The 57671-nt window shown below is 49.5% G+C and carries 41 protein-coding genes and 1 tRNA gene (2 of these 42 running past the window's edge); 24 read left to right on the top strand and 18 right to left on the bottom strand.

The window, feature by feature from the left end:
- The 10 genes from JKP77_RS00965 to tldD all read left to right on the top strand — a co-directional run.
- On the top strand, positions 1-153 hold the final stretch of the coding sequence (locus JKP77_RS00965) for a pilus assembly PilX family protein (protein WP_218309327.1). It extends 285 nt beyond the left edge of the window; only the last 153 of its 438 coding nucleotides appear in the window; the start codon falls outside the window, past its left edge; the stop codon is at positions 151-153.
- Complete coding sequence (locus tag JKP77_RS00960) at positions 153-5237, top strand: LamG domain-containing protein (RefSeq protein ID WP_218309326.1); 5085 nt, start codon at positions 153-155, stop codon at positions 5235-5237. Before JKP77_RS00965 ends, JKP77_RS00960 begins: the two co-directional genes overlap by 1 nt.
- 342 nt (positions 5238-5579) lie before the next feature.
- Positions 5580-6623, top strand: coding sequence for a rod shape-determining protein (locus tag JKP77_RS00955; RefSeq protein ID WP_218309325.1), 1044 nt, complete (start codon positions 5580-5582; stop codon positions 6621-6623).
- 37 nt (positions 6624-6660) lie between these two features.
- Positions 6661-7578: a rod shape-determining protein MreC gene (mreC, locus tag JKP77_RS00950; RefSeq protein ID WP_218309324.1), complete on the top strand. Its 918-nt coding sequence runs from the start codon at positions 6661-6663 to the stop codon at positions 7576-7578.
- On the top strand, positions 7575-8057 hold the full coding sequence (gene mreD, locus JKP77_RS00945; protein WP_218309323.1) for a rod shape-determining protein MreD: 483 nt from the start codon (positions 7575-7577) through the stop codon (positions 8055-8057). The genes mreC and mreD overlap by 4 nt, the downstream gene beginning before the upstream one ends.
- A gap of 14 nt (positions 8058-8071) precedes the next feature.
- The gene (locus tag JKP77_RS00940; protein WP_218309393.1) at positions 8072-8656 is read left to right on the top strand and encodes a Maf family protein; all 585 of its coding nucleotides are present in this window, start codon (positions 8072-8074) and stop codon (positions 8654-8656) included.
- A complete protein-coding gene (gene rng, locus JKP77_RS00935; protein WP_218309322.1) occupies positions 8653-10119 on the top strand; it encodes a ribonuclease G in 1467 nt (488 codons plus the stop codon). Before JKP77_RS00940 ends, rng begins: the two co-directional genes overlap by 4 nt.
- Positions 10120-10134: 15 nt before the next feature.
- Entirely contained in the window at positions 10135-13998 is a 3864-nt protein-coding gene (locus tag JKP77_RS00930; RefSeq protein ID WP_218309321.1) for a YhdP family protein, read from the top strand.
- Positions 13991-14809, top strand: coding sequence for a carbon-nitrogen hydrolase family protein (locus JKP77_RS00925; RefSeq protein ID WP_218309320.1), 819 nt, complete (start codon positions 13991-13993; stop codon positions 14807-14809). The genes JKP77_RS00930 and JKP77_RS00925 overlap by 8 nt, the downstream gene beginning before the upstream one ends.
- The gene (gene tldD, locus JKP77_RS00920) at positions 14802-16244 is read left to right on the top strand and encodes a metalloprotease TldD (RefSeq protein WP_218309319.1); all 1443 of its coding nucleotides are present in this window, start codon (positions 14802-14804) and stop codon (positions 16242-16244) included. The genes JKP77_RS00925 and tldD overlap by 8 nt, the downstream gene beginning before the upstream one ends.
- A 140-nt stretch (positions 16245-16384) precedes the next feature.
- On the opposite strand, the gene JKP77_RS00915 is transcribed toward tldD, so the two are convergent.
- Together JKP77_RS00915 and yjgA are read right to left on the bottom strand one after the other, a co-directional pair.
- Positions 16385-16732: a hypothetical protein gene (locus JKP77_RS00915; RefSeq protein WP_218309318.1), complete on the bottom strand. Its 348-nt coding sequence runs from the start codon at positions 16730-16732 to the stop codon at positions 16385-16387.
- Complete coding sequence (gene yjgA, locus JKP77_RS00910; protein ID WP_218309317.1) at positions 16733-17284, bottom strand: ribosome biogenesis factor YjgA; 552 nt, start codon at positions 17282-17284, stop codon at positions 16733-16735.
- A gap of 71 nt (positions 17285-17355) precedes the next feature.
- Between yjgA and pmbA the strand changes: the two genes are divergently transcribed.
- A complete protein-coding gene (gene pmbA, locus JKP77_RS00905; RefSeq protein WP_218309316.1) occupies positions 17356-18687 on the top strand; it encodes a metalloprotease PmbA in 1332 nt (443 codons plus the stop codon).
- Between the two features lie 427 nt (positions 18688-19114).
- On the opposite strand, the gene arcA is transcribed toward pmbA, so the two are convergent.
- The 6 genes from arcA to JKP77_RS00875 form a co-directional block, all read right to left on the bottom strand.
- A complete protein-coding gene (gene arcA / locus JKP77_RS00900) occupies positions 19115-19822 on the bottom strand; it encodes a two-component system response regulator ArcA (protein ID WP_218309315.1) in 708 nt (235 codons plus the stop codon).
- A gap of 156 nt (positions 19823-19978) precedes the next feature.
- On the bottom strand, positions 19979-21565 hold the full coding sequence (locus tag JKP77_RS00895; protein WP_420840019.1) for a sensor histidine kinase: 1587 nt from the start codon (positions 21563-21565) through the stop codon (positions 19979-19981).
- 240 nt (positions 21566-21805) lie between these two features.
- The gene (glgA, locus tag JKP77_RS00890) at positions 21806-23230 is read right to left on the bottom strand and encodes a glycogen synthase GlgA (RefSeq protein ID WP_218309313.1); all 1425 of its coding nucleotides are present in this window, start codon (positions 23228-23230) and stop codon (positions 21806-21808) included.
- A gap of 110 nt (positions 23231-23340) precedes the next feature.
- Positions 23341-24429, bottom strand: coding sequence for a class I SAM-dependent methyltransferase (locus JKP77_RS00885; RefSeq protein ID WP_218309312.1), 1089 nt, complete (start codon positions 24427-24429; stop codon positions 23341-23343).
- Complete coding sequence (trmB, locus tag JKP77_RS00880) at positions 24426-25145, bottom strand: tRNA (guanosine(46)-N7)-methyltransferase TrmB (protein WP_218309311.1); 720 nt, start codon at positions 25143-25145, stop codon at positions 24426-24428. The genes JKP77_RS00885 and trmB overlap by 4 nt, the downstream gene beginning before the upstream one ends.
- An 82-nt stretch (positions 25146-25227) precedes the next feature.
- The gene (locus JKP77_RS00875; RefSeq protein WP_246601013.1) at positions 25228-26031 is read right to left on the bottom strand and encodes an alpha/beta fold hydrolase; all 804 of its coding nucleotides are present in this window, start codon (positions 26029-26031) and stop codon (positions 25228-25230) included.
- Here JKP77_RS00875 and mutY point away from each other — a divergent pair.
- From mutY to JKP77_RS00860, 3 genes are all read left to right on the top strand, one after another.
- Positions 26030-27076, top strand: coding sequence for an A/G-specific adenine glycosylase (gene mutY, locus JKP77_RS00870; RefSeq protein ID WP_218309310.1), 1047 nt, complete (start codon positions 26030-26032; stop codon positions 27074-27076). The genes JKP77_RS00875 and mutY overlap by 2 nt on opposite strands.
- A 32-nt stretch (positions 27077-27108) precedes the next feature.
- Entirely contained in the window at positions 27109-27381 is a 273-nt protein-coding gene (locus tag JKP77_RS00865; protein WP_218309309.1) for an oxidative damage protection protein, read from the top strand.
- A 138-nt stretch (positions 27382-27519) separates the two neighbouring features.
- A tRNA-Phe gene (locus JKP77_RS00860) sits at positions 27520-27595 on the top strand.
- Positions 27596-27884: 289 nt separating this feature from the next.
- Here the strand turns inward: JKP77_RS00860 and JKP77_RS00855 are convergent.
- Complete coding sequence (locus JKP77_RS00855; protein WP_274608605.1) at positions 27885-29210, bottom strand: winged helix-turn-helix domain-containing protein; 1326 nt, start codon at positions 29208-29210, stop codon at positions 27885-27887.
- A gap of 66 nt (positions 29211-29276) precedes the next feature.
- Entirely contained in the window at positions 29277-30944 is a 1668-nt protein-coding gene (locus tag JKP77_RS00850) for an alpha-amylase family glycosyl hydrolase (RefSeq protein WP_218309307.1), read from the bottom strand.
- Between the two features lie 1123 nt (positions 30945-32067).
- Here JKP77_RS00850 and JKP77_RS00845 point away from each other — a divergent pair.
- Complete coding sequence (locus tag JKP77_RS00845) at positions 32068-33180, top strand: DUF2855 family protein (RefSeq protein ID WP_218309306.1); 1113 nt, start codon at positions 32068-32070, stop codon at positions 33178-33180.
- Positions 33181-33424: 244 nt separating this feature from the next.
- On the opposite strand, the gene JKP77_RS00840 is transcribed toward JKP77_RS00845, so the two are convergent.
- Positions 33425-34393: a LysR substrate-binding domain-containing protein gene (locus JKP77_RS00840; protein WP_218309305.1), complete on the bottom strand. Its 969-nt coding sequence runs from the start codon at positions 34391-34393 to the stop codon at positions 33425-33427.
- Positions 34394-34910: 517 nt separating this feature from the next.
- Between JKP77_RS00840 and JKP77_RS22480 the strand changes: the two genes are divergently transcribed.
- Both JKP77_RS22480 and JKP77_RS22475 read left to right on the top strand, forming a co-directional pair.
- The gene (locus JKP77_RS22480) at positions 34911-35216 is read left to right on the top strand and encodes a DinB family protein (RefSeq protein ID WP_274608602.1); all 306 of its coding nucleotides are present in this window, start codon (positions 34911-34913) and stop codon (positions 35214-35216) included.
- The gene (locus JKP77_RS22475) at positions 35167-35451 is read left to right on the top strand and encodes a DinB family protein (RefSeq protein WP_274608601.1); all 285 of its coding nucleotides are present in this window, start codon (positions 35167-35169) and stop codon (positions 35449-35451) included. The genes JKP77_RS22480 and JKP77_RS22475 overlap by 50 nt, the downstream gene beginning before the upstream one ends.
- 166 nt (positions 35452-35617) lie before the next feature.
- Here the strand turns inward: JKP77_RS22475 and JKP77_RS00830 are convergent, their stop codons facing one another.
- The 5 genes from JKP77_RS00830 to JKP77_RS22645 form a co-directional block, all read right to left on the bottom strand.
- On the bottom strand, positions 35618-36523 hold the full coding sequence (locus tag JKP77_RS00830) for a sugar kinase (RefSeq protein WP_218309304.1): 906 nt from the start codon (positions 36521-36523) through the stop codon (positions 35618-35620).
- Positions 36524-36561: 38 nt separating this feature from the next.
- Complete coding sequence (locus JKP77_RS00825; RefSeq protein ID WP_218309303.1) at positions 36562-38025, bottom strand: mannitol dehydrogenase family protein; 1464 nt, start codon at positions 38023-38025, stop codon at positions 36562-36564.
- Entirely contained in the window at positions 38025-39443 is a 1419-nt protein-coding gene (gene uxaC / locus JKP77_RS00820) for a glucuronate isomerase (protein WP_218309302.1), read from the bottom strand. The genes JKP77_RS00825 and uxaC overlap by 1 nt, the downstream gene beginning before the upstream one ends.
- 103 nt (positions 39444-39546) lie before the next feature.
- Positions 39547-40563 carry a LacI family DNA-binding transcriptional regulator gene (locus JKP77_RS00815; RefSeq protein WP_218309301.1) on the bottom strand — a complete coding sequence of 339 codons (1017 nt, stop codon included), beginning with the start codon at positions 40561-40563 and terminating at the stop codon, positions 39547-39549.
- Between the two features lie 209 nt (positions 40564-40772).
- On the bottom strand, positions 40773-41495 hold the full coding sequence (locus tag JKP77_RS22645; protein WP_338024824.1) for a GntR family transcriptional regulator: 723 nt from the start codon (positions 41493-41495) through the stop codon (positions 40773-40775).
- Between the two features lie 424 nt (positions 41496-41919).
- Between JKP77_RS22645 and JKP77_RS00805 the strand changes: the two genes are divergently transcribed.
- The 6 genes from JKP77_RS00805 to manD all read left to right on the top strand — a co-directional run bounded on the left by JKP77_RS00805 (position 41920) and on the right by manD (position 51060).
- Entirely contained in the window at positions 41920-44832 is a 2913-nt protein-coding gene (locus JKP77_RS00805) for a TonB-dependent receptor (RefSeq protein ID WP_246601012.1), read from the top strand.
- Between the two features lie 63 nt (positions 44833-44895).
- Positions 44896-47055, top strand: coding sequence for an alpha-glucuronidase family glycosyl hydrolase (locus JKP77_RS00800; RefSeq protein ID WP_218309300.1), 2160 nt, complete (start codon positions 44896-44898; stop codon positions 47053-47055).
- A gap of 12 nt (positions 47056-47067) precedes the next feature.
- A complete protein-coding gene (locus tag JKP77_RS00795; protein ID WP_218309299.1) occupies positions 47068-48105 on the top strand; it encodes a C4-dicarboxylate TRAP transporter substrate-binding protein in 1038 nt (345 codons plus the stop codon).
- A complete protein-coding gene (locus JKP77_RS00790) occupies positions 48098-48559 on the top strand; it encodes a TRAP transporter small permease (RefSeq protein WP_246601011.1) in 462 nt (153 codons plus the stop codon). Before JKP77_RS00795 ends, JKP77_RS00790 begins: the two co-directional genes overlap by 8 nt.
- Positions 48556-49833, top strand: a complete 1278-nt coding sequence (locus tag JKP77_RS00785; RefSeq protein ID WP_218309297.1) for a TRAP transporter large permease — start codon at positions 48556-48558, stop codon at positions 49831-49833. Before JKP77_RS00790 ends, JKP77_RS00785 begins: the two co-directional genes overlap by 4 nt.
- A gap of 18 nt (positions 49834-49851) precedes the next feature.
- Positions 49852-51060 carry a D-mannonate dehydratase ManD gene (manD, locus tag JKP77_RS00780; RefSeq protein WP_218309296.1) on the top strand — a complete coding sequence of 403 codons (1209 nt, stop codon included), beginning with the start codon at positions 49852-49854 and terminating at the stop codon, positions 51058-51060.
- Positions 51061-51099: 39 nt separating this feature from the next.
- On the opposite strand, the gene JKP77_RS00775 is transcribed toward manD, so the two are convergent.
- Positions 51100-53202 carry a TonB-dependent siderophore receptor gene (locus tag JKP77_RS00775; protein ID WP_218309295.1) on the bottom strand — a complete coding sequence of 701 codons (2103 nt, stop codon included), beginning with the start codon at positions 53200-53202 and terminating at the stop codon, positions 51100-51102.
- A gap of 616 nt (positions 53203-53818) precedes the next feature.
- On the opposite strand from JKP77_RS00775, the gene JKP77_RS00770 reads away from it, so the two are divergent.
- Positions 53819-56185 carry a TonB-dependent receptor domain-containing protein gene (locus JKP77_RS00770; RefSeq protein ID WP_218309389.1) on the top strand — a complete coding sequence of 789 codons (2367 nt, stop codon included), beginning with the start codon at positions 53819-53821 and terminating at the stop codon, positions 56183-56185.
- A 302-nt stretch (positions 56186-56487) separates the two neighbouring features.
- Here JKP77_RS00770 and JKP77_RS00765 read toward each other — a convergent pair whose 3' ends face one another.
- Positions 56488-57671 carry the final stretch of a glycoside hydrolase family 3 protein gene (locus JKP77_RS00765; RefSeq protein WP_218309294.1) on the bottom strand. The gene runs 1378 nt beyond the window's last position, so only the last 1184 of its 2562 coding nucleotides appear in the window; its start codon lies beyond the right edge, outside the window; its stop codon occupies positions 56488-56490.

Below are 57671 nucleotides of genomic sequence, written 5' to 3'. Positions count from 1 at the left end.
AACTGCAGTTACACGGCTCGCTGCAGTACGACGTCGATACAAAAAGACGGAGTTGCACATTATTTTTATCGTTTTGAAAGCACGGGTCTGTGTCAGGCCGGTGATGTTTGGGTAAGCCGCTCGGTGTCGATGGACGCCCTGCAGGAGCAATAATGAAGTACTGGCTGGCATTACTACTCTCTGTTTTCGCGTTTCCGGTTTTGGCTGCGCAGTGCACTGCCGTTTTTGCTGATGCCGCCGGGTCTTACTCTTCTTCATCAAGCATTCGGTTCCAGCCTGGTGCCAGCCTCTGGAATACCGATGGCATTATCGATTTCGCCAGCAAAACGGATAATGCCGGTGTAAACACCAGTTGCGCCACGTCATCTTGTCAGCTTTCCGGAATACCTTCCGCGGGCGTTACCCTGCCTGCGTTTCAAGCCGCTAATTCGACCCAGGATGTACTGGTGAAGCAAAGTCAGTTGAATACACTGACGCCGGGCGATTACGACGAAGTAAGACTGGAAGGTTTTGCGCAGCTGGAAACCCAGGGCACAGGCATTTACCGAATTCGCAGGCTGCAAATTGGCAGTCAGTCGCAGGTGAGATTAGCGGGGGGCGTGTACTGGATTGATGAGCTGACAACCGATAATTACGTCACCTTTGCGCCGGTTCTGGGCGAAAAAGTAACGATTTTTGTCAATCGTATCCAGACCTCCACGCAGACCCAGTTTAACACTCTGACGGCTGAACCATCGGATATGAGTATTTTTAGCTATGGCGATGTGAACATTAGCCAGAGCAACGTGGTTTATGCGTTCATCTACTCTGCCGGCACGTTATCAATGGGTAACAGCGCGATACTTTACGGTGCCGTCAACGCGGCCAGCGTGGTCATGAATGACAACGCACAGATCCACTATCGCCCAGCCAGTATTGTGAACATCGCGGCTGAAAATTTGTGTAGCGTCCCTGTTGTCCTGCCGGAGCCGATTGGGCGGTGGCCAATGAATGTCTGCGCGCTGTCAGGCAGTAATACGTCAGTGCCGGATGTGATTGCAGGGAATAATGGTGCAGCCATCGAAGGCCCCAGCAGCCTTGATAATGGCCGGTTATGTCAGGCGGCATACTTCCGGGGCGTCGGTGACATCATTTCCATCCCGCATTCGTCGTCATACTTACTGGCGTCCGGAACAGTGTCGTTTTGGGTAAATACAGATAATTTCTCCTATTACAATCGCGCCAGTGCCGGCGGGATGGGCGTGTTTTCCAAAGACTCATATGGTCTGGACAACGGCGGGCACCTGACTATTTGGGTAACGGAGTCCGGCGGAGTGCGGGTGTTGCATCAAAACACCCAGACCAGTGCTCAAATCAATACCGGACCGGTTCTGACCGAAGGCCAATGGCATCACATTGCCTACTCGTTCGGCACCGGAGGAATGAAACTCTTTGTCGACGGCGTGCTTCAGGGAGCCAACAGCAGTTTTACCGACGGACTCGTGAATAATGCGGAACCCATGGTGCTGGGAGGAAATGCGTGGCTGACGGGTGACGGTACTTCTGGAAGTGATGAGCTTGTTGATCTGTATCAGGGCAGCGTTGACGATTTAAGAATTTATGCCTCCGCACTTTCTGAAGAGCAAATTAATCTGATTACCGGTGAGACAGCGAGCACCTGCACAAGTTGTACGACCAATCCGACGCTGTTGTCACACTGGAAAATGGACGTTTGCAGCGTAAACGGCACGCCGGATGAAATCGTGGATGCTATCAGTGGTTATAACGGTACGTCGGTGAATGGGGTTTCTGCGCTGCGCAATGCCAGATTTTGCCAGGGAATGACACTGCAGGGAGAAGGCCAGCATCTGGTAGTGGATCACCGCAACGCAATGGCGTTGTCCGAGGGCACACTTTCGCTTTGGTTTAAAGCGTCTGATTTGCAGCATTCATTCCGCGCCTATCGCGGCGCCATGGGAGTCTTCTCTAAAGATGCGGAAAACAGCAACGGCAGATTTGACGGCGTGGGCGATTTCAGCTTCTTTATTCAGGACGATGGTAGCCTGTTGTTCACCCAGAAAAACAGCAATAACGCCCTCACACTAATCAGTGATCCGGGCCTTGTCAGAGAACGGGAATGGCATCATGTGACCTATAGCTGGGACGCCCGGCAAGTGCTGATTCACTTTGATGGTGCCTATCTTGGTGGTGTCAGCGGAAATTTTGGATGGAGTGAGAACAGTGAGCCCATTGTGGTTGGTGCGAACGCAGAATATACCGCTACCGGCAGCGCAGCCTACAGCGACCTTACCGATTTTTTCAAAGGTGAAATCGATGATGTTCGGCTGTATTCGGATGCGCTGACCTCAGCTGATGTACAGGCGTTATTCACAGCCTCCGGGTACAGTTGTGTGCAATGTGAGGGTGGGGATCCAAAACTGTTGTATCGCTTCGAGGAGCCGGTTTGGGAGAACGCCGGTGATGTCATTGATAGCAGTGGCAATGAACAGCGTGGCAGTGCCCTTGGGAGGGCTTCACCACAACTCCCCGCTAATGACATTTCCTGCCGGGTGGTTGATATTCCTTCTAATTCGTCGGCAAACGAGATCGATGCGGTAGAGACTCATCTCAATATCAATGATGTCGGTGAGCGCGGTACGGTGTCGTTCTGGTATAAGAGTAATGCAAGCTGGCAGGGCGGTGGTCAGCGTCAGTTATTTGATGCCTCAAAAATACAGAACCCGTCCTCCCCGGATGGTCAGTACGATAAGTTCTTCTTCATGTCACTGAACAATAGCGGTCAGCTTACCTTTGGGATGGAAGACAATTATGACTATGACCTGCTGGCGGCTACAGATCCTCTGGATTATGGTGCCGGTGAGTGGGTGCATATTGCGATCAGCTGGGATCTGGCAGGTGAAGATGTCGATTTATATATTAATGGCGCAAGGGTATATATGCAGGGGCAAGTGACCCTCATATCCAGTACGTTTGGTCAGCTTGGCTCTTTGCATCTTGGCGATAACGCCACTTCTTATCTGGTTAATGGCAGTGTGCCTGACTCCGCAAATGGCCAGTTTGATGATTTGCGAGTTTACGATTACGAACTCACGCGGGAAGAAATTCGTGAAGACATTGCCGACGTGCTGGACTGTAATGTCGTGCATCATTATGAAATTACCCATCCGTCCCAGGCATTGACCTGTGATTCAGCGGAAGTGTCTCTGCGCGCCTGCGCGGATGCGGCGTGCACGCAGCTGGTAGGCGACACCACGACGGTAGCCTTGTCTGCCGGGAACTGGTCGCCATCACAGGTCATAAGCTTCCGCGGCGAAACGCAGCTGTCACTGGTTCAGCGCAATACCGGGATTCATCAGTTAGCAGTGACAGGTCAGGATGCAGGCTCGTTGCCGGTCGCTGCTACCGAGTGTACTCAGGGCTGTGAAATTTCCTTTGTCGATGCCGGTTTTACTTTTTTTGACGCTGGCTCTTCCGACGACAGCACGACATTGCCGGATATTATCGCTCAGGATAACTTAGACCGGATAGGCCTGCGCGCGGTCAAAGATAACGCCGGCGTGTGCGAAGCGCTGGTGAGCGGCGAACAAGACATAACACTGTCGTTTGATTGTGTGCAGACCGGCGCTGATTATTCTCCCAACCAATGTCAGGTGCCATTTGCGGGAATTGCGATAAGTGGTGATGGCTTGGGTGTGAACAGTGGCACGCTGTCGCTTACCTTTGATGAGCAGGGGCGCACGACATTTGACGGACTGCAATACAGCGACGCAGGCCGGCTTTCCTTAAGAGCGCAAGCAACGATTGATGGTGCTTCGATAACGTCCGGGTCCACGACACTGGACAGTATTCCTGCTGAGCTGGTCCTTACCACCAGTGATACTGCCGTGTATCCCGCTGGAGAGGCGTTTTCGCTTACTATTCATGCCGTGGGAAGTCAGGGCGCACTGCTGCCAGGTTATTCTCCCGGCAACTTGCAGGCGAAATTTCAGAGACAGGTACCCAACGATAGTAATGCAGCAGACGGGCAGTGGATACTAGGCGATTCAGCACGTATCAGCAGCAGTACATCCGCCTCATTTGCAGACATGTCGGTGGGAGCCTTTACGGCAGGCGAGTATGAGTACGATAAAAGCTATGTCGAAGAAGTGGGTAGCTTTGAAGCCGATATACGCGACAGCCAGTATCTGGGAAACAACACCATTGATGCTGCTGCAACCACGCTGGGACGCTTTACGCCCGCCTATTTCGATGTAACCGCCTCTGCTGCGCCTGCGTTGGAAAATACCTGCGGGGTGTTTACCTACCTTGGTCAGGAGATGGCGTTTGAAGCGGGTCGCGAACCGGTTTACCAGATAGTGGCTTACAACGCCAAAGGCCAGGTCACGCGAAACTACGCAAATGCGCAATGGCGACTGAGCCGAAGTGCCAGTGACTACACCAGTGCCGTGAGTGTGGCTGATGAAAGCGCTTATTCGGGCGCGCTGACGATGTCCTCCGATGCGTCTTCCCTGCAGGTAACCGGGCAGGACGATTATGACGGTTCCGCCGAAATGACGGTAAGTGGTCTGGGGCTGACATACACTAAAATTCCGGCAGTAAACGGGACATCAGGAATGGGATCACCGTTTTCAGCCCAAGCTGCGCTTGATGTTGATGCCAGTTTCTTTACCGACAGCGATGGTATCTGTTTTCAAAGCGATTTCCCCGGAGCTTGTGAGAGCATGACTATCACCGGCATATCCGGCGCAACTCAGCGATATGGACGGCTGCGGCTGGAGAATACCTTCGGGCCTGAAACTGAACCATTACGGGTTATTGCTGTGACTGAGTATTTTGACAGTGGCAGCTGGCAGCGCAACCTCGATGACAATTGTACGGTGCTGGATATTCAGGAGTCGGCGAATGAAATCGTACTGGCTGACGCATCATCGGGGGCCCAGGAAGCGGATATTACCGGCCTTCTCAGCGACGTTGAGGCAAAAGGCACTTTTCAGCAGGGGATTTCGGATAGCAGCGATTTGCTCGTCGGCCCACCACTGGACGCTCAGGGGCAGGGAGTGCGCGGCGTGGTCATGCTGTCGCTGGCACCGGACTCGGGCGCAGCCTGGGCAGAGTATCTGAACATTGACTGGAACCTCGATGGGGTTATTGACGATAACGATACGCCGCAGGCCAGCGTCGCATTTGGCCTTTATCGTGGAAATGATCGCACTTTGAACTGGCGGGAACGGTTCTAGCACGAGGACTTGCAGAGCAGGCTGAGGTTGAGATAGCGCCAGGTTAGTTGTATTCACATCGAATGGCGCTGGTAAAGAAAGATAAAATAGTAACCACTCCGCGACGTTACTGATGTAAAATAACCACAGTGGCGCCTTGTTTTCAGAAGAAAACGGCGGGCTGGGGACGAATGCAAAAATAAAAATGAAAAATCACCAGTTTTTATTATCTTAGGCAGGCTCTTTACTTGCTGAAAATAGCCCTCATTGTTAAAGTGTGTGGATAACTATCGACTTCACGCTAACGCGCTATCCATTCATCTCCAGCTTGCGCGTCGGCACAGTTACAGGAATTAACTCTTCATGTTTAAAAAGCTTCGAGGCATGTTCTCCAATGACCTGTCCATCGACCTCGGAACCGCCAATACGCTGATCTATGTAAAAGATCAGGGCATTGTCCTTAACGAGCCTTCCGTTGTAGCCATCCGTCAGGAGCGTGCCGCGGGCCCGAAAAGTGTTGCCGCGGTCGGTGCTGAAGCCAAACGAATGCTGGGCCGTACGCCAGGTAATATTCGCGCGATTCGCCCGATGAAAGACGGTGTTATTGCCGACTTTTACGTTACCGAAAAGATGTTGCAGCACTTCATTAAGCAGGTTCACGACAATAATTTCTTACGCCCAAGCCCGCGTGTGCTGGTTTGTGTGCCGTGTGGCTCTACGCAGGTTGAGCGTCGTGCAATCAAAGAATCTGCACTGGGTGCCGGCGCACGTGAAGTCTATCTGATTGACGAACCAATGGCGGCGGCAATCGGTGCGGGTTTGCCGGTATCTGAAGCCACCGGTTCTATGGTTGTCGATATCGGTGGTGGTACCACAGAAGTCGCAATCATCTCACTGAACGGGGTAGTGTATTCATCTTCTGTGCGTATCGGTGGTGACAAGTTCGACGAAGCCATTATCAATTATATTCGCCGTAACTTTGGCTCACTGATTGGTGAAGCCACGGCAGAGCGTATCAAGCACGAGATTGGCGCGGCATATCCGGGCGAGGAAGTGCGTGAAATTGAAGTACGCGGCCGTAATCTGGCAGAAGGCGTGCCTCGTGGATTTATTCTCAATTCCAATGAAATTCTGGAAGCGCTGCAGGAACCACTTACCGGCATCGTGTCTGCGGTGATGGTTGCGCTTGAGCAATCTCCGCCAGAGCTGGCCTCTGATATCTCAGAGCGCGGCATGGTATTAACCGGCGGTGGTGCGCTACTGAAAGATTTAGACAGGCTGTTAATGGAAGAAACCGGTATACCGGTTGTCATCGCTGATGATCCGTTAACTTGTGTTGCGCGTGGTGGTGGTAAAGCGTTTGATATGATCGACCTTCACGGCGGCGACCTGTTTAGTTACGAATAAAACGGGCAAGGCAACCTGAGGTTGCCTTTTTCCTTCTATGGATACCATATTCACTCGGGGCCCCTCACTAAACAACCGACTTGCGCTAGCGATAGCCCTGTCGGTTTTGTTGATCTTTGTCGACCATAAACTCGACGGTTTCAAATCTACCCGCGTCTACCTCAATTCAATCATGAGCCCGCTACAATATCTGGCTAACTTGCCCAGCCTAATGTTAAGTGAATCAGCAGAGCGGCTGACGTCTCAGCAACAATTACTGGAAGAGAACAAGCGTCTTACCAATCGCGTCATTGAGATGAGTGAGCGATTACAGCGCTTTGAAGTGCTGCAAAGCGAGAATGCGCAGCTGAGAAAGCTACTTGATGGCCCGGTGAAAACCGGCATGCGTAAAATGGTGGCAGAATTAATGGCCGTCGATAACAACCCGTTCAGTCATCAGGTGCTGGTGAATAAGGGCGCGATTGATGGCGTTTACGAAGGGCAGTCGGTGCTTGATGATCGCGGTATTGTCGGTCAGGTAATGGAAGTTGGCTCAACGAACAGTCGTGTGCTGCTGATATCCGATCTGACCCACGCCATCCCTGTCCGCGCGTTACGCAATAATATCCGCTTTATCGCCAGTGGCAGTGGCTCGCTGGAAGAGCTCTATCTTGAGCACGTGCCGCACAGTGTCGATGTCAAAGTAGGCGATTTGCTGGTGTCCTCCGGTCTCGGCAACGTGTTTCCGGAAGGCTATCCTGTTGCCCGGGTGAAAACCGTGGTACGTGATGAAAGCCGGCCTTTTGCCAGAGTCATCGCGCAACCTCTCGCCAGACTCGACCGGCTTCGCTATATGCTTTTGCTCTGGCCGGAAGACGACATCGCTGAGGAACCAGCAAAAAGCGATGACAACGCCGACGCACAACCAAATGATGAAAAGGCGAATGGCGCTGATGAGAAGGAGCCTCAGTCGTGATCCTTAAGGCCAGACACTATGTTATTGCCATTACCATTATCATCTCGCTGGTGCTGCAGATTATGCCTATGCCCATACAGGTCGATATGTATCGGCCCGACTGGGTGTTAATTGTTCTGGCCTACTGGGCCATGGCGCTGCCAAACCGGGTGAATGTAGGCATTGCTTTTCTCACCGGCCTGGCACTGGATATTCTGGTGGGGACTACGCTTGGTATTCACAGCCTCGCGTTGAGTGTGTCGGTATATGTGCTGGCGGCGAACTATCAGCGTCTGCGAAACTATTCGGTGTGGCAGCAGGCGATCATTATCGGGCTGTTGAGTTCGCTGTATCATCTGGTGGTCTTCTGGTTACAGCATCTGCTCACCGACGTGTATTTTCAGTTCGCTTATCTGTGGCCGGTGCTCACCTCAATGTTACTCTGGCCCTGGGTCTTCTGGCTGCTACGTAAAGCACGTCGACAATTACGAATAACCTGACACAGGAGGCGATGGTGTCTAAATCTCTTTTGCTTGCCTCAGCATCTCCGCGCCGTACGGCGTTACTTTCACAGATAGGCATTCACCATACGGTTAATCCGGTGGATATTGATGAGTCCGTAAAAGGGCAGGAAACACCGCAACAGCAGGTCGCCAGACTGGCCGCAGAAAAAGCGTCAGCGGCTTTCTCGGCACTAACAACACAAGCTCGTAAGACGACTGTAGTGCTGGCCTCAGATACACTGATTTCACTGGATGGTGTCAGCCTTGGCAAGCCGAAAGACGCCGAAGACAGCGCCAGCATGTTACGTGCTATGTCAAATCGCGAGCATGATGTGCTTACCGCTATCAGCGTGAAGGATGACACCCGACAACAGACGCAGTGCATTCGTACCAAAGTATATTTTGGAGCGTTGACCGACGAGGACATTGCCGCATACTGGAAAACCGGTGAGCCCGCTGATAAAGCGGGTAGTTACGCCATTCAGGGGATTGGTGGACAGTTCGTTAAATCCATTGAGGGCAGCGCCAGCGCGGTCATCGGATTGCCCTTGTACGAGACCCGCATGCTGCTAAACGAATTTGGAGTAGAGTCATGAGTGCAGAACTGTTGATAAATGTAACGCCATCGGAATCCCGCGTGGCGCTGATAGAGAACGGTATTCTGCAGGAAATTCATGTCGAGCGTCATACCAAACGCGGGCTGGTGGGCAATATCTACCGTGGAAAAGTCTCTCGCGTGCTTCCCGGCATGCAGGCCGCTTTCGTTGATATTGGATTAGACAAGGCGGCATTTTTGCACGCTTCGGATATCGTGATCCACAATGAGGTGGTTGGCGAGGTGTCTACCAGTCATATCGAAAAGCAGGATATCCGCGAACTGGTGCGGGACGGACAGCACATCGTCGTGCAGGTGGTCAAAGATCCCATTGGTACCAAAGGGGCGAGACTCACCACTGACATCACCATTCCCTCGCGTTATCTGGTATTCATGCCAAGCGTGACCCATGTCGGTGTGTCTCAGCGCATTGAAGATGAATCTGAGCGAGAGCGTCTGAAGTCGCTGGTGCAGGAATTCTGTGACGAGGACGGTGGCTTTATTCTGCGTACCGCCGCAGAGGGCGTCAGTAAAACCGAACTAACCCAGGATGCCGAGTTTTTGCGCCGCCTGTGGAATAAAATTCAGATGCGCATGAAAAAGCGCAAGTCCAATGTGTTGTATGAAGATTTGCCGCTGGCCCGTCGTGTGCTGCGTGACTTTGTGGGCACGGAGTTAGACCGTATCCGAATCGACTCCAAGCTTTCCTATCAGGAACTCGATCAGTTCACGAAAGAGTACGTGCCGGAAATGAACGGGAAGCTGGAATACTACCCGGGTGACCGCCCTATTTTCGACCTCTATGACGTGGAAAATGAGGGGCAGCGCGCGCTGGAACGTCGGGTGGACCTGAAATCAGGCGGCTATCTGATTATCGATCAGACCGAAGCCATGACCACTATCGACATCAATACCGGCGCATTTGTTGGTCATCGCAACCTCGAAGAAACCATTTTTAACACCAATATTGAAGCCACCCAGGCCATCGCCAGACAGCTGAGGCTGCGCAATCTGGGCGGTATGATCCTGATCGATTTTATCGATATGGTTGAACCTGACCACAAAAGACGTGTCTTACATAGTCTGGAAGTCGCGACAAGTAAGGACAGAGCGAAGATAAATATCCATGGCTTTACCGCGCTGGGGCTAATCGAAATGACCCGCAAGCGCACCCGGGAAAGTCTGGAACACATTCTTTGTGGTGAGTGCCCGGTATGTAAAGGACGGGGCACGGTTAAAACGATCGAAACCATCTGTTTTGAAATCATGCGTGAAATTGTCCGCGTGAACCGCGCATACGACGCTGATAAGTTTGTCGTATACGCCTCTCCAAAGGTCGTGGAGGCCTTAATGGGAGAGGAATCTCATATGCTCGCAGAACTGGAAGTCTTCGTGTCTAAGCAAATTAAAGTGCAGACAGAGCCCTTGTATAACCAGGATAAATATGACGTTGTCATGATGTAAAAGATAAGGCGAAGCGTGACAAAATTAAGCACAGTCGCAGCGTTTATCGTGAAAAAGCTGTGGCTGACACTGGCCATTCTGCTGGTGCTTTTTGCTGTATTACTAAGCGTTTTGCGGTACGCATTACCGCACATTGAACACAAAAAGCACTTACTGGAAGATTATGTAAATCAGCAGTATGGCGTCAATTTAACCATAGAGAGTGTGCATGCCGTCTGGCAGCGCAGCGGTCCTACTGTGGTCTTAAATCAGGTGTCTTTGGCCAAAGATGCCTCTTCCCCTGTTGCCCTTAATATCGACGAAGTCTATGTCGAGCTGGACTTCTGGGCGTCATTATCGCAGCGCCTGGTGTCGTCGCGCCGTTTTGAGCTGGTGGGATTGCAGCTGGATATTGATGCCGATCGTCTGGAAGGAGCGTCAGATAATGACTTTCCGGTGGTCGATGCGCTGGAAAGCTTGTTTCTGGAGCAGCTACAGCAATTTTCCCTTAACGATGGTGAAGTCATACTCACCCGTGACGGAAAACAACAAACCTTTGACTTAGAAGCCCTCGCCTGGATTAACCAGGGCACCCGACATCAGGGGCGCGGCGCGGTGCAGGTGCGGGATCTGTCGAACAATTCAGCGTCTTTCATTATCGACCTGTATGGCGATAAAGATAATCTGAGTGGCGTTTTTTATGCAAAAGCCGAAGAGCTGGATATTTCGCCGTGGGTTAGTGAGTGGTTACAAATCAGCAGACCCCTTAGTCAGAGCCGGGCTAACTTTGAGATTTGGAGTGAGTTGCGGGATGGCGAGCTTGATGCGGTGAACGTGGTATTTGACCGCAGTCTACTGGAATGGGGCGGGGATGCCTCACGCGCAGTGTACACCGGGGTGCGGGGAGGAACAATCCAGGCGCTACCGGCAGCGGAAGGCTGGAACGTGCGGGTAGATCAGCTGATCCTCGATTCGAATACGCAGACGCTGGTCACCGACCTCGTTGGCCATGTGTCGGCCAGTGGCGACATGCTGCTTAATACCGTTAAACCTGTTTCGGTTAATCCCTTTATGATGCTGTTGCCGCTGTTTAGCAGCGATACCAGCCTTGAACAACTCAAAGCGATGAAGCCCCAGGGGCAACTGGCGACCTTACAGTTTCAGTGGAAACAACATGGCCCGGCGCTGGCGGCGAAGCTTCTGGATATTTCATGGAACCAGACGGATCTCATTCCCGGCCTGACTTCTATCGATGCCGATGTGTACTGGTATAAAAATCAGGGCAGTCTGAAACTGTCATCTTCAAACAGCCGGCTTGAAATTAATAACCTGCTGGATGATAACCTGGAGGTCTCTGCGCTGGACGGCGAGTTCTATGTGTACGCCGATAAGCCAGCCGATGGTGACAACGACCGTCAGTGGTGGGTGCAGAGCAACAATATCCGCTTTAACAGCGATAAGATCGCTTTTGAGCAGCAAGCTCGCTTCAACATCAATTCCGGAACCCTGCAAAGTGTAGTCAATATCAGTCCTTTGTCCGTCAGTGAGGTGGATAATCTGCTGCCTGATCCGGTTATGGGTGAAAAGACGTCTGCCTATCTTCGCCGTGCGTTCTCTGGCGGGGGCAATATAGAGCATGCGCGGGTACTCTGGGACGGCAAGTTCAGCGACTTTCCCTTTCATGACAACAGCGGCGTTTTTCAGGCATTCGTGGGGATAGCAGACAGTGAGTTTACCTTCGATCCTAACTGGCCCGCTTTAACGAACCTCAATCTGGATTTGTTTTTCGTTAACGATGCGTTGGTGATGGAGAGCCCGTCGGCAACCCTGATGGATGTTGAAATCAGCAACATGTCGGCCGCGATCCCGTCACTCAAGCCTTCATCGGAACTTAGCATCTACGCTACCGGTAAGGGAACGGGAGAACAGCTTGCAGCGCTGATGTCAGCATCGTCTATGGCGGATTCGCTGGGCAATTTACTGGAAAATCAGGTGAAGGTTTCAGGGGAGGTGTCATCCCGCCTGAAATTGCAGATACCGCTCACGGGAACCAACGTGATAGCGTCGGGTGAAGTTACGCTGGCAGATAACAGTATTTTTATCAATCCGATAAAAATGCGCTTTAACAAAGCCACTGGTTCTATCAATTTCCGCAACGATGACGTGCGCTTTGAAGGTCTTCAGGCTGACTTACTGGATCAGCCTGTTGCACTGAGCATGCATGGCCATCAGCAGGAAGACGCTTATCTTGTCGATTTGGGGTTGTCTGGCAAGTGGTCGGTTGCCCCGCTGACCAACCAGTTTAAGCCTGAACTTGGCGATTATCTGGGAGGAGAGTCGGATTGGACAGGTGAAGTAGACCTTGTCATCCCCAAAGAAGGGTTTTCTTACACAGCATCAATATCATCAACGCTGACCGGATTGGGCTCGGCGCTACCGCCGCCGTTTAATAAACGCGCTGGCAACGACAAAGTCTTTCTATTAAGTGCGGAAGGCAATGAGCAGAATTCTACGATATCCGGCACGTTGGGAGAGGACATCCGCTTTGATGGCATTCTTCCTCATGAAGAGTTTCAGTTTTCCAGAGCTCACCTGGCGTTAGGCGAGTCTGAGTTTGTTGGTCTGGGCGTTGGCTTTAGTATTTCTGCAGCGCTGGAACTGGTAGATATTGGCAGCTGGTATCAGACAATAGAAATGTTGCTGGATGGCGCAGGTGAGGGCGGCACAGGGTTATTTACCGTGCCTGAACGCATTTTTGCCAATGCCGGCACGCTGCGTTTTGCCGGACAAACACTAAACGATGTCGCCATCATTGCCAAGCAAGTGAACAACAACTGGTTGCTGGAAGTGAATGCAGAGGAAGCAAGGGCTACCGTAAATTTATACGATCAATGGCTAACGCGTGGTATTGAGATAGAAGCGGATTATCTGAAGCTGGCGAAATGGGAAGGCGCAGAAAATGATGCTGCCAGTAAATGGAATGCCGATACGCTGCCGCCGGTCTATTTTCACTGCCAGCAATGTACCTTGTTCGATATTGAGCTGGGGGAAGTGACGCTGGATGTGGCGCGCGCAGATGACGGTATGCTGATTCGTCAGGCCAACGCGAAAAGCCGTCACGGTACCCTTAACGCCAGCGGCAAGTGGCTATTTAACGATAGTGATAACACCACGCATCTGACCGGTACACTTAACAGTGATGATGTTGGTCTGATGCTGCAGCAATACGGGGTTAATTCCGGGATCAAAGATTCAGAAGCACGCATTGAATTTGATCTCAACTGGCCGGAATCACCGATGGATTTTGCACTTGCCACGGTAGATGGTGATATCAACTGGGGGCTTACCGATGGCTATCTGACCGAACTCAGCGACAAAGGCTCGCGTATCTTTACGGTCTTTAGTCTGAACTCTCTGGTGAGAAAGCTAAGCCTGGATTTCCGCGATGTGTTTGCCAAAGGCTTCTTCTACGACAAAATGAGCGGAAGCCTGTCTATTGCTGATGGCAAAGCCTATACCGACGATACAGAAATCGACGGCGGTGCCGGCGAAATCGAAATTCAGGGCTATACTGATCTGACAGCACGGCAGCTTAATTACAACGTGTCATTTACGCCGAATGTCACCGGTAATTTGCCGTTTTTAGTGTACTTTCTTGCGACACCGCAAACGGCCCTTGCCGCTCTGGCGCTCGATCAGGTGTTGACCTCAGCGAAGGTGATCTCCAATGTTAACTATCACGTTACCGGTACTATCAGTGATCCGGTGATCAACGAGGTGGGACGCGACAGTAAAGATATTCAGTTGCCGGCGCGTGCAACACCCAAAGACGATGAGGAAGACACGCCACTGAGCGAAGATGACTTACAGCGACTAAACCTGGAGGTAATCGATGGTTAATCTGGTAGCCATTCAAATGACATCCACTCCCGATGTTCAGGAAAATCTGGAATACGTCGCAAGCGAGCTGACCAAGCTTGAGAAAGGTCAGGATACGCTGGTTGTATTGCCTGAATGTTTTGCACGTTTCGGTACACGGGACAAAGAACAACTGGCGGTGGCCGAAGAAAAAGACAACGGCCCTATTCAGTCCCGGTTGTGTGAGCTGGCGAAAGCACATGCCTGCTATATCGTATCTGGCACCTTTCCCATGAAGAGCGACGATCCGGAGAAATTTACCGCCTCTTGCCTGCTGATAGGGCCTGATGGCCACGTTGTTACCGAGTATCAGAAAATTCATTTATTTGATGTGTCTGTCGATGACAACACGGGCTCATATCTGGAATCAAAGTACACCAAAGCCGGTGAACATGTTGTGGTGGCGGATACGCCAATTGGCAGAATTGGCTTGGCAGTATGTTATGATGTGCGCTTTCCCGGCTTATTTGAAGCTATGGGCGATATTGATATTCTTACGCTGCCCGCAGCATTTACGCGGTATACTGGCAACGCGCACTGGCATTCGCTGGTAAGAGCCCGCGCTATTGAAAAACAGTGTTTTGTTGTCGCGGCTGGTCAGGTGGGTGAGCATGCGAATGGCCGTCAGACATTTGGTCACAGCGTGATTTACTCTCCCTGGGGCGAGACGCTGGCTGAGCAGGCTGAAGGGGTGGGCATCGTCAAAGCCAGTGCTGATATTAACAAGCGGCAAGAAATACAAAAGAAAATGCCCGTCAAAGACCATAATCGATTCTGGAGTCACTTTGTCTAATCACGTCGAACGCCATTTATTAACCGATTCCGGACTGGATACCCAGGCACTTGAAAAAGCGCTTGGACAAATTCACCGGCACGATACCGACTTCGCCGATTTGTATTTTCAGTCCAGTCAGCATGAGACCTGGGTACTTGAAGACGGCATTATTAAAGAAGGTAGCTACAACATCGAACGCGGGGTTGGCGTAAGGGCGATTAGCGGCGAAAAAACGGGGTTTGCTTATTCTGACGAAATCAGCCCGGAAGCCTTGACCAAAGCGTGTCAGGCAGCACGTACGATTGCGCCTGAAGGCGGCAATGCCAAAGTGGCGGCGCTTACCAACGGAAAGTATACCGCCCGATATCAGTCAGACAATCCCATTCTGGCGATGCAGGACGCTGAGAAAATCAGCCTGCTGAAAACGGTAGATGCGTATATTCGCAAAAAAGAGCCAGGCATCAATCAGGTTGTCGTCAGCTTGAGCGGCGTATATGAAGAAGTATTGATTGCCGCCAGTGACGGCACGCTTGCCACTGACATTCGCCCGCTGGTCAGACTGAATTGCTCAGTGCTGATGGAGAAAGGTGAACGGCGAGAGCGCGGCAGTGCAGGTGCAGGCGGCCGCTACGCATATTCGTTCTTCACGCAGGACGAGAACGGTAAACCGTATTATGAACAACTGGCCGACGATGCGCTGCACATGGCAAGGGTTAACATGGAAGCGATTGCGTCTCCGGCCGGCACCATGCCGGTTGTGTTAGGTAATGGCTGGCCAGGTGTGCTGCTGCACGAAGCGGTAGGGCATGGCCTGGAAGGCGACTTTAATCGCAAAGGCGCTTCCACGTTTAGTGGCCGCATGGGACAGCAGGTTGCTGCAAAAGGGGTAACCGTGGTGGACGACGGTACGCTGGAAAATCGTCGGGGATCGTTATCAGTAGACGATGAAGGAACGCCCACACAGCACAATGTGCTGATTGAAGACGGTAAACTGACCGGCTACATGCAGGACAAAATGAATGCACGTTTAATGGGTGTGAAACCTACCGGTAACGGGCGTCGTGAGTCGTATGCGCATCTACCGATGCCTCGTATGACAAACACCTATATGCTGGCAGGGCAGCACGATCCGCAAGAGATTATAGCCAGTATCGATAAAGGGATTTATGCCCCGAACTTTGCAGGCGGTCAGGTGGATATTACGTCCGGGAAGTTTGTATTCTCAAGTGCCGAGGCATATCTCATTGAAAATGGGAAAATTACCGCGCCGATAAAAGGTGCCACCCTTATCGGTAACGGACCTGAAGTCATGCAGAAGATTTCCATGATTGGTAACGATGTCGCGCTGGATAAGGGCGTGGGTGTGTGTGGAAAGGACGGACAGAGTGTACCTGTCGGCGTGGGTCAGCCTACGCTGAAGGTGGACGAGCTAACGGTAGGTGGCACAGCGTAGCTTATGTGGTGTGTTCGCCACAGGTATAAAAAAAGGCGCGGGTTACCGCGCCTTTTTAGTATGTAGCAATCAGCGATACGCTTTGTTACGAACCGCTAGTGTTAAGTCAGAAAAGTAACCTATTGAGTGTAAGTACTTACTTAAGGCTTTGCAGCATGCGTCTTGTGTCGGCTATGCCCCTTTATTTCTTCTTTCAGGGCCGAGTGTAAGCAGCGGCTTTCAAACTCTTTTACCGCCACCCGGGCTACAAGCAAACCGACGACGACGGCAGCCAGGTAAAACCAGGGAGAGCCGGCGGTAAAAAAATAAACTGCGGCTATCAGCAATCCCGGAAAAAACGCCGGAGCGAAAAGTGCGTAGAGACCGGTACGAAACCAGACTGATTTTTTCGCCGCTCGCTTTTGCGCATTGTCCAGCAATGCAAACTGCCGCTCGCGGGGTAACTCTGAAATTTCACTGAATTCGTCGATATAGGCTTTAATGTCCATTTATTTCTGCTCGTGGATCTCTTCTTTTAAATACTGGAAGAGTTCGCGAAACGCTTTTGGCGGCGCGTTCTTTTCCTGCTCTTTCTTTATCTGACGATGAAACTGCCGAAGCTTTTGTCTGTCCAGTTGCGGATGTTCCTCGATAAGGTTCTGTATGGCACTGTCGCCCTCACGGATCACTGCTTCGCGGGCTTTTTCAAGCGCATGAAATTCAGCATTTGCCTGTTGGTGACGGTTGGCAATACGGTCCAGAGCCTCCTGGATGTCAGCGACATCGCGCTGACGCATCAGTTTGCCAATAAACTGAAGCTGTCTACGGTAACCATCTTTCTTCTTGTTGATTTTTCTGGCCGTCAACACGGCATCCTGCAGTTCGTCATCAAGAGGGATGGTTTCAAGGTGCGCTGCAGAGAGGCCCACCAGGGTTTCTCCCATTTTTTGCAATTCTTCGGACTGGCGCTTCAGTTCTGACTTGCTGACAATTTCCTCTTCGAAATAGTTAGCATCGTCAAAATCGTTTTCTTCTTCAGAATGGGGCTTGTTATCGCTCATTTGGAACTCATAAGTGTTACACTTCTCTAAATTGTAACGATGACAGACAGACTTGGATAGCGAAACTTACTATGCAAATTGACCAGCAGGTAGCAGAAATTCAAACGATTGTTGATGACGTACTCAAGCTTGCCAAACAAAAAGGCGCCACGCAGGCAGAAGCCAGCATGTCAAAAGTTCAGGGAATAGCCGTTTCATCACGGATGAAGGAAGTGGAGAACGTTGAATTTACCAATGATGGTGGCCTGGGGATCAGCGTATATGTAGGTAAGCACAAAGGCAGTGCATCGACTGCCGATCTTAGTAAAGAAGCGTTAACGCTGGCGGTGGAAAAGGCGATTGATATCGCTAAATACACCAGTGAAGACCCTTGCACAGGTCTTGCTGACGCCGAGTTAATGGCAACTGAATTTCCGGATTTAGATTTGTATCATCCACAGCCACTGGACCCGGAACAAGCTATTCAGGTTGCCATTGAAGCAGAAACGGCGGCGATGGACTACGATAAGCGCATCACTAATTCCGACGGCGCGTCTTATAATGCCAATCTTGGGATGCGCGTTTATGGCAACACCCATGGCATCAACGCGGGATATCCCAGCAGCCGCTATAGCTTGAGCTGTATGGTGATTGGCGCAGACAACGACGATATGCAACGCGATTATGCCTATACAGTAAGTCGCAAAGCAGGAGGTTTGCTTTCCCCTAAAGAAGTGGGCGAAGAAGCGGCGCATAATACGGTTTCGCGACTCGGTGCACGTAAAATCAGTACTGCCAAAGTGCCGGTAATCATGCATCGCGATTTGGCTTCCAGCCTGTTTGGTCATTATGTCAGTGCTATCAGTGGTGGAAACCTGTATCGCCGGTCCAGTTTCCTGCTGGATAAACTGGGCCATCAGGTATTCCCGGAGTGGCTTAACATTGAAGAAAAGCCGCATCTGAAAGGCGCACTCGCCAGCTCCAACTTCGATAACGAAGGGGTTGCCACCCATGATATGACCATTGTAGATGCAGGCAAACTGGCGACGTACCTTTACACCACGTATTCAGCCAGAAAGCTCAATACCAAAAGTAACGGTCATGCTGGCGGGATCCATAACTGGCAGGTGACAAATACCGGGCAGTCAGACGAACAATTGCTCAAAACCATGGGGACAGGCTTACTGGTAACCGAATTAATGGGACAGGGCGTAAACGTCGTGACCGGTGATTACTCTCGCGGTGCCGCAGGTTACTGGGTGGAAAATGGGATTATCCAGTATCCGGTGCACGAAGTAACGATTGCCGGTAACCTGAAAGATATGTTTGCGGGCATTCAGGCCATCGGTGCCGTGCAGGATAAGCGCGGTAGCGTGAGCACAGGGTCGATACTGCTTGATGAAATGAGCATCGCCGGCAGCTAGTGCTGCATTTGAGCTCGTAATACGACTTTTTCTTAAGGGCGGCGCTGGCTGCCCTTTTTTGTATCTGTAGCGCGGTATTCTGAAGGGCGGCTCTGTGCCCGTTTTGAGTATGCAACGCAGAGCTCTATGCTCATTTTAAAGTTTGTTTCGCGGGAGCTATGTGCTCTCTATAGTGTTTGTTACAGGGTTACAGGGTTACAGGGTTACAGGGGGGCTGATTGCTCTTTTGTGTGTATGTAACACGATTCCCTGAAAAGGCTGAGTCCATATCGACTTGATGAGTCTGCGCTTCAAGAAGCGGCAACAATGCGTAACAGAGGAGTCAGAAAGGCGAGTATGGAACCCTGTCGGGCAGCAAAAGACATTTAACAATAAAAAACGCAGCTCGGAGGCTGCGTTTCACAAAGATTGCTATTACTGATTTTCTTTAACCGTCGACCGATCCGCAAAAACGGTAGCCTTCGCCGTGAATCGTTACAATCAACTCTTCATCGTTTGGCTCAGACTCAAAGTGTTTACGAATGCGACGGATAGTCACATCTACTGTTCTGTCATTAGGACGCAATTCACGGCCTGTCATTTCCATAATCAGCTGCTCACGAGTAAGGATTTTACCCGGGTTGCTCAGAAACAGGTGCAGCGCACGGAATTCTGAACGCGGCAGACGGAATTCATGGCCGCTTGGAGAGATCAATGAACGGCTGTCGCCATCCAGTGTCCAGCCGTTAAAGCTGACGCGGCTGGGAAGATCGTCATCTTCAGCAGAGCTGGTAGTGCGCGACAGCAGGTTGCGTGCGCGGATTGTCAGCTCGCGTGGGTTGAACGGCTTGGTCAGATAATCATCTGCACCAATCTCCAGACCCAGAATACGGTCTACGTCGTTATCACGACCTGTCAGGAAAATCAGACCTACGTTTTTACGATCCCGCACTTCACGTGCCAGAATAAGACCGTTTTTGCCCGGCAGGTTGATATCCATAATGACGAGGTTAATAGTGTGATTTTCAAAAAAATCATGCATTTGCTCGCCATTTTCGGCTTCAAAAACATTATAGCCTTCAGCCTCAAATAAGCTTTTTAGCGTGGTACGCGTGACCACTTCATCTTCTACAATTAACACATTTGGCGTCTGCATGGTGTTTCACACTCTTTTTACAATCGGTTTAAGCAATCTATCGGTTAAATTTTAATATCCGTAACAATGTTTGCAAGCTGTTATCGAATATTAATAACTCCAAGGTATAGGGGTTTGCCAACAAATTTCAAGGACTTATTCACCCAACATCAGGTATTACGCGGTTTTCGCATTGGCAATGGGGAATACAATGACAAATTCAACACCGTGCCCCTCTTCGCTGGTAAGAGAGATCGACCCATTCAATGCTTGCGTTACCAGGTTGTAGACAAGATGCATACCCAGACCTGAGCCACCTTGACCACGTTTAGTTGTGACAAACGGATCAAAGATTCGTTTCCTTATATCAGGAGGAATTCCTTTGCCGTCGTCCCGGTAAATAAGCTTAAGCTTGTTGCCCGACATCAATTCAGCGCAAATATCAATTTGCCCTTCTTCAATATCTTCAAACCCGTGAATAATCGAATTCATGATCAAATTGATCAGAATCTGATTTATTGGGCCGGCCTTCGTTTCAACGGTGAGGGTAGGGTCGCACTCGATGTTGATCTTATGATGTACTTTTTTCAAACGAGGCCGCAATGACAGTAGTATCTCATTAACCAGCTGTGCAAAGCAAAAAGATCGGCTGTTTTCACTGCTTTGATCTACAGCAACCTGCTTAAAGCTGGAAATCAGCTCTGCGGCGCGGTTCAAATTACGGTAGATGATATTCAAATTTTCCTGACTTTCTGCCAGGAACTTGGCCATAGTGCTGGCTTTTAATGTTTTGTTCTCAAATTCTTTCTGTATTGTCACCAGCCGGTCCAGCATCATGGTCGAGGCAGTGACACCAAGTCCGATAGGTGTATTTACCTCATGGGCAACACCAGCAACCATATCGCCCAGCGAGGCCATTTTTTCATTCTGAACAATCTGTCGCTGAAACTGGTGAAGTTTCTCAAGGGTTTGTATCAGCTCCTGATTGGCATCTTTTAGTGCCAGTGTGCGCTGATTAACCATGTCTTCCAGGCTGGCATTAAGTTTACGATGTTGCTCTTCGGCCTGTTTCTGCTTGTGCATGTACTCCTGAATTCGGCTTAACATGACGTTGACGGCTTCAGACAGTATGCTTAGCTCGCGTATGTTTGAGCCTTCAGAGCGGCCAGAGTAATCCCGCTGACGGGAGGTACGCTGCAGAAAATCAGCCAAACTTTCGATTGGACCGGTAATCACGCGCTGAAGCCGTAGGGCCAGCAGGAAGCTAACCAGCATCATTACCAGCATCACCGACAGGTTTATCAGAATTGTCTTGCCAACCTGGTTGTTAAGGGAATCGGCGGATGCCCTCAGGAAAATATAGCCAATGCGACTTTCGGTATATAAATCGTCCTCACTCCGCTGCGTAATATCGCGAGTGACCTCGATAAAATTACCCCTGAAGTTGGTGCTGTTAGATTCATAGTCATCGCTGGCACGGATAGATACATTTTTCTTGTAGGCGGTAAACAGTTCAAAGTTCTTACCGGGTTCGTTGGTAGTCCGATAAATATTTACATTAAGAACCATGGGAACGGTAGATAAACTGCTGAGCCGGCGCTGAGTGGCTTTGACGTCGTTTTCCACTATGTAGTTGCTCGCATTACTGGCGATAAGCTCTGCCAGCGTTTCCACGTGGGTGACAATTTCTTTTTCGTAAGTGGAAATTTGCGTATAAATAGACAGGCCGGAGGATATCACCAGTGTGATAGTTGCGATGGCCATTACCACCCATAAAAACAAGCTCCTGATTGAGAGCCTTACCATCGGGGATGTCATTATAATCAGTCTGAAAGGTTTATATGCATTTTCTTATTTGTTAATAGTGGCGCAACACAGTGCAAAAGGAAAGCTTTCTGCTCAAAACTCCTTCAATTAAGGGCATTTTCAGAGCATATAGGAGGCAATAGAGCTCCACCTGACTGCTGAGTGTTGTTTTGTTTCACCGCTTGTGACTGATCCACCTCAGGCCAACATCGCCTCATACAAGGCAATGTACTCCTTTGCTGCCTGCGCCCAGGTGAACCGCGTTGCCATGCCACGCTGTTGCATTTCTCTGAATTTGAGCGGATGTTCGTAATAAAACAGCAATGCGCGACGAATGCATGCAAGCAAAGCGCTTGAGGTGGGATCGTCAAAAACGAAGCCTGTGGCTGACTCGCCTTGTCTTTGATCTATCACCGTATCTTTAAGTCCGCCAACCCCACGCACAACAGGGATAGTGCCGTACGCCAGAGAATACATCTGGTTTAGCCCGCAAGGTTCGAACTGGGAAGGCATCAGGAAGAAGTCAGCTCCCGCTTCTACCAAGTGAGCATGTTCTGAAGAAAAGCCGTTGATAAACGCAAACTGCTCCGGATGATTCTGGGCGAATTCGCCCAAATCCATGCACACTTCCGGGTCGCCCGTTCCTACTATCACCATTTGCAGGTTGTGGCACATCAATTCATCCAGAATAGGTAATAAATACCCGAATCCCTTTTGCTCTGTCAGACGACAAACCATTCCCAGCAAGGGGACGCCAGGATTTTGTGGCAACCCGGACTTTTTCTGTAGTTCCTGCTTGCAGGTCTGCTTGGCATGCAGGTTGGTGGCATCGTAATTTTCAGGTAAAAAGTGATCGGTTGCAGGATTCCATTGTGAATAGTCGCAGCCATTAAGAATGCCGCTTAAATCTTCCTTTCGGGTGACAAGACGATCGTGCAGGCCGTGACTGCCTAAATTCGTGAGCAATTCTTCAGCATAGTTTGGGCTGACGGTGGTGACTTTGTGCGCAAACTCAATACCTGATTGCAGCATGTTTACATAGCCACCGTGTACTTGCGCCAGAATGCCCGGATGATGGCGTAAAAAGGGAATGTCTTCTAAACGATGTACCCCCTGAAACGCGGCATTGTGAATGGTGAAAACTGACCGGGTTTGTGAAAATGCGCCTGAACGGTCATACGCCAGCAAATAAGGCAGCATAGCCGTGTGCCAGTCGTGGCAGTGTATGACGTCGGGGATACAGGCAACGGCCTGAAGCGTCTGTAGGACTGAGCCACTGAAAAAGCTGAATCGCTCGCCGTTATCCTGATAGGCATCGTACGCATTGGAGTACAACCCTTCACGGTCAAAGTATTCAGGGTAATCGACCAAATACACATCAATACCGTGCCATGACATATGGCGTATATCGAAGTGATACACCTGGCTTTCCGCAAACAGGGTTTGTGTTGGGCAAACGGTAGCGAGATTATGCGCTTTCGCGATGGTCTGGTAATAAGGCATGACAATCGCAACGTCGTGACCCGCTTCCTTTAGCGCAAGTGGCAGCGCTTTACCAACATCCGCCAGTCCACCGGTTTTAACCAGCTCTTCTACCTCAGAAATCGCAAATACAATTTTCACTATGATACCTCGTTACCAACTCCCTGGCAGAGGGAGGACGTGCAGAGCAGCAGTGCTGCCAGGGCGACAACAATGGCTAATAAGTTACCACAGCGCTGCGCGCGAATGCATTAACGAAGCGCTAAATAAACAGAAAATTGCGTATTTTGGGCAACAGTCTGAACCTGTGCGAATTTTTCTGAGAGTAAGCCCGGGTAAGGAAGGAACCGGTTGGCTACCATCAACAGACTGCCTTGAGGCTTCAACACCCGGGTGGCGTCGTTGATGAACCGTTTCGTCACTGAGTAGTCTGTTTTTACGCCGGTGTGGAACGGTGGGTTGGTCACCACATGTTCGACGTTTAACTCAACGTTATTCAGACCGTCTGCCGCGATAAGTGTCGCCGCCTGCTGATTCGCATGCAGGGTGCGCGAGGCACAGAACAACGCCAGTGCACTGACATCCAGCATGGTAAGCTTCAGGTGAGGGTAACGCGCCAGCAGGTAGCTGCCGATGACGCCGGCACCACAGGCAAAATCAAGGACTTGGCCGCGCAGGGTAGATGACAGCTTTTCTATCAACAGGCGTGTGCCGTTGTCCAGTTCGCCGTGGCTGAATACGCCGGGCATGGATACCACCTGCCAGCTATGGCCACTGACTTCATAGTCGAGCTCTTCCATCCAGTCATCGGGCTCAAAGGCAAGATGTGACTCTTCAACGCTTGTGGTAATGAGGCTGCAATGGCGGGCAGAATCTAATTTCTGCGTATTGCCATACTGCGTCATAAGTTTGGCTGCGCTTTTGATGCCCCCTTTATTTTCGCCAACCACATGTATTCGTCCACCGGCTTTCAGCGCGCCTGCGGCCATGCGAAGCAGCATTTGGAAATGTGCTTTGGACTTGGGCATAAACAGCAAAATATCAGTGTAGGTATCGGTTGTGGTGACGAAAGGCGCAAACCAGTGGGTATGATTCGACACTTTTTGCTCGCAAATGAAGCCGGATGGATTAGCGCTGACATCACGACTGTCCAGAGAGAAAGACGGGACGACTCTCACGCTTTCAGAAAAAATGTCGAAATACTGGTGCAGAACCGAGATGGAACGGTGTTTGAGATTGTCTGTAAAATAGGCGTCGGTAGGGTTAACAAACAGCCAGTCACCCTGTTCAAAAAGCTCTAAATTACGTTCAAGTAGTTGGCTCTGCTGACTCAGTATCATTTTGTGCGCTCAAATATCAGATCCCAGACGCCATGACCTAATTTCTGGCCACGGGTTTCAAACTTCGTGATCGGGCGATAGTCCGGACGAGGTACATAATCGCCTTGTGCTGCGGTATTGGTATACCCTTGCGCTGCATTCATGACGTCCGCCATATGCTCAGCGTATTGTTCCCAGTCTGTTGCCATATGAAAATGGCCACCAATGCACAGTTTCTGACGAACTAACTCGGCAAACTCGGGCTGCACAATACGACGCTTGTGATGACGCTTCTTATGCCACGGATCAGGGAAAAACAATTGCAGCCGAGACAGGCTACCATCCGGGATCATATGCTTTAATACTTCTACAGCATCGTGCTCCATGGCGCGTAAGTTGGTAAGACCACGCTCACCGGCTTCACCCAGACAGGCACCCACACCCGGCCGGTGCACTTCAATGCCGATAAAATCCTGCTCTGGTGCCGCTTCTGCCATTTCCACCAGAGATTTACCCATGCCAAAACCAATTTCCAGCACCACCGGGGCCGTGCGGCCAAACACAACGTTTAAGTCCAGCGGCTCGGGTTGGTATTCGATGCCCATGGTTGGCCAGAATGACTCGAGCGCGCGGGCCTGGCCCTTGGTCAGGCGACCTTCACGTTTGACGTAGCTTTTGACTTTACTAATGTAAACGCCGGCAGCTTCCGCTTCTGCCTGATTTTTATACTGGCCCATGGTTTTGCCTATCTGAATTGGGTGTTTTTTAACTGGTGCGGCATTATCCAGTCTATCCGGTTTAATGCAACGTTTTCACAGATTATTTAGCGCCGGAATTTACAATTTTTTGCAATGCGTCTGCCAGCTCAGAGGGTTTCTCCAGCGGCAGCATATGACCGCTATTCTCGACAAACGTCGCTGAGGCAGGCGATATTGTCTGTATCATCTGCTTAACCCCTTCCGGTTGTGCAATTTCATCATTCGTTGCCCCAATAATATGGATGGGAAAAGGGGATTTTGCCAGCGAAGCAGTAAGCGCCTTGCGCGGGGTTGTTGCCTGAGTATGGGCAATCAACGTCCCTTTACCTAAATCCTCACCCATCGCTATTACGACGCTTGCTACTGCTTCATCATCCAGGCGGGATGGATGAATAAAGCGCGCCAGATAGTTGGTATTGCCGGCATCAAATTTTCCCGCCTTTATCATTTTCACCATCTGTTGCCGTCTGGACATTTCCTGGTTGGTGAGTCCTGCGGCATCGTAGCCAATAAGCGTAAGTGAGGCGACCTGCGCGGCGTTCTCCAGCGCCCACAGTGCCGCAATATAGCCGCCCATTGAGTACCCAATAAGATGGACTTTTTCGTCTGGCAGAACGCGATCACCGGTTAAGCTTAGCATCTCCTCCAGTGAGTTTGCCCACTGCAATGGCACGTATCGTCGCTGGTTCAGCGTAAGTTGTTTCCAAACAGGCAGCCAGACACGCTCGTCGCAAAGCGTACCGGGAAGAAATAATGCAGGAAGTGATGACATGATGAACTCAGCTTTTGTAATCGCCCAGAATGATGCGCGCCATGGTAGCATATCCCCTTCTTTTGTTTTTACGTCAACGAAGTAGTATTTCATGTCAGAGTCATTTGCAGATAAGGTATTAAGCTGGTTTGACGCCCACGGGCGCAAGCACCTTCCCTGGCAGCAGGAGGTGACACCTTATAAGGTATGGGTATCTGAGATCATGCTGCAGCAGACCCAGGTCACAACTGTTATCCCTTATTTTGAACGCTTTATGAAATCCTTCCCGACGGTAACAGCACTGGCGGATGCGAAGCAGGATGATGTATTGCATCTGTGGACAGGCCTGGGGTATTACGCCAGGGCCAGAAATTTACATAAAGCTGCCCAGCAGATCCGGGATACGCATAACGGTGTGTTTCCCGATACGCTTGACGACGTCATGGCATTGCCCGGTGTCGGGCGATCCACAGCTGGCGCCGTGCTGTCGCTCTCTCTTAAGCAGTCTCACCCGATATTAGATGGCAATGTGAAACGCGTGCTGGCGCGCTATTACGCCATTGAAGGCTGGCCGGGCGTAAAATCGGTAGAGAACAAGTTGTGGCAAGTGGCTGAGGCACACACGCCTGGCTCTCGTTGTCATCATTATACCCAGGCAATGATGGATTTAGGTGCCATGGTTTGCACCCGGGGCAAGCCAGATTGTGATCACTGCCCGTTGCAAACAGACTGCCTTGCTTATGCGCAGGGCAGGCAAGCAGAGTTCCCGGGTAAGAAACCGAAAAAAGCATTGCCAGTGAAGAAGACGCTGATGGTGGTGCCTTGCTTCCAGCGAAATGTGTATCTGGCACAACGTCCATCAAGCGGACTATGGGGCGGACTGTACGGTTTTATTGAGTGTGAAAGCGAGCAGGCAGGGCGCGATGCATTACAGACAATTGGTGTTGATAGTCTACAGTGGCAGCCGCTAACGCCTTTTCGTCATACGTTCAGTCATTTTCATCTGGATATTGAGCCTGTTCTGGCTATTGCCTCTGAGCCGCCTTCCGGTCGCATTCAGGAAAGTAAGGCCAGGTGGTTTGATATCGACAATACCATTGAAGTCGGGCTTGCCGCCCCCACAAAAAAAATAATCAAACAGGTGACGCAAGTCCTGTAAACTAGCGCCAAACCAACAAGGTGGTAAATAAGATGAGCAGAACCGTATTTTGTCAGCGTCTGCAGAAAGAGGCTGAAGGACTGGATTTCCAGTTATACCCGGGTGAACTGGGAAAGAAGATCTTTGACAATATTTCCAAAGAAGCCTGGGGCGAATGGCAAAAGAAGCAAACGATGCTGATTAACGAACATAAGCTGAATATGATGGAGCCAAATGCCCGTCAGTTTCTGGAACAGCAGATGGAAGGATACCTGTTCAAAGGGGAAGAGCCGGACATTGAAGGCTATGTTCCGCCTAAAAGCTGACCAAAATACGCGAAATTGAACAAACAACGCGCACTTGGAAAAAATTCCTGTAAAAACGGTTGACTTGGGAGCGGGAAATCCGTTTAATACGCACCCACGACGCAAGAGGCAGCAAGCCTTAAGCGCCAAACAGTTTTAGCCCAGATAGCTCAGTCGGTAGAGCAGCGGATTGAAAATCCGCGTGTCGGTGGTTCGATCCCGCCTCTGGGCACCATTCTTAGAAGCCTCGCAATCGCGGGGCTTTTTTGTTTTTGTGATGTATTAACCAGAGGCGGGTTCCCGCCGCTGGGGTGAAGGCGAACCGTTGTGCCGGTGGCACAACGCAGTCGCCTTAACGACGCGACAGGACGTCGCGGCTGGTGCTGCTCACCAGGGACGGGTTGTTACGCCCAGAGTCAACTACACGCCTCGCATTAGCGGGGCTTTTTTGATCCTGCGGTATGAAAAACACCGTCCGTGACAACGGGGTAGAACCCATGATATAAATTTTGAGCATCGGTTAATTAGTTGCTTACCTCTGTTAAGTAGGCTCTGTTTGCTTCCCATATTTCAGTCTGCATAGGATACAGAAATTTTATTTGATATTGCGCTATTGACCTTTCGGCTTCCGAAAAAGCCCGTTTAGCGAGGGTTAATTGCTGGGTGGCGATATACAAAACTGACATCTTGAGTCTGACTGCAGCCAGGCCCGTTTGGTTACCGCGATTTAGGTACATTTTTTCTGCTCTCTGAAATGCCCTCAACGCTTCGACATTATTTGCAGCTTGATAATTAATGTCGCCTTGTAAATCACTTAATAACGCCAGCTGGTCCCAATTTTGTTCAGATATTGAAAGCTCTTCTGCTTGGCTTAAAACAGCCAATGCGTCTTCAAATTTTCCCCGTACAAAAAGTGACTTGGCCCGCAAGTAGCCAAACCTCATCTGCCAAGAGGTATTGGTTGTCTCAGGTGCAATGCTGTCTAGAATCTCTTGTGCTTTAAAATGGCTCTCATTCCAGATATAGAGTTTCACCAGAAAATACTTTAGCCGAAGGCTATCAGGGAAACGCGGGAGTAGATTTTCGAGGGTGCCCAAAGCAGCCTTCCAGTCACGTTCGTAAATCAGGAAGGCATCTATAAATTCTTGGTTCCATGTCATAGAAACGTTAGCTGGATTAGGGGCTCTCGACTGCTTTACTATCTCTTCGGCAATCTGACTGGGTATAGATTTAGGATAAGCTGTAAAAACAATTCCCTGGATTTCGCGTGAATTGAATTTTGCTGAGTAAATTGCTGCAAATTCTGCCGTATCGCCATATATATCAAGCTTCAAAGTTTCGATATTTTTAGGAAGCAGTTTCATCGATGTCATGTCGTTGCTCAATGCGGCTTCGTATGGCGCAAATGCCCGACTATGACTATTAATTGTAATTGCCGTATTAGTATTTATGTCCTTTGCCAAATACAATCCAACTAACATCACAATGAATAAAGTTAAGAACCCAAAAGGGCGCTGTCTAATGATGTCAGAATACTTTTTTCGAGTGCTCTCAACGCTGACCACATTGCCAGTAAATTGATAGCCTTTGCGAGGAAAGTTTACGATAACATTGGGATTATCCAACAACTGACGGATTTCACGAATAGACTGGACAACCACACCATCACTAACGCCTACGTCATCCCAAACATGTTCCAATAAGCGTTCTGAGGCAATTAGCTCATTTCTGTGCTCAATAAAGTAGAGCAGCAAGGCTAGCGTCCGAGGCCTTATATGCCGCTCTTTATCTCCGTTGGTTAACGATCGGAGATGACAGTCCAACGTCCAGTCGTTTATTCGATAAATCATCATGCCCAATTATCGTAACTTGTATCAGGGTACATCGATGACTATACAGCAGCCGAAGAAAGACCGTTAGTGAGTTGTGCTTTCGGCTAGCAACGCATAGCTGAACATATTATCCAGGGTCACTGATCCATCAATGACCTGAACAGACTGGCCTGAATAGTGATCTCTCAGTAAGCTTCCGTCTGCAAAATAATCGCCTACAGGAATATTCTTTTTACCGTTCGGTAGCGATGCTGCAATTATTACGGACGGATGGCCCTTTAACTCTCTTGCAAAGGTGTAAGGGGCATCACAAATCACGGTATGCTGGCCGGCACCGATCGCCCGGTATTGATTACGAAACTGCCCGAGTTTTTGCCAGTGCAGAAGTAGTTGCTGTGTGGCCGGTAAGGCAAGGTCTGCCCAGTTCATTGGCACACGTAAACTTGCGTCGCCCACGGCATCGGGAGCCAACAATGGGCGGGCAAGCTCGTCGCCGTAATAAATTTGCGCTGCGCCTGGTGCCATCATCAATTTGAATGCAGTTTGGTATGGAAATTTGCGCTCACGGTCAAATGATTCGGGATCATCATGTGAGCTGATGTAATTCAGCGTGGCAAAAGATTGCATCGGTGCGCTGTTCATGGCGTGGCTATAATCTGAGAATAGCTGTGCGGCAGACAGCTTAAGGTGTTCTGGGAATCCCATATTTATGAGGCCGTCAAAGCTAAAGTCGAAATAATTTACTTTCTTGTCGCCAAAATCATATTCGCCAGTTCCTTCAATTGCATTTTTGAAACCTTTGAGGCCCCAATGCATAACTTCACCCACCATATAGAATGGAATATCAGGTGTTATCCGGTTTGGATTTTTTGAGCGCCATTCTTTCAAAGCCAAATCAGCTTCTACTTTTAGCTCTGTCCACACTTCAGGTTCAACATGCTTGGCAGTATCAACACGAAAACCATCTAGTCCAAATTCCCTGACCCAATCAGATAACCATTTAATAAGGTAATATTTTGGTAACCTAGGGTGCTGGGTGCGAGCAAAATAGTTATCAAGTTCAGCTAACTCTTGGTCTAGTCGGCCTTCTTCACGCCATTTTTCTTTCAGCCAGTCGGGCAGTGTAACTTCCAGTGAACTGTCTGTCCGCATATCGGTGAGTGACGTGGCAAGAGCACATCCAGTATTTTGTATGTAGCTGCTCCAGTTACATAAGGGCCGCGTCCTAACCCACGAAGCAGGCCAAGCTTCATCTATAGCAGTTTGCGGTCCGGTATGGTTAATGATGACATCAAAGAGGATCCGGATACCTTCGCTGTGGGCAAGTGTCACCAACTCTTTGAAGTCGTCTTTAGTGCCGAAGTTCGCGTCTATTTGGGTAAAATCTTTTGGCCAATAACCGTGGTAGGCATAGGTGGCCCCCGAACTTGTATCCACGCCGTGGATTTGCTCAAAGACAGGCGTTAACCAAAGAGTGTCCACACCAAGATTAGAAAAGTAGCCGCTTTTTAGTTGCTGTATGACCCCTCTAATATCGCCGCCTACAAAGCCTCTTAGTTTTGCTGGCGTTTCAGGCCGACCATAGGCGTAATCATTGGAATTGTCGCCGTTCTTAAAGCGGTCTAAAAGAATAAAATAAACCGTTGCACTCTTCCAGTGGATATCAGCGGCGGCAAATGATTTGCCGCTCCCTACGAGCAGCGCTACTAAAAGCAAAGTGCTCAGTTTAAAATGTTGATAAATAATGTTCACAACCTATGTCCTTAAAGTCTGATAAAACGCGTCATGACTGTGACGAAAACGGGAAGTAAACTGTAATTAAAAACGTTTAAATTTTATTAAATTTATATTTTTCAGTTAGATACGCTCTCTCGGAATAAACTTGTTCACATCTTCCCCAGAGCTGGCATTTCTGTAGGTTCTGTTCGGGTTTCGTTCACCCCCCGTCTGCCTTTACTTAAAAGCTAGGGTCTGTTGATCTTTGCTGTACGAATTATGTTCGGGGTAAACGCGTTTTGATCGCGGCGCGCCAATTGTAGCTTAGTCATCTAGGAAAATGAGGCGGAACAAAGAGCAAAACGCGTTTAGCTGAACCCAGCGGGCAGCGTTTGTTAGTGATTTATGCTGTGTTATCGTCCACTTATGTAGAGTGGCTACACGGCGTGAACGCTGCCTTGCGTAAATCACTAACAATTCGCTGCAAAAATGTACAGCAAAGGTCAACAGACCCTAGGCAGAACCTTACTGATCGATTTCCACATTCAAGATTTTAGACCCAACCTATCGGGTATTTTTAGCAGTACCGATGAGTTTTCTTTGATTCCACATTCAGAAGGAAAGCGATTAAATAATGGCGTGCTCGCGGACAATCGTTGATGCTTCAAGATGTCCTTATCTGATTTAGTGATGTTTAACTTTCATCAGTTGGTGTTTAGCAGAGAATTTAAGAGTATTGCAGCTCCTTTCCATAGAATGGACTTTCCTTGAGTATTGAAACCCACGTTCCTGTCTTATTCAACAGGCATCCATCGCCCCTCCAGCGTTCCCACAAGGCTATTTTTTTATTAAATAGAATAGGTGACGACCCTGCATTCAAGTAACACGGTGATGAAGACCTGGTGATATCGATAATCCACCAAATACCCGGCATTAACCGATAAAGCAATGCCCCTTAATACACGCAAAAAGAATATTCGAACTCTGTACAGCCGTTCATTAACCTGCCCCTCCAAAAGCAGGCTATCTCAAAATTATCGCGCGTCATCATTAGTACCTATTGGTGAAGATTTACCCAGGCGTGTTAATTTCGAATCACTTCGCATACCAGCACTATTAACCTTACTGCATGTTTTTTCTGATATTTTGAGAGTAGATTATGTCGACAATTACCAATACACGTCTTCTTTCCAGTAAAAGTAACGTTGGAAATACTCGTGTTGACCACGCAGAGCAGAGTCTGGCGCTAGAGCCTGGAGAGGCTCTGTTAACCATAGATACCTTCGCGCTTACCACCAACAACATTACCTATGCCGCCTTTGGCGAATCAATGCGCTATTGGGACTTTTTTCCTACGCAACTAGAGGGCTGGGGGCAAATGCCGGTATGGGGTTATGCCACTGTTTATAGTACGAATGCTGAAGGCATTGCCGTGGGCGATCGGTTTTACGGCTATTACCCTATTGCGAAATTCTTAAAGGTCAAAGCCGGACGGGTGAATACCCAGGGCTTTAAAGAGGTTTCTGAACACAGGAGGGAATTACCGTTTACCTATAACACCTATGTACGTGTGCCTCAGACACCCACCCTGACTCCTGATTTAGAAGACGCTGAGATGTTAATGCGCCCGCTGTTCTATACGTCATATATGCTGGCCGACTTCTTACAGGATAATAATTACTTCGGCGCCAAAAAAATAGTGTTTTCCAGCGCGTCCAGCAAAACGGCCTACGGAACAGTTTACTGCGGACGCCAGCTTGACGATCACCCACACTTTGTGGGTATTACTTCAGCGCGCAATCAGGCTTTTGTCGAAAGCACAGGTCTGTACGACTCCACCGTGACATACGAGGAACTCAACACGCTTTCTACGGACGAGCCTTATGTTTACGTGGATTTCTCGGGCAGTAACAGTCTTCGTTTACATATTCATCAGCACCTTGGAGAGCAACTTAAATATGACTGTTACGCAGGCTCAGCGACCAATACAGAATACCTGTCGAACGAGCATAAATATAATCCTGAACCTGTGCCTTACTTCGCTCCGGATCAAATTCGTAAACGTATTCAGGACTGGGGTATGGATGAATTAAATCGACGTTACGAAGCAACTCAGGCCGAGTTTTTGGCTGCTCTTGTCGATCCCCAAACCGGTTGGATGAAACTTAGCCCTGGTTATGGATTTGGTGATGCGGCGAGGGTAACTCGCACGCTTTATATGACTGGCGATCAGCCCCATCTGGGCAGAGTCATTCGTTTCGATATGTTTTAATAGACGGCGAGTGCAAACAAAATAAGACGGTCACCCTAAAGTGCCTATGCGTGTGGAGTGGTTGTCCAATCCGGAAGTACACTTAGTGATTGTTTAATCGGTGTCGGTGCATGCCGCATTCAGACATTCTAAGTTCTCTGGCGTCCACGTACAGGTAGTGCTCTGAGATAATGAATTATTCAAGTCATGCGAGCTGTGGTCCCAAATCACGAAGCAGCCATCGCAGTCAGGGTTAGAATGAACCTTATTTCAAGAAGGCCTCAGTATCCCGCAGTCTTGCTTTCCATTCATCCAAAGAGGTAACCGGCGTTTTAAATGGCATTTCGGCTTTTATCCAGTCGCAAAATAGCTTTATGCGGTTCCCTTTCGGAGAAAACTTTGAGTAAACCAAGTGCGACTTCCAGCGAAGTGGATGGGGGAGATCAATAGGTACAGTCAGTTCACCAGATTGTACATAACGCCCAACCATTATATCTGAGGCCAGCATGACTCCCTGGCCCGCTAATGCCGCGCTTAAAGCAAGATCACTGGATGTATACGCTGTCTTCTTAAGAGTTATCGCTGTTAAATCAACGTCAGCATTTTCAAACCAGCTTTCCCAGTTCACTTTATCTTCGTAAGTGAGTCCAAATAGTCGCGCACCAATAAAATCTTCCGGTGTATTCAGAGAGTATTTCTCCATAAAAGAAGGTGAACAGACGGGAAATACAGAATTTTCCGCAATGCGCTCAATCACTAAAGAAGGATGTTGTAGCTGACTTGTTGACGTACTAAAACGAATCGCAAGGTCTACATGACCATCATTGAAATCAACAATTCGATTTGAGCTTAATACATTTATATTTATGTCAGGATGAATACTGGCAAAAGAATGTAAGTTAGGAACGAGCCACAATGCACAAAAGGCTTGTGTGGAACTCACTGTTAAGTCGCCCTCCAGGGGCGCTTCCTGAATTTGATTCAGCCCATTAATGACTTCAACAAACCCTCTCTGGCAAGCGGAAAACAACGTTTTTCCAGGCTCCGTGAGGACCATTCTGCGTGCTTCACGGGTAAACAACGTCACCCCAAGATTGCTCTCCAATTGCCGCATTTGCTGGCTGACAGCCGCCTGTGAAATAAACAGTTCTGCTGCGGCTCTGCTGTAGCTCTGATGCCGTCCAGCCACCTCGAAACAAAGTAAATTGTTAAGCCAACGCAGTCGCTTGTCCATACTCTTTCAATTATAAGATTAAGTTATATTACAAGTTAAGTTTTATCGTTGGAGAAGTAAAGCGGTTGACGAAACAATAGCGTTGTTTTCCACCAACGGTAAAAAAGAGAATGAAAGTTACAGAGAAATTAAATGTGCATAAACCTGTCTCTAAAGCTAATCAAGCTGATGTTGTTCACAAAGCGCGGCGTGCGAAACTTAAACGATATCTCTGTGAGATAGGGAATAAGTTAAACTTATCGCAATTGTCATTTTATAAATGATGAGTGCAGGTGTTAACTAAGTATATGTATGCGTTATTTTGCACAATATGCATTATGCTGGTGTTATAAACTTGATTCCCCATATGCCCTGAAATCAGGTTTGCTAAGCGCTTGCTCAGTAGTCAGCCTCCGGCGGCAGTTCATCCCTTAAAACGCGGTGGAGTCGGAGATTTACGCCAGGTGCTCACAAACTACTATTCAATAATAGATATGGTGAAAAGTTCAGGCGAAATCTCTGAGAAATTGGAATGACTATGAAAGCGAATTTCCTACTGATGGCCGATTACAATAAATGGATGAATAACTCTATTTATGAAGCTGCATGCCAATTGAGCCACAATGATCTTAAAAAAGATACGGGGGCGTTTTTCGGCTCTATTTTGGGAACGCTTAATCATATTTTAGTGGCGGATATTATCTGGCTTAAGCGCATCGCTGTGCACCCTAACCGGTTTCCTTCTCTAAAGGATATAGCAACAAAACCGTTTCCCGAAAAAGCTGAACACGATTTTGTACCAAGATATAGAAACGCTAAAAATAGAAAGGGTTCTTTTAGATAACGTTATTAAAGATTTTGTCGCAGAGCTTTCGGATGAGGCCTTGGAGAGCCCTTTGGCTTATATAAATACCACCGGAACGGCATACCATAAATGCCTGGGCTATATCATGCTGCATTTCTTCAATCATCAAACTCATCATCGTGGGCAGGTTACAACCTTATTATCTCAATTTGGCGTAGACGTTGGTGTAACAGATTTGTTGGCGATAATTCCTGATATAAAACCGGAACTTTAGCAAATCAAGCGGCACAGATGCCTATTCTTTGGCGCCCTGAAAAGGATATACGAGTCGTGTGCATTTAAGCCGTGCGACGCTGTTTTTGTGATGACATAATCGGCACAGCCAGCTGCTTACTATTCCTGTTTAGAAAGGGCCGCTGGCGGATAGCTGACAATAGCGTTTACAGGGCGGGTAATGCCTTTTCCGGTGGGGTTATCGCGCCAGGATATCCAATAACAAATGCCGCTAGTTTTGCGCCGTATCTGGCCGCTTCGACGGCATCCATTTTTTTAGCGCGGGCCGCAAGGTAACCCGCGTTAAACGCATCGCCTGCCGCGGTGGTATCTACTACGGTGCGTGCTGGCTCAACCGGCACCGACCAGTTGCCGTCAGGTGTATTGACAACGAGCTCTGAAGCGCCATTTTTTATGATTTTCTCATCAATTGAAAACTGAGACAGGTGTAAAACGATATCGCTCACGGAGTGATGCGCATAAAGCTGGGCGTGATCATCAACGCCGGATAGCGAGATATCGGCCATTCCGTAAAGGCGATCTGCCCATTCCCTGGCCTCAGTGCTATTTTTCCAAAGTGCCGGGCGATAGTTGAGGTCGAACGCAACTTTGGCTCCCCTGCGGCGCAAGTCGTTGAGCTTACCCACCAGCACATGGCGCTGCGAATCATCCAGTATAGCCACAGAAATTCCGCTTAAATAAAACAGCTCGGTATCTGGCAGTGGTGATGTAAACAGATTCATGGTCTGGGTAGCAGCCGATTCACTTCGCCAGTATGTGAAGGTGCGTTCACCAGCCTCGTCGGTATGCACCATGTACAGCCCCAGATGCCGGGTATCTGAGCGTTTTACCCAATCGATACCAAGGTTTTCCTGCTGCATGAAGTCGCAAAGTTCGATGCTCTGCGCATCATTGCCAATTGCGGTAAGGTAGTCGACCTGTAAAGCCGGCGCACACCGCTTCAGATAAATGGCCGTGTTGAAGGTGTCTCCGGCAAAGTTTTTAACAAGGTGTCTTGCAGACTGGGTTACCAGCTCTATCATGCATTCGCCGAATATTACGATATGGTTCATGGCACAGGTTCCGGGATTAATTTAAACGCGGGCAGGGCTTACTGACATAATGCCGCCAATTGCTGTGAAACATTCTGGCTGTCAATCGCCGCAACGATTCTCAACTGGCTGTGAACGGTATTGCGAAACGCGGTATTTTGGGAAAGTTCACCGAAAATACGCTTATCATCCAACAGTGCGTCTGCAACGTTCGTCAGATGGCCGTTGTGCGTCTTTACCAATTCATGCAGTGTCTCGCCCATCGGGTCTATAATTTTAGTGTCAGACTGACTGGCCCGAACGACAAACAGGATCCAGGCAGCCACGGTAGCTGATAACAAGGCAATGCTGCGGTTTGCGGCCAGGTTATCCTTCACAGTTTGTAAGATGCGGGGAGGCAGCTTTTGCGAGCCATCCCAGGCTATCTGAGACAATAAATGATGAATGTGCCGGTTCTTAAAGCGCTTCAGAATGTCGGCGGCATATTGGCCCGGGTTCAGTGCGTCACTGGCATCAACGGAGGGTAAAATCTCTTCGTGAAGCAGTGTATTTAAAAAAGTGTGCATTGCATCGTGGGTTACAGCTTCATAAACCGTGTTTAAATGGCATAGCGATCCGAGGTAGGCCAGTGCGGTGTGACTGCCATTTAAGATGCGAAGTTTGGCTTTCTCAAAAACCTGAACATCATGGGTGATGATTGCGCCCGACGCTTCCCAGCCGGGACGTGGACCACTGAACTTATCTTCAATCACCCACTGGGTAAATGCCTCTCGCTGAACAGGCCAGGCATCTTCCAGCCCTGTAACTTGTTCTGCTGCCTTTTGCAGGGCGTCATCGGAGGCCGGTGTGATACTGTCGACCATGGTATTAGGAAAGCAAATGCTATCCGCTATCCACTGGCTGAGTGCCGTATCTGACTGGTCAGCGAACAACGTTACGGCGCCGTGCAGTGTGTCGCCGTTATCCGGCAAATTATCACAACTGATGACAGTAACATCCCCGGTATTTGTGTGCTTACGCTGCTTTAATGCTGCAGCTAACAGGCCTATCGCTGAAATAGGATTATCGGGGTGAGCCAAATCGTGACGAATGTCCGGATGCTCGAGGTTCAAACTGCCGTCATTATTCAGGCAGTAGCCTTTCTCGGTAATGGTCAGCGAAATAATGTGGGTCTGAGGCGAGGTCATTCTGGCCATTACCTGAGCGCGATCTTGCTCAAGCACCAGCACTTCCTTCAACGCACTTACAATGGCCGTTTGTGGTTTGTCGTCCAGGATCATCAGGGTGTACAGATTATTTTGCTGCTGTAGCGCATCTTTGAGTTGACCACTTCGCAGCGAAACTGCACTGATCCCCCAGCACCCGTCTTTATCCACCTGTTGCGTATACATAGCCTGATGCGCGCGGTGAAACGCGCCGGGACCAAGGTGGACGATCCCGACTTGCACTGACGCAGGAGCGATGTCGGCAGTGATGACGTTATCAGGTAAGTTGCTTAGCGTACGATAAGACAGTCTGGTCATTATGCCTCCAGCTTATACGCTTGTTTTGCCAACCGGTATGTCAATTGGCTGGCTAAATCAAAAGCCTCATTTTCACTAAGCCGGTGTTCGGCAACCAGCTGAGCCAGAAAGCGGCAGTCGATGCGTCGTGCAACATCGTGCCGGGCCGGAATCGAAAGAAAGGCGCGGGTATCGTCGTTAAACCCAACAGTGTTAAAAAATCCAGCCGTTTCAGTTACCTGATGGCGAAAACGTAACATGCCTTCAGGACTGTCGTGAAACCACCATGCCGGACCCAGTCTCAGACAGGGATAATGACCTGCCAGCGGAGCCAGTTCTCTTGAATAAGTGGTTTCATCCAGTGTGAACAAAATGATAGTCAGACTCTGCTCATTTCCATACTTATTCAGCAAGGGCTTCAGGCCATCGACAAAGTTCACGGCTACCGGAATATCGTGTCCTTTGTCATTGCCAAACTGTTTGTGAAGCGGCTGATTGTGACTGCGGTGTGAGCCTGGATGAATTTGCATCACCATGCCATCTTCCACGCTCATTCCCGCCATTTCCGTCAGCATCTGAGCGCGAAACAGTTCTTCGTCTGCTTTGCTGGCTTGCCGGGCAAGTACTCTCTCAAACAGGGCTTCGCATTCGCCTGGCGATAAATCGGCAGTCGCTGCGGTTGGATGACCGTGGTCAGTGGCTGTCGCACCGTGTGCCCTGAATACTTCGCGCCGCTTTCTTAGCGCATTCAGATACCCCTTCCACGAGCTGGTATCTTCGCCAGTAAGCGCACCTAATTTTTCAATGTTTTCCACAAAGTCATCCCGGGATGCATCTACCACGTCATCAGGACGGAAAGTAGTAATTACCCGCTTTTCCCAGCCGGAGCCCTGTAATTTCTTATGGTGCGATAACGGATCAAGGGCACCTTCAGTGGTGGCAATCAGTTCGATATTAAACTTGTCCATCAGTGCTCGGGGTTTGAACTTCGAGGTGGCAAGCTCTGCGGTGATATGGTCGTAGTATGCCATCGCGTTTTTGCTGCAAAGCATTTCCTGCATGCCGAAAACATCATGAAACACGGTGTCCAGCCAGAGTCTGGAAGGAGTGGCAGCGAACAGATAGTAGTGGTCTGCGAACAATTGCCAGGCTTTGCGGGGATCCTGCTCTACCGGTTTTCCATCCACCCGTGCAATCCCCAGCGAATCCAGGCCGACGCCCTGACTGTACAGCATTCTGAAAACATAGTGATCAGGCGTAATGAAAAGCTCGGTGGCATTGGTAAAGTTTTCGTCATTCGCGAACCAGCGAGGATCGGTATGGCCGTGCGGACTGATAATGGGCATGTCTCTGACAGACTGATAAAGCGCTCTTGCCACGTCACGGGTGTACTTATCTACCGGGAAAAGTCTGTCTTCGTGCAATAAAATCGGTTCCATAACGTCCTCGCATTGCTGGTTGAGTTAGGCAAAAAGCGTAACATATTCATTTATGCCACCGGTGGCATAATAGGAGCTGAGTAACGTCCGATCAAGAAAAATCTTAGCGTTTGCCGGTGGATTCACGCACAATTAACGAGGCTTTTACAGGCTGAGTCGACGTATTATCAGCAATGTTTCCTTCTATCCGGGCCAGCAGTTTTCGTGCAGCCATCGCTGCCATTTCTGCCACCGGGCGGCGCACTGTCGTTAAAGACGGAATGATTCTGGCGGCCATCAGGTTATCATCAAAGCCGATAACCCGAAGCGAATCCGGGACTGCGATACCCATATCATAGGCTGCCCGGATTACCCCGATTGCCATTTCATCATTGTTGGCAAAAATAGTGCCCGGCCTTGGCGTAAGCTGTAGCAACTCTCTGGCACACGTTATGCCGCTTTCGTACGTATTGTTCCCTTCGATAATTCGGGTTGACGGGATCGTGATGCCATGGCCTTTCAGTGCCTGAGAAAAACCTTCCAGACGCTCAGCGGTAGATGAGAAACCTTGTGGGCCGGAGATGACAGCGAAGTCGCGGTGCCCTTCAGAGACCAGATAATCTGCGACTTCACGCATAGCGGCGCGATCATCAGAAATCACCATCTTCTCTGTATCATCCAGCGCTACCGAGGCCATTCGGACATAGTTAACGTGCTGCTGCCTGAAAGCACTCGCCAGCGCTTCAGACTCCGACACAGGGGGCAGCACAACAACCCCATCAACATTTGAGCGTTTGGTAAACTCAATGCAGTTCTCAACGAATCCGGCATCGTGATAATCACATGGGTGAACAATCAATTCATAACCGCGGTCAGTAATTACCTGTAAAACGCCATCCTGCACCTGATCAATATAAAACGTACCCGGGTTATCATAAATAATGCCCAGTAAATAAGAGCGCCTTGACGCCAGACCGCGGGCTTTCTTATCCGGTGAAAAACCTTCCTCACTAATGATCTGCTGAATCTTTTCACGCGTCTTCGCGTTGACGTTTGTAGCGCCGTTGATAACCCGTGAAACGGTGCGTTTGGACACGCCCGCTTTGTCTGCAATATCGTTAATAGTAGGTCGTTTTGTCATTTCAGGCAGTTGGTGATGTCGATTTATCTCAGAAGGGCAGAGTAGCGCGCTTATTCCTTGCAAACAAAATTTATAAGAGACTTAAGCGCGATCTTTTATTTGTTCACGAAAACGTTAATGGAGTGAAGTACACCGCCTTTGTTTTACGCTGACCGGATAACCGTGGGCCCTAATTCTGTATGGGGGCCAGCTCGTTAGAGCGGGTTGGGTTACTCACTCTCTTCGAAAAATTCTGAGTGTCGTGATTTAACGGCGTGCAATACCTGCAGGATCAGATGAAGGTGACTACTCATTGCTTCGCGGGCTGCTGCTGGGTCGCGTGCTCTGAGTGCTTCAACAATCGCCGTATGCTGCTCGAGCACACTGTCATATTGCCCCCCAAACTCCTTCAGACTGAGATTCCTGACCCGGTCCATATGTGCTTTTTCGTATTGAATCAGGCTGGCTGCCCGTTTGTATTGAGAAAAATCGGCAAGCGTCTGGTGGAAATCATCATCAAGGCGCTGAAATTCCAGTGCGTTGAGCTCGCTTGCAGCCTCACGTTGTTGTTCGATAAGCGCTTCACAATCAGCAATCAGCGTATCGCTGGCATGCTCTGCACAATAGGCAACAACCGCAACTTCCAGTGCCTCTCGAATAAAGCGGGCCTCTACAATTTTGGGAATACTCAGTTTAGAAACAAATGTACCGCGCTGGGGCCGGACTTCAAGAAAACCTAATGAGACCAGTTTCGCGATAGTTTCTCTTACCGGTGTGCGGCTGACGCCAAATTTCGCGGCAAGTTTGTTCTCAGACATGGTTGAGCCTGGTTCGATAGCCATATTTACGATTTCATCGCGTAAATATTCAAAAAGCTGGTCAGAGGTAGACTGGTGATAGGATAGCTGGATATCTGCAGCAGTCACTGTTGCGTTATTCTTTTTCACTTTCACTATTACACCGCTAAAACTGACATTATGTCACGGCCAGTAACAACCCGCATTTTCTTAATCATTTATTATCGCCTGATGTCTGGTTTCAGAAATAGTTTTGCACGTCAGCGCTTACCCGTTAACCCATTCCCTTACATTAATGACTGCAGCGCCCGCCTTGACTGCAACTAGAAATATAAAGAGGAGAAGCAAAATATCAACGCATTACGCGTTCATTTGTTATTCAAAAGTTACATCGCCTTTATGATTTTTATCAATTGTTAAAATTATGTGCATTTTCGCTGGTCGCGCAGAAATCATCCCGTTATAGTGCCCTCGAAATTTAAGTTGTATACAAGTATTCATGTGTCGATTCGACCTTCTTTGAGCCGGTCATTCGTCGACACTTTCTATACCGTTCGATGCGATAGGCAAGGGGTTAAGTATGAACACACGGAAGACTTTTTCGCTAAGTAAACGTGGTCTGCTGATGTTGGCAGTAGTAACAGCTATGAACTCAGCAAACGCTCAGGAGCAGGAAGACGAGACGCAGCAGGCAGAGGAGCCAGCACAGGAAACGGAAGTCATTGAAGTTCGTGGCTACCGTGGAAGCTTGTTTAACTCAACCGTGGCCAAACGGGATTCTCAGGGATTTGTCGATGAAGTATTCGCTGATGATATCGGCAAGATGCCGAGTCAGAATCTCGCCGAGTCACTAAGCCGCATTCCCGGCGTTAAAATAAACCGGGAAGTGACTGGGGAAGGTCAGCAAATTTCAGTCAGGGGGCTGGGACCGAGTTTCACTAAAATCGCACTGAACGGCAATTCTATTGCTATCGCCTCAGACGGCAGTCTGGGGTCGGGAAACCGAAACCGGGAAGTGGATCTTGATATTTTTCCCACAGAATTGTTCAGCAGCCTGACCGTTTCTAAAACAGCGAAAGCACATCAGCTCGAAGGCGGAGTATCAGGCTTTGTAAATATGCGCACCGCGCGCCCGTTCGATGCAGGCAATCAAACCTTCAAATATTCCCTGGAGGGTGCATATGGTGATCTTCGCGGCGATATCAGCCCTCGTTATTCGGCAATGTATAAAAACACTTTCAACGATAAATTTGGTGTACTTGTAGGCGTAGCCGGCGCGAATACAAAGTCACGGGTCGATGGCTATGAAGCCGTAGCGCTGTTCACTGACGGGTGTGTGGCGCAGTGGAACAACCCTGAACATACAGCGTCAGGCTGCGTTGATGGCAGTCAGGGGCTCAATCATTTTTTCTGGAGTCCGGAAGCGACCGCGGACTACGCTGCGGCTAACCCCGGCGTAAATGTCGGAGACCCGGTTGATCCGGTCGCAACGTCGGGGCTGAATGCCGATACGCTCGACACGGCGTTACTGCCGTATCTCGGCCGTCCAATGTTTACCTATGGCAGCCGCGATCGCGTATCTGGCATCATCTCGTTGCAGTATCGTCCAAATGACAGCATTGATGCCGTACTGGATACTATGTACGCGAAGGCATCTAAGGACTTTGTGAGAACAGAAGCCATGTGGTGGGGCCGGCGAAACTATCTGCACCAGGGTGCGGCAATTATTCCGGAAAATGTCACCGTGGATAATAACGGCTACGTGACAGACGGTACGTTTTACAACTCACACATCTGGGTAGGGTCTCATGATTACCAGGAGGATCTGGATTTTTACAGCATCATGCCAAGCGTGTCCTGGATAGCTTCAGACATGCTGACTGTGGATGTGTCTGCCAGCTTAACCAAATCAGAATTTGACCGTGACGAGCCTTATGTACTGTATATGTCGCCGGGCGGCACCATGCAGTTTACCAATGGCGATGTGCCAAGTTTTAATTTCAGTGAGAACCCGGCAGATCCCACCATTGGCTGGACGTGGCAGCAGGAATATGACCAAAACAAAGACGGTGTAATAAGCGAAGACGAAAAATTCGGCGATATGTTCCGCATTCAGCGAAATCATCGTGAAACCGAGACGAAAGGCTTCCACCTTGATTTCGCTTACGGCGAAGCGCCAAATTACAATGGTTTCAAGTTCGGTATCGCCTGGGATGAAAATACCTCCAATATGGACGCGTTTGGCGGCACGGCCGAGTTTACCGAAAATAATGTAATGAACTCTGCGGCCTACGGTAATTTCGCCGACTATCTTATGCCTTCTCTGGTCAATGATCTTGGTACTGGCATCAGCGGATACAGTGGTTATACCGGTATTGCACAGGTTGACTGGAACCGCATCAAGGACGCCACCAATTACGATAGCTTCGAAGCCATCCCTTCACAAGGCGATCAGTTTGGTGCCACTGTGGGTGACATAAACGAAGAAGTCCTGGGCATTTACATAGAAGCGAATGCGGAAACTGAGATAGCAGGGCGGCTTCTGCGAGTGAATACCGGTGTGCGCTGGGTAGATACGGAACAAAGCGTAGCAACGTCGGAAAGCAGCACCAGCACGAGCTATAGCAAGTTATTACCTTCACTAAGCCTGGTGTATGACGCCATGGAAGATGTGAAAATTCGTGCCAGTGCTTCGCGCAGCCTGACACGTGCAAACCCGTCTGACCTTTTCCCCAATGCTTCCTGGGGTGGTTCAGGTATTGAAACCGTGAGAGCGGGCAATCCTTACCTGTCCCCCTTCGAAGCGACCAATTTCGATATTGGCGGCGAGTGGTATTTTTCTGAGCTTGGCTATATCGGCCTGACCTTCTTTGAGAAAGAAGTAACTGGTTTTACGCGCTCAGACAGTATCACGGTGGCCTTTGAAGACTTAGGCCGGTACGGCATTGATATTAATGATATTGGTGCAGACCGTCAGCAGGCACTGCTTGAATGTGGCGGGCCATCGCAGTGTACTGCAACCGTTAATACCCGGAACAATATTGATGGCGCGACGACACTAAGTGGATTTGAAGCCGTCTGGGTACAACCACTGGATATCGTGGTTGAAGGGCTTGGCTTTAATATCAGTGCGACTACTATTCGCCAGGATGCCAGTGACGATGACGCTATCATAACCGGTATTTCTGATTTGAGTTACAACGGCACGCTCTTTTACGAGAACGAATCCTTCCAGACCCGGTTAACTGTCAACCATCAGGATGGTGCTGCCAGCTATTACACCCAGGGCAAAGAAGTCTTTTCTTTCGACCGTACGCAAATTGATCTGTCAGCCAGCTATAACCTGCCGGTGGACATGGATATGACGTTAACGCTGGATGCGTATAACCTGACCAATGAACCTGTAGGAAACTGGCACGAACACACGGGGATCGCGTTTAACGCATTCTATCCGGGAGCTACTTACACTGTGGGGCTGAGAGGCGCATTTTAATTACTATTCTCAATGTACAGCTCTGTAACTGTGTTACGGAGCTGTCTGAGTAAGAGGGTAACAATGAAAACTATCCTGATCCTGGGGTTACTGTTGTTCACGGCAGGTAGTGCTGCGTCTTCAATTATAGAAGGCGAAGATGGCTACCGGTTGTGGCTGAAATACGATCTTGTCAGCAACGAAAAACTGCAACACGCCTACACCCGACAAGTTGCAGACTTTTACGTCAGTGGCGAGTCGGACACGATGCAAATTATCCGCGATGAGCTTAATTACGCACTACGTGGATTACTGTCGCAGGCTAAACAAGTGAGCGAGTCCGAAGCTGCACTGGTTGTTGCCAGCGGGAGTAAAGCGGCAACCATTGCCAGGTCCCACAACCTGGATTTGGATGCCGTGGGCGACGAGGGATATCTGGTACAACAACTGGTATCGGGTGATTCATCACAAATCGTGGTTCTGGCGAATTCCGATGTCGGTGCGCTTTATGGTACCTACCGGCTGCTGCGTCAGATACAAACGCATCAGCCACTGGATAATCTTGCAGTGTCATCAAAGCCCGATATTGATTTGCGTGTTCTGAATCACTGGGACAACCTTGACCGTCATGTCGAGCGTGGCTATGCAGGTGAATCAATCTGGGACTGGCACAAACTTCCCGAATACCGCTATCAGCGTTACATTGATTACGCGCGGGCTAATGCGTCGATTGGTATCAATGGCACGGTGTTAAATAACGTCAACGCGGATCCGCTGATCCTGACTCCACACTATCTGGAGAAAGTAAAAGCGCTGGCTGATTTGTTTCGTCCTTACGGTATTAAGGTGTTTCTGTCGGTCAAATTCAGTTCACCGCAACTCGTTGGCGGGCTGGCTACCTCCGACCCGTTAAATGAAGAGGTAAAACAATGGTGGAGCGCCAAAGCGGCGGAAATCTATCAGGAAATTCCTGACTTCGGTGGTTTTTTAGTGAAAGCTAATTCGGAAGGTCAGCCTGGCCCCGGCGATTTTGGGCGAACTCACGCACAGGGCGCTAACATGCTGGCGCAAGCGTTAAAACCTCATGGTGGTACTGTGATGTGGCGTGCTTTTGTGTATGCCAATGAGAAAAATGAAGAACGCTCTAAACAGGCGTACTCCGAATTCAAACCGCTGGACGGCCAGTTTGAAGAAAATGTGCTGGTGCAGGTTAAGAACGGTCCGATTGACTTTCAGCCTCGCGAACCTTTCAGTCCATTGTTTGGCGCCATGCCCAAAACGCCTTTAATGATGGAGTTTCAGGTGACTATGGAGTACCTGGGTTTCAGTACGCACTTTGTTTATCTGGGGCCAATGTACGAGGAAGTATTGAAAGCTGACACCTTTGCAAGAGGAGAGGGGTCCACTGTCGCCAAAGTCGTGGATGGCAGTCTTTTCGATAACAGCATTTCGGGCATGGCCGGTGTTGCCAATATCGGCACAGATCGGAACTGGACAGGGCATATCATTTTACAGTCAAACTGGTATGTACTGGGCAGAATGGCCTGGGATCCCCAGGTGTCAGCCGAAACTGTGGCTAACGACTGGGTGCGTATGACACTCAGTAACGAGACGAAGGTAGTGTCAACTGTCTCAGATATGATGATGCGAAGTCATGAGATTACGGTTAATACCATGACACCGCTGGGTCTGCATCACATTATGGGGGCAGGGCACCACTTTGGACCGGCGCCGTGGGTTGATTTTTTAGGGCGTGATGACTGGAATTCTGTCTACTATCACCGCGCGGATAAACAGGGTATTGGGTTTGACCGTTCACCATCGGGTGTGAATGCGGTGGAACAATATTTTTCGCCTCTGAAAGAGCAATTAGCCGACCCTGCAACGACGCCTGAAAAATACCTGCTCTGGTTTCACCATCTCCCCTGGGAATATAAGGTTGCATCATCAGGTCGCACACTCTGGAACGAGCTGGTGCATCGTTACTATCAGGGGGCAGAGGATGTTAAGGCGCTTGAACAGCAATGGGACGCGCTGGAAGGGCATATCGATCCGTTACAATTTCATCAGGTTCGGATGGCCTTGGATATTCATGTGAAAGAGGCCCTGTGGTGGCGCAACGCCTGTGTACTGTATTTCCAGCAATTCTCCGGTATGCCTATCCCTGACGGACTGCCGAAACCTGAAAAATCGTTAGCGGAATACCAAAAAATGTCGTTTCCTCATGCCCCTGGCCAGGGATAACGTATTTGACCTATGCCCGAATTTCGTCTTAACGCCAGATCACTCAGAGCATGTTCAAAAGCAGGTTTGCGACGACTTGCTCTGAGTGTCATTGCCCTTTTACCGCTGCAATCATTGCCAGCGGCGGCAGACTCAACGTTAAATGTTATTACCTCACTTAGCACTAACGATCCCATGTATGAGGGGTTAGTCAGGTTTAAAAGTGACGTAGAGAGCAAGTCGGACGGGGATATCCGTATCCGCATCTTTGTAGGCTCCCAACTCGGGAACGACAGTGACATGCTTGAGCAGGCGATGTTGGGGGCAAATGTTGCTGTGCTTGCCGATGGCGGAAGACTGGCGGTTTACCAGAACGAACTTGGGATCCTTGGAGCTCCCTACCTGGTTCAAAGCTATGAACAAATAGATCAGCTGACACGCACTGAATTGTTTGCCTCCTGGGCAGATGAAATGGCAACGCGACATGGCCTGCACATTTTCTCGTTCAACTGGTGGCAGGGAGCGCGTCATTTGTTGACGCAAACTCCGGTGGTTACCCCCTCAGACATGCAGGGTATAAGAATGCGCACCATCGGTGCACCGGTTTGGATCCAAACTATTGATGCAATGGGCGCTACGCCCACCCCTCTGGCCTGGGCAGAAGTCTACAGCGGGTTGCAGCAGCAGGTAATTGACGCCGCAGAGGCTCAATACACTGGCATGTGGGGCGCACGATTATATGAAGTCATTTCGCATGTAACCAAAACCGGTCATATCCAACTTATCTCTGGCCTGGTGGGCAGCGAGCGCTGGTTTCAGTCACTTACGCTGCAGCAGCAACAGATGGTGACGAACGCCGCGATTGAGGCAGGTCGGTACGCGTCACAAAAGGTGCATGCTGCAGAGGCGGATATTGAGAAGGCGCTTAAAGCACGTGGGGTAGTGATTAGTGAACCCGACACCGAACCGTTTCGCAAAGCCACTGAAGTGGTGTATGAAAATCTGGGTTACTCCGCGCTGTTCCAGGATATTCAGGCACTATTGAAGGAGACCGGCGATGCACATGATTAATCGTATAGAACGGTGGATCTGTGTGTTACTGCTGGTCGCCATCGTATTTCTGGTTTTTAGCGCTGCGATTATGCGCTCTGTTGGCTATCCGATCATCTGGTCTGTCGATGTCGCCCAGCTGCTTTTTGCCTGGCTGGCAATGCTGGCTGCGAACCAGACCTTTCACCACGGTCAGCATGCCTGCGTAGATATAGTCACCCGACGCCTGACGCCGGTGTATCGGGAAGTTCTGTTCACAGTGTTAGATGTCGTGATGATTGCCGTTCTTTGTGTTTTATTCTGGTTTGGCATCGAACTGTTTCTGGCAAACCCGCAGCGCACGCTGGGTAGCACCGAAATCGGTTATCAATGGGTAACGCTTTCTGTACCGGTAGGTGCCGCCTTGATGATCATCACGCTATGTGCACGCCTTATTGGGCGGCATCACCGTGAACCTACGGAGACAGGATTATGATAATGCTGCTCCTTTTTCTCTTTTTGCTTGTTATCGGTTTGCCGCTGGCATTTTGTCTGCTAATTGCAGGGCTAAGCTACTTTCTTGTCGCAGACAGCCTGCCGATGGCTGTTGCAGTGCAGCGATTAGTCGCAAGTAGTCAAAGCTTCCCGTTACTGGCGGTGCCCTTTTTTATTCTGGCAGGCCATATCATGAACCATTCAGGGATCACGCAGCGGTTAATTGCTTTTTCGAATTTGCTGGTGGCCTGGATAGCAGGTGGTCTGGCACACGTGACCATCATACTGAGTGCATTGATGGGAGGTGTATCTGGTTCTGCCATTGCAGATGCCGCCATGCAGGCACGTATCCTTGGCACCCCGATGCAGGACTCCGGGCTGGGAAAAGGGTTCAGTGCCGCCATCATTACAATCAGTGCGCTTATTACGGCCTGTATTCCGCCCAGTATTGGTCTGATACTTTACGGCTTTGTTGGCAATGTATCGATTGGAAAGCTGTTTATTGCCGGAATCGTTCCCGGCATTCTGCTGACGCTGACACTTATGCTAACCGTCTTTTTTCAGGTGAAAAAACATTATCCCGGACAATCTGAAGATCAAAAGCGGCCAAACCTGAAGCAGGTCCTGGTGTCTATGAATGACTGTAAATGGGCACTGTTGTTTCCGGTTATTCTGATTGTCACAATTCGGTTTGGAATATTTACCCCGTCTGAGGCCGGCGCGTTTGCGGTGGTTTATGCCGCGATAATTGGATTCTGGTGTTACAGGGAATTAACGGTATCCAGCTTATTTAATTCTTTAAAAAGCAGCATTGATGATATCGGCATGATCATGCTGATTATTTTAAGTGCCGGTGTGGTTGGCTACGTCGTGGCCTATCAGCAATTGCCGGTGTCACTGGCGCAGGCAGTCAGCGATTTAACCAGCCAGCCGCTTTTGGTATTGACGCTTTGCCTGCTGCTTTTACTCTTTATCGGTATGCTGATGGAAGGCACCGTTATCGTGTTGTTACTCACGCCAATTCTGGTACCTGTTGTCCAGTCTGTTGGCATCGACCCGGTGCATTTTGGTGTGCTTATGATGATTGTTGTGACATTTGGCGGTACCACACCACCGGTAGGCATCGCGATGTATTCTGTGTGTAATATTATGAACTGTCCCACCGATGAGTATGTGAAAGCCGCCTGGCCATTTTATGCAGCCGTACTCGGGCTTATTGGTTTAATGGCGGTATTTCCATCTGTTGTACTCTTTTTACCTGAACTGATTTACTGATTAACGGGGAAATCCATCATGAAAATTATCGATGCAAAAGTGATTGTGTGCTCTCCGGGGCGTAACTTCGTAACGCTTAAAATTGTGACTGACGAAGGTGTTTACGGTATCGGTGACGCAACGCTTAATGGCCGTGAAAAGGCGGTTGTCAGTTACCTTGAAGATTACATTACACCTGCACTTATCGGCAAAGATCCGCAACGCATAGAAGATATCTGGCAATTTTTCTATCGTGGAGCCTACTGGCGACGGGGACCTATTGGGATGACCGCGCTTGCAGCGGTGGATGTCGCACTCTGGGATATCAAGGGAAAAATTGCCGGCTTGCCACTTTATCAGTTGCTTGGAGGTCGCAGTCGCGACCGTATTATGAGTTACACCCATGCCAACGGTAAGTGCATAGACTCCACCCTTGATGCAGTGGGAGAAGCCATGGATGCAGGGTATCAGGCTGTGCGTATCCAGTCCGGGATCCCTGGCGTTGCCAGTACCTACGGTGTGCCGAAAGACGGCAGTAAATACGAGCCGGCCGACTCAGCGCTGCCTTCTGAAAGTGTCTGGTCTACTGAGCGATATCTCAATTTTATCCCAGAGTTATTTGATGCCGTACGCAGCCAGTATGGATTTGAGGTTCATCTGCTTCACGATGTTCATCACCGTCTTACGCCTATTGAAGCAGCCCGGTTGGGGAAAGATCTGGAGCCGTATCGATTGTTCTGGCTGGAAGATTGTGTGCCCGCAGAGAACCAGGAGAGTTTCAGACTGATACGTGAGCATACCACCACGCCGCTGGCGGTGGGTGAAGTGTTTAACTCCATTCATGATTGTCGGGAGCTCATCCAGAATCAGTACATTGACTATATACGTTCAACCATCGCGCATGCCGGTGGTATTACCCAGGTTCGTCGTATCGCGGATTTTGCCAGCTTATATAACGTTCGCACGGGGTTTCATGGTGCCACGGACTTGTCACCGGTTTGTATGGGCGCGGCTTTGCATTTTGACTATTGGGTGCCAAATTTCGGTATTCAGGAGCATATGCCACACTCTGAACTAATGGAGTCGGTATTTACCTTCGATTACCAATTTGAAAAAGGCTTCTTTACTCCGGGTGAGAAGCCTGGGCATGGTGTTGATATTGATGAAAAGCTGGCAGCAAAATATCCGTATAAACGCGCCGCCTTGCCGGTCAACCGGCTTGAGGACGGCACGCTCTGGAACTGGTAGAAAACGACCAGATAATTTTCGTTGTTTTAAGAGGCTTAATTAAAACTGATATTTGACACTGGCGGAATAGTTTCTTGGCGAGCCAGGCATGGTCCATAGCTTGTGGTATGAGTGAATGAAATACTCCTCATCGAGCGCGTTGTTCACATCGAATTTCAGGGTGAATTGTTCAGTCAGGTCGATAGAGGCTGACAGATTAACCAGGGTGTATGACGGCAGCAGATAGTCTGCGTCTGTGGTCTCTCCCAGTCGGTCGCCTACGTAGAGTACTGTCGCACCTAAGTACGTATTTTTGTCCATGAATTGAGTATAGTGATTCAGTGAAATATGCCCGGCATGCTCAGCCACATTAATCAGTCGCGAACCTTTTGGAATCGGTACGCCCCAGTCGAGGTTATTCACTTCGTTGGCGGTTTTAGCGTCCGTGTAGGCATAGGCAATATCTACGCTGGTACTTGCCGTTAGTTCAGTGGTCAGCTGAAATTCAACTCCCTGACTTTCTACTTTTCCAAGGGTGGCAGAAAAGCCAGTGTTTGGTGCCGCCGTAAGCATGTTGGTTTTTTCAGCATCGAAGACAGCAAGGCTGCCGGAAAACCGCTCTGCCAGGTTTTCCCATTTCGCACCTATTTCAAACGACGTGGTTTCTTCAGGGGCGAACGCGTTTCGTTCTGAGTCGAGGCCTGGGTTAGGTCTGAAGCCCTCGGCATAGCTGGTGTATAGATTGAAACTGTCGTTTACCTCGTAGACAAGGCCAGCACGGGGAGTATATACCGTTTGGTCCTGGCTCTGTGTCGCATCATTAAGCCTGTTTAAAATATCCTGCTCGAACTTATCCATCCGGACCCCAAGCAGAAGTGACGTGCTGGCGGTTAGCTCAATCATATTCTGAGCATAAAAGCCTAAGCCTTTTTGCTTTTCTGAGGTCAGTGTAGTGGGTGACACCTCAGGACGAAAAATAGTGTAGTCCGGATTATTGGGATTGATGCTATACGTGGTGTCTCCTGAGTCCCAGTCGGTTCTCCACCTGCGATAGTCGGTATCCAGATCATACTGATAGAAGTCCAGCCCTATCAGCAAATTGTTTACAACACCTGCCAGCTCAACATCGCCACTTACTTCAAAACGCACGGACACGTCTTCGGCCTGGTAGTCACGCTCACGTCGCTGCCGCGACAGTATTGAGGGATCCGAAAAGAGAAGCTGCCTGCCTGCAGACAGTTCGGTATCGGAAGATTGCCCTTCGAAGGATGAATCGCGATATGCTAAACCGGCAAGCAAATGCCAGTCTCTGTTTAGGGCGTGATTTACTACCAACTGATGGCCAAGCACTTTTACTTTATGAGCGCCGTCGCGAATATCCCCATAAAAGGTGTCAGGTTCGGTCGCGTCGAAGTCGTCATTTAAGACATAGACGCCGCGATCAAGGGGCTTTTCCTGATCGAGGATTTCCGCCTCATAACTTAACTTCGTGGAATTCGATATATTCCAGACAAATGAGGGGTTCAAAGTCAGGTTTTTATAAAATACATGATCCCGGTAAGTATCCGAGTCCTCGTAGGAACCGTTGATACGATAAGCGGTGGTATCTGTAAGGCCATTGGTGTAATCAAACTCAACCTGTTTTTTGCTGAAGTTACCAACAGTTGCCTGCACGTAGCCTTGTTCATCAAATTGCGGCTTTTTGGTAATGACATTGATGGTGCCGCCAGGTTCGCCCTGTCTGTATAACGCTGAGCCTGGGCCCTTCATGACTTCGATAGTCTGAATATTTACCGTGCCCCGGTTGCCGCTGTACCCCCGAACATTAAAGCCGTTAATTAAATAGCCGGTAGGGTTGTTTTCGTCGCCGGAAAAGCCGCGAATTGCGAAGCTGTCGAACATCCCGCCGGAATTATTTTGCTGAACAATGGCTGGGGATAACGCCAGGGCATCAATAAACTGCGTGATCCCCTCATTTTCCAGTGTGTCAGCATTTATTCTGTCGATAGCCTGTGGGGTATCAATGAGGGGAACGTTTCCACGGTAGGGCTGGCGATGTGACACCACCTCTACATGTTCAAGATCCTGCTGCGGGCTTACAGAAGTCTGTGCTGTCGCGCTCACTGATATAGCGATAAGTGAAAGTAAAAATGGCTTTTGCATAGTATTTAAGAATAGAGAGTCTGTGAAATTTTACGTTATGTTATATTGTATCAATTGTTGCAGCAAGAGATGTCTGACTCAAAAATTGAAGCCTGCATCGCAATACTACCCACCGGGCCTTAAAAATATCGCTACAGGAGGGGCATGTGATTAGGTATGTAAAGTCGAAAACACAGAATGATGGATGCCTTAGAAGTAGCTCGTCGACCTACGCGGCTTCAGCAAGGTAGTTGCCTTTTTGATAAAAAATGCCGCCGCAACGACTATCTGCTGACAGGTAGTCGTTTCAGAGGCCCTAATAGCATAGCTTTGATAACAGGCATGTTCGACGGTTTATGGCTGCTTCATCTGTCAAACTGTTTCACGGTAAAACCCTACCGCAATCAGCGTAAAGCAAGCGAAAAATGACTATCAATCTCTCTGTGTAAAAAGCATCTCCCAAAAAACTTAACACTCCTTTCAATAAATGCAAATAAGAATTAATATCATTTGCATTGAAGTGTCTACCTGCCATTGCTACTATCAGCACCCTGATTCAGAGAACCATACACCGGCTTATCTGCACACTACGGACACTTTGAGAAGGAAAGAAAAACCTGTGAACATTCGTCATTCAATGGTCGCCTCGGCCGTCTTATCATCGCTATTAGGTACCAGCGTATTGGCTCAGGAAAACACCCCCATGCTGCCTGATGGCAGTGCAATGGAACATATTGTTGTTTCTGCAACAGGGTTTGAACAAAAACTGACAGAAGCTCCAGCCAGTATTTCTGTGATTACGCAGGAAGACTTGCAAGCACGATCTTTTATGACATTGCTGGATGCAGTCCAGTTTCAGGAAGGTATCGACATTGGTACTACCCGCGATAAGACAGGACAGGGCACCGTGAGCATGCGAGGCCTCACGGGGGAATACACGCTTTTGCTTATCGACGGTATTCGTATGAATAACCACGGTGATATTTATCCGAATAACTTTGGTGGCAATGCCTTTGGACACGTACCGCCTATAGAGGCTATTGAGCGTATTGAAGTTATTCGCGGTCCGGCATCGACGCTTTACGGCGCAGATGCGTTAGGTGGTGTGATAAACATCATCACCAAAAAACGTTCAGAAGCGTGGGGTGGTTCAATCAATTTCGGGCGAAGTCTGCAAACCGACGATCAGTTCGGCGACGATATAACGACCGACTTCTTCGCACAGGGCCCGCTGATCAAAGACCTGTTGACGTTAGGGATCCGAGGCAGTGTTTATGAGCGCCAGGCGTCGTCGCCTGAGTTTGATCCTGCGGTGGATCCTAATGGTGAGGTGCATGTTCGTCAGCTAGGTTTCGGCAGCGGCGGCAGAACCGTCGACAGCGACAGTGAGCAGTTTGGCTTCACGCTTTACTACACGCCGTTTGACAACCAGAGTGTGAAGTTTGATTACGACAACTCGAATCAGACTTATGACAATACGCCTACCTACAATATCGATACCGGCGAGATTTCGTACCCCCTTGGCACCAAAGATAATATCGAATCCATCTGGGCAGATCGTGGCGGTGTGGTGAACCCGCGTGCCGGCTATGCGGCGAACCAGGAGTTTAACCGCGAGTGGTGGTCGATTAGCCACGATGCACAGTGGGAAAGTTTCTCAAGCATGATAGCCCTTTCTTATGTGGATACCTCTAACGATGGACGTACCTTGCCGCTGTCCGTGCAGGAACGCCTGTTGTTGCAGCAAATGTACGACGGCACCGGTGAGTATGCGGGATTAAGTGAAACAGAACGCCGTGATATCGCCGAGGAAACGTTCCTGCCGCGACCTAAGCGTCCGTTAGAAAGCAATCAGTACACGCTGGATGCCCGAATCGATATTCCGGTTACCGGCTATTGGGGCGAGCACAATATTGTACTGGGTGGCCAGCTTATCGATGGAGAATTGCTGGACGGCGTTTTTGGACTGGAAGACAGCGAAGCCGGCGGTATTCAGGAGCAGAAGATGTGGTCGCTGTTTGCTGAAGATAACTGGAGTCCAAATGACTATCTGACACTGACCGCTGGGGTGCGTTACGACGAGCATGATGTATTCGGCAGCCAGGTGTCGCCAAGAGTTTACGCGGTTTATACGTTCTCAGATAACTGGACGGTAAAAGGCGGTGTCAGCACCGGCTATAAAACCCCGAATACTACCGATCTGTATGACGGCATTACCGGCTTTGGCGGGCAAGGTACCTCACCGTTTGCGGGCAACCCTAATCTTGAGCCTGAAACCAGCGTAAACAGTGAAATCGCGGTGTACTGGAACAGTGATGAAGGACATAACTTCAACCTGACCTACTTCAATACCCAGTTTAAAGACAAAATTGCTCGCGGCGACACGGTCTATAGTTGTGAAACTACCGGAGGCGTGCGTCCCTGTGTAAATCTCGGTGATTACGACCAGCTGGGCTACGACAGTTACAGCCAGAAAATCAATATTGACGAGGTCGATTTACAGGGCATAGAGGCGGCAGGTCGCCTACAGATATCATCATCGTGGTTTGTCAGTGCTAACTATACCTGGACGGACAGTGAGCAGGAAAGCGGCCCGCAAGAAGGCCAGCCGTTAACCAACACCGCCGAGCATATGGCCAATGTCACCCTGAACTGGGATATGACGACGGATATTAATCTGTATCTGCAAACCCAGCTACGCTCGGATCGTTACCGGGGTTGGGACAGCACACTGGACAAGCCGCTTTACTACAAAAACTACGAGTTGCTGACGCTTGGCGCGCGCTACCGTATTAACGAGCATGTCACGGTCAATGCAAGAATAAACAACTTGCTGGACGAAGACTTTACGACCTACACCGCAGAATATAACGACTTAAATGGTGATGGTACTTACGAATACCTGACCGGTCGTGGCATGGTCAGTGAAGTGGTATTCCTGGATGACTACAACATTAAAGACAGCACCCGTAACTTCTGGGCAGGAGTGAATGTCAGATTCTGATTGCCATAGTCATATTCTGATCCAAGAGGCCGGCGTTTTGCCGGCTTTTTCATTTGATTTATTGGAGCAGGGGCACCACAGGTTATCCGCGCGATATTTTACATCGTCATGAGTCCGGTCGATGCAAGGCTCAGACATTCCTTCATCAATGTGCCTCAATTAGCGACATTCATCTTTCCCTGACCTGATTACACATGCTTACGGATTGGTATAAAAAGCACCAAAAACAAAGCCACCCGAAGGTGGCTTTGTACGTTCGGCTTCCGGGTTGGGGAGGAAGCGTTTAACGTTACTGTTGCGTATCAGTCCTTACAGGCTGGCGCGTTATCCACATCTACTTCAAAGCGGATATTCGACACAATAATATGCGCGTCGCTGGCACCGCTCAAAGCCACTGGCGAGAATACCTCACCAAACTGAGCACCTTGCTCCATAAAGCAGCGAGTGGGCAAGGTTACTGTCTGCCACTCGTTAGTGTCGGTCATGTAGTCACTAAGCGGCAGTGAGACATCGCAATTTTCTGAGCAGCCTGAGGCGACCGAGAGTGAGCCGGCGTTGGCTTCAACTTTCACATCCATGACCAGTGCTGAATTGTCCGCAGTAAAGTCACGCAGATCTTCAGGGAAGGGGGCAAAAAAGCCAATAACCGCATCGCCTGTCCAGCGCATATCCAGAGAGTCTTCCTGCACGTTGCGATCGGTGGTGCGAACCGATGCACCCGCTGAGGTAATAATATTGCTTTGCATGACGGTATCACCGTCGCTGTCTTTAATCATTAACTGCCACGGTTTCTGTGTGCTGCGAACGTAGATATCGTGTGATGTCAGGCCGGCATTGCCGAGTTCACCGCGATCAGTACTTAGCGGATATTCGGTAGTATCCTGCTCACCATATTCCAGGCCATAGCCATAAGGAAACAACGGCGTTTTTCCGTCTCCGCGATTCACAGTTGCCTGCGAAGGCAGCGCTGGCCAGGAGAACGACAGGTTGCCGGTCACAGGATAATTCACGTCACCATTTGCTTTGGTAAACAGCACATCTGCGACACCCTGACCTTCTGAGCCAGGTAACCAGGCAACCACAAAGGCATCAGATGCATTTAGTTCCGGGTTCACCCACAGAGGCCGACCGGTAATAAATACGGAAACTACCGGGATCCCTTTCGCTTTCAATGATTCCAGCAGGGCCAGGTCGGTTTTATCGCCGCGCTGGTACTCCAGGTTCGACAAATCGCCGTTACCCTCTGCATACGGGTTTTCGCCGAATACGACAATGGCGACGTCGGGTTTCTCTTCAAAGCTGCCATCTTCAGACAACACGGCGTTGCCACCAGCTTCTGACACTACAGACTCAATCCCCTGATAAATTGATGTGGCACCCGGGAAATCACTGTTTTCATTTCCCGTGCCCTGCCAGGTGATAGTCCAGCCGCCAGACTGCTTGCCAATATTGTGCGCAGCATCACCTGCCACCAACACGTTCATGT

It is taken from the genome of Alteromonas antoniana, assembly GCF_019249295.1.
Lineage (GTDB): Bacteria > Pseudomonadota > Gammaproteobacteria > Enterobacterales > Alteromonadaceae > Alteromonas > Alteromonas antoniana.
Note: the sequence above shows the minus strand (reverse complement) of the source record. Positions and strands in the feature narration are given on the sequence as shown.

Coding starts and splice junctions, on each gene's coding strand:
- JKP77_RS00840 (WP_218309305.1), bottom strand. CDS start 34,393: ATGGACAAGCGACTGCGTTGGCTTAACAATTTACTTTGTTTCGAGGTG.
- JKP77_RS00825 (WP_218309303.1), bottom strand. CDS start 38,025: ATGACCAGACTGTCTTATCGTACGCTAAGCAACTTACCTGATAACGTC.
- JKP77_RS00925 (WP_218309320.1), top strand. CDS start 13,991: ATGGTTAATCTGGTAGCCATTCAAATGACATCCACTCCCGATGTTCAG.
- JKP77_RS00845 (WP_218309306.1), top strand. CDS start 32,068: ATGTCGACAATTACCAATACACGTCTTCTTTCCAGTAAAAGTAACGTT.
- JKP77_RS00830 (WP_218309304.1), bottom strand. CDS start 36,523: ATGAACCATATCGTAATATTCGGCGAATGCATGATAGAGCTGGTAACC.
- JKP77_RS00770 (WP_218309389.1), top strand. CDS start 53,819: ATGGTCGCCTCGGCCGTCTTATCATCGCTATTAGGTACCAGCGTATTG.
- JKP77_RS00955 (WP_218309325.1), top strand. CDS start 5,580: ATGTTTAAAAAGCTTCGAGGCATGTTCTCCAATGACCTGTCCATCGAC.
- JKP77_RS00775 (WP_218309295.1), bottom strand. CDS start 53,202: ATGCAAAAGCCATTTTTACTTTCACTTATCGCTATATCAGTGAGCGCG.
- JKP77_RS00790 (WP_246601011.1), top strand. CDS start 48,098: ATGATTAATCGTATAGAACGGTGGATCTGTGTGTTACTGCTGGTCGCC.
- yjgA (WP_218309317.1), bottom strand. CDS start 17,284: ATGAGCGATAACAAGCCCCATTCTGAAGAAGAAAACGATTTTGACGAT.
- JKP77_RS00865 (WP_218309309.1), top strand. CDS start 27,109: ATGAGCAGAACCGTATTTTGTCAGCGTCTGCAGAAAGAGGCTGAAGGA.
- pmbA (WP_218309316.1), top strand. CDS start 17,356: ATGCAAATTGACCAGCAGGTAGCAGAAATTCAAACGATTGTTGATGAC.
- mutY (WP_218309310.1), top strand. CDS start 26,030: ATGTCAGAGTCATTTGCAGATAAGGTATTAAGCTGGTTTGACGCCCAC.
- JKP77_RS00855 (WP_274608605.1), bottom strand. CDS start 29,210: ATGATTTATCGAATAAACGACTGGACGTTGGACTGTCATCTCCGATCG.
- JKP77_RS00960 (WP_218309326.1), top strand. CDS start 153: ATGAAGTACTGGCTGGCATTACTACTCTCTGTTTTCGCGTTTCCGGTT.
- trmB (WP_218309311.1), bottom strand. CDS start 25,145: ATGGGCCAGTATAAAAATCAGGCAGAAGCGGAAGCTGCCGGCGTTTAC.
- JKP77_RS00895 (WP_420840019.1), bottom strand. CDS start 21,565: ATGGCCATCGCAACTATCACACTGGTGATATCCTCCGGCCTGTCTATT.
- JKP77_RS00805 (WP_246601012.1), top strand. CDS start 41,920: ATGAACACACGGAAGACTTTTTCGCTAAGTAAACGTGGTCTGCTGATG.
- arcA (WP_218309315.1), bottom strand. CDS start 19,822: ATGCAGACGCCAAATGTGTTAATTGTAGAAGATGAAGTGGTCACGCGT.
- JKP77_RS22480 (WP_274608602.1), top strand. CDS start 34,911: ATGAAAGCGAATTTCCTACTGATGGCCGATTACAATAAATGGATGAAT.
- mreC (WP_218309324.1), top strand. CDS start 6,661: ATGGATACCATATTCACTCGGGGCCCCTCACTAAACAACCGACTTGCG.
- JKP77_RS00875 (WP_246601013.1), bottom strand. CDS start 26,031: ATGAAATACTACTTCGTTGACGTAAAAACAAAAGAAGGGGATATGCTA.
- JKP77_RS00885 (WP_218309312.1), bottom strand. CDS start 24,429: ATGATACTGAGTCAGCAGAGCCAACTACTTGAACGTAATTTAGAGCTT.
- JKP77_RS00800 (WP_218309300.1), top strand. CDS start 44,896: ATGAAAACTATCCTGATCCTGGGGTTACTGTTGTTCACGGCAGGTAGT.
- JKP77_RS00795 (WP_218309299.1), top strand. CDS start 47,068: ATGCCCGAATTTCGTCTTAACGCCAGATCACTCAGAGCATGTTCAAAA.
- rng (WP_218309322.1), top strand. CDS start 8,653: ATGAGTGCAGAACTGTTGATAAATGTAACGCCATCGGAATCCCGCGTG.
- manD (WP_218309296.1), top strand. CDS start 49,852: ATGAAAATTATCGATGCAAAAGTGATTGTGTGCTCTCCGGGGCGTAAC.
- JKP77_RS00785 (WP_218309297.1), top strand. CDS start 48,556: ATGATAATGCTGCTCCTTTTTCTCTTTTTGCTTGTTATCGGTTTGCCG.
- uxaC (WP_218309302.1), bottom strand. CDS start 39,443: ATGGAACCGATTTTATTGCACGAAGACAGACTTTTCCCGGTAGATAAG.
- JKP77_RS00815 (WP_218309301.1), bottom strand. CDS start 40,563: ATGACAAAACGACCTACTATTAACGATATTGCAGACAAAGCGGGCGTG.
- JKP77_RS00915 (WP_218309318.1), bottom strand. CDS start 16,732: ATGGACATTAAAGCCTATATCGACGAATTCAGTGAAATTTCAGAGTTA.